At 42.2% G+C, this 57,671-nt stretch carries 53 protein-coding genes and 1 tRNA gene (1 of these 54 running past the window's edge); 36 read left to right on the plus strand and 18 right to left on the minus strand.

Annotation, left to right across the window (positions count from 1 at the left end; genetic code table 11):
• The coding region (locus tag LIR34_RS12165) for a sensor histidine kinase (protein WP_265107730.1) at positions 1-732 on the plus strand (732 nt) is incomplete at its 5' end.
• Positions 732-980 carry a helix-turn-helix domain-containing protein gene (locus tag LIR34_RS12170; RefSeq protein ID WP_173902926.1) on the plus strand — a complete coding sequence of 83 codons (249 nt, stop codon included), beginning with the start codon at positions 732-734 and terminating at the stop codon, positions 978-980. The genes LIR34_RS12165 and LIR34_RS12170, both read left to right, overlap by 1 nt.
• 222 nt (positions 981-1,202) lie before the next feature.
• Here the strand turns inward: LIR34_RS12170 and LIR34_RS12175 are convergent, their stop codons facing one another.
• Positions 1,203-2,546: an IS4 family transposase gene (locus LIR34_RS12175; RefSeq protein WP_173902927.1), complete on the minus strand. Its 1,344-nt coding sequence runs from the start codon at positions 2,544-2,546 to the stop codon at positions 1,203-1,205.
• 535 nt (positions 2,547-3,081) lie between these two features.
• Here LIR34_RS12175 and LIR34_RS12180 point away from each other — a divergent pair.
• The 3 genes from LIR34_RS12180 to LIR34_RS12190 all read left to right on the plus strand — a co-directional run bounded on the left by LIR34_RS12180 (position 3,082) and on the right by LIR34_RS12190 (position 5,984).
• On the plus strand, positions 3,082-4,398 hold the full coding sequence (locus tag LIR34_RS12180; protein ID WP_173902928.1) for a sensor histidine kinase: 1,317 nt from the start codon (positions 3,082-3,084) through the stop codon (positions 4,396-4,398).
• Positions 4,395-5,111 carry a LytR/AlgR family response regulator transcription factor gene (locus LIR34_RS12185; RefSeq protein ID WP_173902929.1) on the plus strand — a complete coding sequence of 239 codons (717 nt, stop codon included), beginning with the start codon at positions 4,395-4,397 and terminating at the stop codon, positions 5,109-5,111. Before LIR34_RS12180 ends, LIR34_RS12185 begins: the two co-directional genes overlap by 4 nt.
• A 168-nt stretch (positions 5,112-5,279) precedes the next feature.
• Positions 5,280-5,984: a C40 family peptidase gene (locus tag LIR34_RS12190; protein WP_227239948.1), complete on the plus strand. Its 705-nt coding sequence runs from the start codon at positions 5,280-5,282 to the stop codon at positions 5,982-5,984.
• Positions 5,985-6,541: 557 nt separating this feature from the next.
• On the opposite strand, the gene LIR34_RS12195 is transcribed toward LIR34_RS12190, so the two are convergent.
• The 9 genes from LIR34_RS12195 to LIR34_RS12235 all read right to left on the minus strand — a co-directional run bounded on the left by LIR34_RS12195 (position 6,542) and on the right by LIR34_RS12235 (position 15,152).
• Entirely contained in the window at positions 6,542-7,174 is a 633-nt protein-coding gene (locus tag LIR34_RS12195; RefSeq protein ID WP_173902931.1) for a V-type ATP synthase subunit D, read from the minus strand.
• Between the two features lie 16 nt (positions 7,175-7,190).
• Entirely contained in the window at positions 7,191-8,573 is a 1,383-nt protein-coding gene (locus LIR34_RS12200) for a V-type ATP synthase subunit B (RefSeq protein WP_173902932.1), read from the minus strand.
• Positions 8,574-8,589: 16 nt separating this feature from the next.
• The gene (locus LIR34_RS12205; RefSeq protein WP_161285449.1) at positions 8,590-10,359 is read right to left on the minus strand and encodes a V-type ATP synthase subunit A; all 1,770 of its coding nucleotides are present in this window, start codon (positions 10,357-10,359) and stop codon (positions 8,590-8,592) included.
• The gene (locus LIR34_RS12210; protein ID WP_161285448.1) at positions 10,352-10,939 is read right to left on the minus strand and encodes a V-type ATP synthase subunit E; all 588 of its coding nucleotides are present in this window, start codon (positions 10,937-10,939) and stop codon (positions 10,352-10,354) included. Before LIR34_RS12210 ends, LIR34_RS12205 begins: the two co-directional genes overlap by 8 nt.
• Positions 10,940-10,977: 38 nt before the next feature.
• Entirely contained in the window at positions 10,978-11,286 is a 309-nt protein-coding gene (locus LIR34_RS12215) for a V-type ATP synthase subunit F (protein ID WP_161285447.1), read from the minus strand.
• 28 nt (positions 11,287-11,314) lie between these two features.
• On the minus strand, positions 11,315-11,743 hold the full coding sequence (locus tag LIR34_RS12220; RefSeq protein WP_161285446.1) for an ATP synthase subunit C: 429 nt from the start codon (positions 11,741-11,743) through the stop codon (positions 11,315-11,317).
• A 77-nt stretch (positions 11,744-11,820) separates the two neighbouring features.
• Positions 11,821-13,761: a V-type ATP synthase subunit I gene (locus LIR34_RS12225; RefSeq protein ID WP_173902933.1), complete on the minus strand. Its 1,941-nt coding sequence runs from the start codon at positions 13,759-13,761 to the stop codon at positions 11,821-11,823.
• Positions 13,762-13,781: 20 nt separating this feature from the next.
• Positions 13,782-14,825, minus strand: a complete 1,044-nt coding sequence (locus LIR34_RS12230; RefSeq protein WP_173902934.1) for a V0D/AC39 family V-type ATPase subunit — start codon at positions 14,823-14,825, stop codon at positions 13,782-13,784.
• Positions 14,826-14,840: 15 nt separating this feature from the next.
• Positions 14,841-15,152 (minus strand): hypothetical protein, encoded by a 312-nt coding sequence (locus LIR34_RS12235; protein WP_173902935.1) that lies wholly within the window; start codon positions 15,150-15,152, stop codon positions 14,841-14,843.
• Between the two features lie 307 nt (positions 15,153-15,459).
• Between LIR34_RS12235 and trmB the strand changes: the two genes are divergently transcribed.
• From trmB to LIR34_RS12310, 15 genes are all read left to right on the plus strand, one after another.
• Positions 15,460-16,128 (plus strand): tRNA (guanosine(46)-N7)-methyltransferase TrmB, encoded by a 669-nt coding sequence (trmB, locus tag LIR34_RS12240; RefSeq protein WP_161285442.1) that lies wholly within the window; start codon positions 15,460-15,462, stop codon positions 16,126-16,128.
• A 77-nt stretch (positions 16,129-16,205) separates the two neighbouring features.
• Positions 16,206-16,373 carry a hypothetical protein gene (locus LIR34_RS12245; RefSeq protein WP_161285441.1) on the plus strand — a complete coding sequence of 56 codons (168 nt, stop codon included), beginning with the start codon at positions 16,206-16,208 and terminating at the stop codon, positions 16,371-16,373.
• A gap of 101 nt (positions 16,374-16,474) precedes the next feature.
• Positions 16,475-16,547, plus strand: a tRNA-Lys gene (locus LIR34_RS12250).
• 259 nt (positions 16,548-16,806) lie between these two features.
• Entirely contained in the window at positions 16,807-17,835 is a 1,029-nt protein-coding gene (locus tag LIR34_RS12255; RefSeq protein WP_173902936.1) for a stealth family protein, read from the plus strand.
• 24 nt (positions 17,836-17,859) lie between these two features.
• Positions 17,860-20,052: an NAD-dependent epimerase/dehydratase family protein gene (locus tag LIR34_RS12260; protein WP_173902937.1), complete on the plus strand. Its 2,193-nt coding sequence runs from the start codon at positions 17,860-17,862 to the stop codon at positions 20,050-20,052.
• A complete protein-coding gene (locus tag LIR34_RS12265; RefSeq protein WP_173902938.1) occupies positions 20,049-20,945 on the plus strand; it encodes a hypothetical protein in 897 nt (298 codons plus the stop codon). The genes LIR34_RS12260 and LIR34_RS12265 overlap by 4 nt, the downstream gene beginning before the upstream one ends.
• A gap of 13 nt (positions 20,946-20,958) precedes the next feature.
• Positions 20,959-23,331, plus strand: coding sequence for a hypothetical protein (locus LIR34_RS12270; protein ID WP_244092314.1), 2,373 nt, complete (start codon positions 20,959-20,961; stop codon positions 23,329-23,331).
• Positions 23,331-25,160, plus strand: a complete 1,830-nt coding sequence (locus LIR34_RS12275) for a DUF2194 domain-containing protein (RefSeq protein ID WP_173902950.1) — start codon at positions 23,331-23,333, stop codon at positions 25,158-25,160. The genes LIR34_RS12270 and LIR34_RS12275 overlap by 1 nt, the downstream gene beginning before the upstream one ends.
• 18 nt (positions 25,161-25,178) lie before the next feature.
• A complete protein-coding gene (gene pelF, locus LIR34_RS12280) occupies positions 25,179-26,642 on the plus strand; it encodes a GT4 family glycosyltransferase PelF (protein ID WP_161285438.1) in 1,464 nt (487 codons plus the stop codon).
• A gap of 22 nt (positions 26,643-26,664) precedes the next feature.
• Complete coding sequence (gene pelG / locus LIR34_RS12285) at positions 26,665-28,113, plus strand: exopolysaccharide Pel transporter PelG (protein ID WP_161285437.1); 1,449 nt, start codon at positions 26,665-26,667, stop codon at positions 28,111-28,113.
• A gap of 12 nt (positions 28,114-28,125) precedes the next feature.
• Positions 28,126-28,533: a hypothetical protein gene (locus LIR34_RS12290; protein ID WP_173902939.1), complete on the plus strand. Its 408-nt coding sequence runs from the start codon at positions 28,126-28,128 to the stop codon at positions 28,531-28,533.
• On the plus strand, positions 28,530-29,726 hold the full coding sequence (locus tag LIR34_RS12295; RefSeq protein WP_173902940.1) for a glycosyltransferase: 1,197 nt from the start codon (positions 28,530-28,532) through the stop codon (positions 29,724-29,726). Before LIR34_RS12290 ends, LIR34_RS12295 begins: the two co-directional genes overlap by 4 nt.
• Before the next feature lie 23 nt (positions 29,727-29,749).
• On the plus strand, positions 29,750-30,529 hold the full coding sequence (locus LIR34_RS12300) for a glycosyltransferase family 2 protein (RefSeq protein WP_161285434.1): 780 nt from the start codon (positions 29,750-29,752) through the stop codon (positions 30,527-30,529).
• Between the two features lie 103 nt (positions 30,530-30,632).
• Positions 30,633-32,150, plus strand: coding sequence for a lipopolysaccharide biosynthesis protein (locus tag LIR34_RS12305; RefSeq protein WP_173902941.1), 1,518 nt, complete (start codon positions 30,633-30,635; stop codon positions 32,148-32,150).
• Positions 32,150-33,232, plus strand: coding sequence for a glycosyltransferase family 2 protein (locus tag LIR34_RS12310; RefSeq protein ID WP_173902942.1), 1,083 nt, complete (start codon positions 32,150-32,152; stop codon positions 33,230-33,232). Before LIR34_RS12305 ends, LIR34_RS12310 begins: the two co-directional genes overlap by 1 nt.
• 18 nt (positions 33,233-33,250) lie before the next feature.
• On the opposite strand, the gene LIR34_RS12315 is transcribed toward LIR34_RS12310, so the two are convergent.
• Positions 33,251-34,444 (minus strand): nucleotidyltransferase domain-containing protein, encoded by a 1,194-nt coding sequence (locus tag LIR34_RS12315; protein ID WP_173902943.1) that lies wholly within the window; start codon positions 34,442-34,444, stop codon positions 33,251-33,253.
• A 134-nt stretch (positions 34,445-34,578) separates the two neighbouring features.
• Here LIR34_RS12315 and LIR34_RS12320 point away from each other — a divergent pair, with 134 nt between their 5' ends.
• A complete protein-coding gene (locus LIR34_RS12320; RefSeq protein ID WP_161285431.1) occupies positions 34,579-34,842 on the plus strand; it encodes a PqqD family protein in 264 nt (87 codons plus the stop codon).
• On the opposite strand, the gene LIR34_RS12325 is transcribed toward LIR34_RS12320, so the two are convergent.
• Positions 34,834-35,286 (minus strand): S24/S26 family peptidase, encoded by a 453-nt coding sequence (locus LIR34_RS12325; protein WP_173902944.1) that lies wholly within the window; start codon positions 35,284-35,286, stop codon positions 34,834-34,836. The genes LIR34_RS12320 and LIR34_RS12325 overlap by 9 nt on opposite strands.
• Positions 35,287-35,487: 201 nt before the next feature.
• On the opposite strand from LIR34_RS12325, the gene LIR34_RS12330 reads away from it, so the two are divergent.
• Positions 35,488-35,874: a hypothetical protein gene (locus LIR34_RS12330; protein WP_244092315.1), complete on the plus strand. Its 387-nt coding sequence runs from the start codon at positions 35,488-35,490 to the stop codon at positions 35,872-35,874.
• Between the two features lie 76 nt (positions 35,875-35,950).
• Here LIR34_RS12330 and LIR34_RS12335 read toward each other — a convergent pair whose 3' ends face one another.
• Together LIR34_RS12335 and LIR34_RS12340 are read right to left on the minus strand one after the other, a co-directional pair.
• Complete coding sequence (locus LIR34_RS12335; protein WP_173902945.1) at positions 35,951-37,720, minus strand: peptidase domain-containing ABC transporter; 1,770 nt, start codon at positions 37,718-37,720, stop codon at positions 35,951-35,953.
• Positions 37,717-38,883 (minus strand): PqqD family protein, encoded by a 1,167-nt coding sequence (locus LIR34_RS12340; protein WP_173902946.1) that lies wholly within the window; start codon positions 38,881-38,883, stop codon positions 37,717-37,719. The genes LIR34_RS12335 and LIR34_RS12340 overlap by 4 nt, the downstream gene beginning before the upstream one ends.
• Before the next feature lie 249 nt (positions 38,884-39,132).
• On the opposite strand from LIR34_RS12340, the gene LIR34_RS12345 reads away from it, so the two are divergent.
• Positions 39,133-40,497, plus strand: a complete 1,365-nt coding sequence (locus LIR34_RS12345; RefSeq protein ID WP_244092316.1) for a DUF4832 domain-containing protein — start codon at positions 39,133-39,135, stop codon at positions 40,495-40,497.
• A 385-nt stretch (positions 40,498-40,882) separates the two neighbouring features.
• Positions 40,883-42,460 (plus strand): glutamine-hydrolyzing GMP synthase, encoded by a 1,578-nt coding sequence (gene guaA, locus LIR34_RS12350; RefSeq protein WP_173902948.1) that lies wholly within the window; start codon positions 40,883-40,885, stop codon positions 42,458-42,460.
• Between the two features lie 292 nt (positions 42,461-42,752).
• Here guaA and LIR34_RS12355 read toward each other — a convergent pair whose 3' ends face one another.
• On the minus strand, positions 42,753-43,283 hold the full coding sequence (locus tag LIR34_RS12355; protein ID WP_009247529.1) for a helix-turn-helix domain-containing protein: 531 nt from the start codon (positions 43,281-43,283) through the stop codon (positions 42,753-42,755).
• Between the two features lie 448 nt (positions 43,284-43,731).
• On the opposite strand from LIR34_RS12355, the gene LIR34_RS12360 reads away from it, so the two are divergent.
• The 8 genes from LIR34_RS12360 (at position 43,732) to LIR34_RS12395 (ending at position 50,960) form a co-directional block, all read left to right on the plus strand.
• Complete coding sequence (locus LIR34_RS12360) at positions 43,732-43,920, plus strand: transcriptional regulator (RefSeq protein WP_009247528.1); 189 nt, start codon at positions 43,732-43,734, stop codon at positions 43,918-43,920.
• Positions 43,921-45,012 (plus strand): site-specific integrase, encoded by a 1,092-nt coding sequence (locus tag LIR34_RS12365; protein ID WP_009247527.1) that lies wholly within the window; start codon positions 43,921-43,923, stop codon positions 45,010-45,012.
• Positions 45,002-45,337 (plus strand): plasmid mobilization protein, encoded by a 336-nt coding sequence (locus LIR34_RS12370; RefSeq protein WP_009247526.1) that lies wholly within the window; start codon positions 45,002-45,004, stop codon positions 45,335-45,337. Before LIR34_RS12365 ends, LIR34_RS12370 begins: the two co-directional genes overlap by 11 nt.
• Entirely contained in the window at positions 45,327-46,481 is a 1,155-nt protein-coding gene (locus LIR34_RS12375) for an AAA family ATPase (RefSeq protein ID WP_009247525.1), read from the plus strand. The genes LIR34_RS12370 and LIR34_RS12375 overlap by 11 nt, the downstream gene beginning before the upstream one ends.
• Before the next feature lie 355 nt (positions 46,482-46,836).
• A complete protein-coding gene (locus tag LIR34_RS12380) occupies positions 46,837-47,976 on the plus strand; it encodes a plasmid recombination protein (protein ID WP_019190307.1) in 1,140 nt (379 codons plus the stop codon).
• 26 nt (positions 47,977-48,002) lie between these two features.
• A complete protein-coding gene (locus tag LIR34_RS12385; RefSeq protein ID WP_009247523.1) occupies positions 48,003-48,380 on the plus strand; it encodes a TnpV protein in 378 nt (125 codons plus the stop codon).
• A 453-nt stretch (positions 48,381-48,833) separates the two neighbouring features.
• Positions 48,834-50,378: an ATP-binding cassette domain-containing protein gene (locus LIR34_RS12390; RefSeq protein WP_009247522.1), complete on the plus strand. Its 1,545-nt coding sequence runs from the start codon at positions 48,834-48,836 to the stop codon at positions 50,376-50,378.
• Between the two features lie 84 nt (positions 50,379-50,462).
• Positions 50,463-50,960: a nucleotidyltransferase domain-containing protein gene (locus LIR34_RS12395; RefSeq protein WP_009247521.1), complete on the plus strand. Its 498-nt coding sequence runs from the start codon at positions 50,463-50,465 to the stop codon at positions 50,958-50,960.
• Positions 50,961-51,267: 307 nt separating this feature from the next.
• On the opposite strand, the gene LIR34_RS12400 is transcribed toward LIR34_RS12395, so the two are convergent.
• The 3 genes from LIR34_RS12400 to LIR34_RS12410 form a co-directional block, all read right to left on the minus strand.
• On the minus strand, positions 51,268-52,449 hold the full coding sequence (locus tag LIR34_RS12400) for a site-specific integrase (RefSeq protein ID WP_005333347.1): 1,182 nt from the start codon (positions 52,447-52,449) through the stop codon (positions 51,268-51,270).
• Between the two features lie 34 nt (positions 52,450-52,483).
• On the minus strand, positions 52,484-52,678 hold the full coding sequence (locus LIR34_RS12405) for a DUF3173 domain-containing protein (RefSeq protein WP_005333349.1): 195 nt from the start codon (positions 52,676-52,678) through the stop codon (positions 52,484-52,486).
• Positions 52,679-53,059: 381 nt separating this feature from the next.
• A complete protein-coding gene (locus tag LIR34_RS12410; protein WP_005333350.1) occupies positions 53,060-53,377 on the minus strand; it encodes a helix-turn-helix domain-containing protein in 318 nt (105 codons plus the stop codon).
• Between the two features lie 192 nt (positions 53,378-53,569).
• On the opposite strand from LIR34_RS12410, the gene LIR34_RS12415 reads away from it, so the two are divergent.
• The 4 genes from LIR34_RS12415 to recD2 form a co-directional block, all read left to right on the plus strand.
• Positions 53,570-53,758 carry a 2-ketoisovalerate ferredoxin oxidoreductase gene (locus tag LIR34_RS12415; protein WP_425458801.1) on the plus strand — a complete coding sequence of 63 codons (189 nt, stop codon included), beginning with the start codon at positions 53,570-53,572 and terminating at the stop codon, positions 53,756-53,758.
• A gap of 398 nt (positions 53,759-54,156) precedes the next feature.
• Positions 54,157-55,296 carry a transposase gene (locus tag LIR34_RS12420; RefSeq protein ID WP_173785614.1) on the plus strand — a complete coding sequence of 380 codons (1,140 nt, stop codon included), beginning with the start codon at positions 54,157-54,159 and terminating at the stop codon, positions 55,294-55,296.
• Positions 55,290-56,348 carry a YqaJ viral recombinase family nuclease gene (locus tag LIR34_RS12425; protein WP_117470436.1) on the plus strand — a complete coding sequence of 353 codons (1,059 nt, stop codon included), beginning with the start codon at positions 55,290-55,292 and terminating at the stop codon, positions 56,346-56,348. The genes LIR34_RS12420 and LIR34_RS12425 overlap by 7 nt, the downstream gene beginning before the upstream one ends.
• Before the next feature lie 51 nt (positions 56,349-56,399).
• On the plus strand, positions 56,400-57,671 hold the 5' portion of the coding sequence (gene recD2 / locus LIR34_RS12430) for an SF1B family DNA helicase RecD2 (RefSeq protein WP_117470435.1). The gene runs 966 nt beyond the window's last position; the window shows 1,272 of its 2,238 coding nt (coding positions 1-1,272); the start codon lies at positions 56,400-56,402; its stop codon lies off the right edge, out of view.

Here is a 57,671-nt window from a genome sequence, read left to right on the forward strand (position 1 = left end):
ATGTCAATTATCATTATTAAAATTTACGAAGGTCTGGGTGAGAAGGCTGAATTGGAGACACGTAATATGGTTTACCAGACGCAGGTGGAAGCTTATCGCGTTCAGATTTCTGAAAGAGAAGAGGCTGTGAAGGAATTTCGTCTTTTGAAACATGACATGAAAAATCATTTGATTTATATGGAAGAGCTGATCCGTCAGAAGAAGGATGAGGAAGTCTGTAAATACATAGATGAATTGCTGAACTCCAGAGGATTGTCCCATCAGGGAATTGTAAATAGTGGAAACATATTGGTCGACGGACTGATCAATTATAAAATTCCCTACATGAAATCACTTAATATTGATTTTCAGGCTGAAATAGCGATTCCTTTTGATCTGAAATGGCCGGAAGATAATTTGTGTATTATTATTGGGAATTTATTGGACAATGCTATTGAAGGGACACAAAAATTAAAGGAAGAGGAAAGACGGATTTATTTGGAAATGATACTGAAAAAAGATAATCTTTTCATCTTGATCAAGAATCCATGTATGGAACAAAGTTTAATGAAAAAGGGAGGCCATTTTCTTACTACTAAAAACGAAGAGGGTCATGGAATGGGATTATTATCAGTAAAACGTGCGGTAGAGGAATGTCAGGGAAGTATTTACACAAATGTGGAAAATGGGATTTTTCAGGCGTCTGTGATGCTTCCCAGGGTAGAAAATAAAACTGATCAGGAGGAAAACTGATGGAAAAAGAATATGCGGTATTAATAGGTTATCGCATACGTCAGGAACGGGTGCAGCGCAATATATCTCAGCCTGAAATGGCCGATATACTTGGGATTTCTTATTCTTATTACAATAATATAGAAAAGGGGAACAGGAGTTGTCCCATAGAAGTGCTGATTGAAATATGCAGGGAATTTGGCATCTCATCAGACAGGATATTAAGGGATTTTGTTCCTGTCGATACTGGAGGATTTTGCTTGAAATAATGTATGAAATTGTCTTATAGAAAACAAATAATTCTTGTAACTATTCAGCAGGCAATGTCATTTAGTTAGCCATAAAGAGGAGTGAACTTTTTTAGGATAAAGCAGTGGTCATGTTTCTACAACCACAATACGGGTTAATCTGGAGATTATCCTGCTATTTATGGTACGACAAAAAGACAGATTGCACATCTGTCTTTCAAAGGGTTATAATGATAAAGATGTTTATGCAGCCCGATATATGAAGTATCGTGGTTTCCTGAAATGAGCTGTTTGAAGCCTTGGGTATTGGCGGTCATTTCGGATAAGGATCAATTCTCTTTGCAATAGAGACATCACATCATATTGGTCTTTCTCCGTGGTCAGACGGAGAAAGACTCTGCAGATATGTGCAGCTATTGTAAAATTGACTTTATATTCATGTTTTGTGTCATGTGTTTCCAGTACTGTACAGTTTATCAAGGTTTCCGTGATGTTATAGGCAATGAGTTTTGCCCATATCTCCTGTTCAATATATTGTGACTTATAAGAATGAAAATTGCTTAGTTCTATCGTGTATTTCAGCTTTCTAAAAGAAGATTCAATTCCCCATCTGGTGTAGTAGATCTCCTTGATACGTTCCGGTGGAAATTCATTATGTGGTAGGTTCGTAACAATGCATTCATAGGTTGACTCGCTGAGAGGAAATCTTATAATCCGAAATGCAAGTTCATAGGTGTCAGTACTGCCATAATCAATGTAATCAAAAGTGGAAGCCTGATCCACAAAACGTTTGTAGGTTTCAGGATTAACAGGGACTTTTTTGGAATGGCTCCGAACCAGGGTAACCCGGACGTCAATATCAAAAGATTCTTCTTCCGGGAAGTCGAAATTGCCAACTAATCCTTTGGAGTGGATATCTTTGGTACGGAACAGAAAGAACTGATTTTGTTCCATCACATGTGCCATGTTGTTGTAAGAACAATAGCCACGGTCACCAATATAGACATTCTTTCTTCCTTCTAGGATCTCATGGCGGTCAACCATGTCACAGAAAGCACCAAATTCATTTTTACAATGGACAGGCTGAATCAGGGCGTCCGTATAGGTGTGTGTTGTAAGATCATAAAAAGCATTCAGATGCATGCTGTAGACTCCTCTGATGGAATTTCCGGGTGAGCAATAATAGTCAGCTGATGAGAAAGAGGGTGTACTGAAATAAGTGCAGGTCGAACCATCGGCAGCCAGAAAGCGGTATTTGTCATCGCTTAAAATATTGGGGAGCAATGCCGTGGCAGATGAATTAAAATGTTTGAACACAGCTTCTAGGGCAGCCGGTTTCAGCTTTTGCCGCTGCTGATTAAGAGCGGAAGAAGTAGGCATGGAAGAAGCATCCAATCCCCAAAAGTCCAGCATTTCAACTTTTGTGGATGAAGAACCCTGCGAAACGAGAAACGAAATAAGTTTTTGCGGTGAGAGCTTTCGATTCCTTTGGAAATCAATGTCCGGATGAATGGAATAATCCGAAATATTAGAACAAATTTGTTCTACAGATAACTCAAACAGATCTTTGATTTTTTGATGGATCATAATGGTGTGTCTCCTTGAAAAAGTAATATATTACTAATTCAAGAGGCCGCTTTCGTTACTTCTGAAAACAATCAGTACCGAAAGCGACCGCACATTCTGATGTGTTTGTCAACCATTTTAGATACACGATGCTAACTAAATGACATTGGAAACTGAACACTAATGAGCTCCAGAAGAGAGACAATCCCGTATTGGTAATAGGGAAGATCATTTTCCGGGATTTCCAATTTGCGTAGTAAGGAATCAATCATAGTGTTTACGCTTTTGGAGAAGCCATTGATCCAGATTATCTGGTGGGATATTGTCATGGAAAAATCCCATACAATTTGTGTAAAAAAATATACTAAGAACGATAAGAGAGGTTAATGTGTTTTTTAAGAATCTCATGATATTAAAATTCCTTTCTTGAAGTATAAAAGATTATATATAAATTTGTGCAAAAATACAGAAATATCGATAAAAATATAATTAAAGTTAAATTTTGCTTTTCTTTCTGCAAATAGCATATATAAAATGAAGGAGATAACTGAAAGAGATGTTTGAATACACGAATATTATTAGTTTTGTATTAAGGTATTATTGCTTGACAGTTTATATGGGCGCAGTCTTTGAAAAAAAATTTCGAGAGATAAGCAAAAAAAATATTATTATTGTAGTATTGTTTTATGTTATTACGTACTTTATTCCTAATATGGGAGTGTATGAAAATATTACGATAATGTTTTTAACAAATTTATTTTTTATATTTTTGGTTTATAGAGGAAAATACACAGAGCTTTTTCTTCATACGGTGATATGGAGTATGATGGCTCTGGTATGTGAGTATTTTGTAATATCTTTATTTTATATATTATATGCAAAAGAGGCTTTTGACTCTAAATTATTTGATTTGGGAATGATTTTGGAATGGTGTGTATTTACGCTTATAATAACTATTGTTTCTAAGTTTTTAAAGATTAAATATAATAGAAAGATTGGAAGTCAAAATTGGCTTATCTTGATTTTCTTGGGACTAGAAACGTTGATTATTGATTATGGAGCTTTTAGGATTTATTGGAATTTGCAAGATAAAGAGTATGGGTATTATGCTTTGTTTATTGCTATAATGATGATAATTATGTCAATTATCATTATTAAAATTTACGAAGGTCTGGGTGAGAAGGCTGAATTGGAGACATGTAATATGGTTTACCAGACGCAGGTGGAAGCTTATCGCGTTCAGATTTCTGAAAGAGAAGAGGCTGTGAAGGAATTTCGTCTTTTGAAACATGACATGAAAAATCATTTGATTTATATGGAAGAGCTGATCCGTCAGAAGAAGGATGAGGAAGTCTGTAAATACATAGATGAATTGCTGAACTCCAGAGGATTGTCCCATCAGGGAATTGTAAATAGTGGAAACATATTGGTCGACGGACTGATCAATTATAAAATTCCCTACATGAAATCACTTAATATTGATTTTCAGGCTGAAATAGCGATTCCTTTTGATCTGAAATGGCCGGAAGATAATTTGTGTATTATTATTGGGAATTTATTGGACAATGCTATTGAAGGGACACAAAAATTAAAGGAAGAGGAAAGACGGATTTATTTGGAAATGATGCTGAAAGTAGATAATCTTTTCATCTTGATCAAGAATCCATGTATGGAACAAAGCTTAATGAAAAAGGGAGGCCATTTTCTTACTACTAAAAACGAAGAGGGTCATGGAATGGGATTATTATCAGTAAAACGTGCGGTAGAGGAATGTCAGGGAAGTATTTACACAAATGTGGAAAATGGGATTTTTCAGGCGTCTGTGATGCTTCCCAGGGTAGAAAATAAAACTGAGGGGAGAGACGTATTATGATAAATATTGCGGTATGTGATGATGATGTGCAGTTTGCAGCAGCATTGGAAGAAAAAATTCTGGATTATGGAAAGCAGAAAGGTGTCCGGCTGGATACAGAAGTATTTTCAGACGGGGAAAGTTTTCGGCAGGCTGTTTTCAATGATAGTTTTTATGACCTTGTATACATGGATGTTGAAATGGGAAAAAGCGATGGGATATATACAGTTTGGGAGGTAAAGAAGAAGCTTTCGGAAGTACTTGTAATTTACGTAACCTCTCATGAGACATATTTTACGGAAATGTTTGAAACAGAGCCTTTTCGATACCTTAAAAAGCCGTTGGACGAAGAAAAGTTCGAAGAATATTTTACCCGGGCATTGGAGCGTATACAGAGACATTTACACTATTTTACTTATTCAAGCAGACATGCGACATTTCGTATTCCTTTCAGGGATATTCTGTACCTTGAAAGCCACAGAAGGCAGATCATCCTTCATGGAAAGGAGGGAAGCGATACTTTCTATGGAAGGCTTGGTACAATAGAAAAGGATTTGGAACAGGGCAGTTGTCCTTTTATCCGGATCCATCAGTCATATCTGGTAAATCCTCACGGAATATGCAGATATCATCCGGACAGAGTTGAGATGGAAAACAATGCAGTTCTTCCTATAAGCGAGGCCAGACAAAGAGAAGTAAAGCAAAAGTATCACGAGTTTTTAAGAAGACTTTAATTTATGCCAATGTAACAAAATTGTAATAAAATTTGACAAAACAGGTAAATTCATGGTAACATACGCAATTGACTGTGGCCGTGAGTTATCTGTTTTATTTTTTTCAGGGAACAGAGCAGCAATCAACGGCGGAATCTAATGTGAACAGGAATGAAAAAGGAGAGTTCAATGTTAAAAAAAATTACAGCAGTATTGTTAGGTGTGTGTGTAACTTCTATGACTTTAACTGGTGTTTCCGCAGCGGATTTCAGTGACGGGCTGTTCAGCGATGGAAGTGATGATACTCAGACTGGTGATATCAGTGCGATCGCAAACCAGATCGTAGCGCAGGCGCAGAATCAGGCACAGGATTACCAGGAAAAGAAACAGGCAGCCCAGAAAGTGATCGATGCCCGTGAAGTAGAGCGCAGAGCGCAGGAGATCAAGGAAGAGACTACAAAGATCCGCGAAGAAGCACAGGAAGCGGTCAGAAAGAAAGCGGAGGAAGAAGCTCGCAAGGCAGAGCAGGCGCGTGTGGAACACAGAGAAAATATTGCACAGTTCGCTGTTCAGTTCGTAGGAAACCCATACGTCTATGGCGGTACAAGCCTGACAAACGGTGCGGACTGCTCCGGATTTGTAATGTCAGTCTTCAAAGAGTTCGGATATGAGCTTCCGCGAGTGGCAGCAGCTCAGTACGAAGCATCCCAGAAAAAAGATATCAGCCAGATGGAGACAGGCGATCTGGTATTTTACGGAGCAGGTGGAATCAACCACGTTGCTCTCTATATCGGCGATGGCAAAGTTGTCCACGCGCTGAACTCCAATAAAGGAATCGTGATCACAGATTACAATTACGATACACCAGTTGGAGTCGGAACCTATGTGAAATAAAATATACGAAAAACTACCTGCTGAATAGTTACAAACTGTCTATCAAAGATAAAGCCCCGGAACGTAAGCTCCGCGGGCTTTTTTTCGATGTGAGTCGAAAAATCAGGGAGGAATAAATGTCAGTGTATTAAAGCGGTAAAAAGATGTGTGACAGTAATTTTGAGGAAGAAAAACAATAGAAATCAGTGGTCTGGCAGATTGCACAAAACTTGTCGAAAAATGTGGATAATGTCGATTTTGGTGCAAAAGTTATCCACATTCATAAAAGGTTGATTTTACTGGAAAACTGAGTTATGCACAAAGTTATCCACATTATCCACCAAAATAAGATGTGGAATACCAGATTTACATAAAATAAAAAGAAACAGATGTTTTGGTCAATAATGATAAAATTGATAAAAACAGGAAAAAACCAGGTAAATTCTATTGACATTTTCATAGTGAAAATATTGGAAAGTTTTTCGGACAAAAGGATAATTTAAAGGTTTCAAACTATAATTATCTGACAATACAGAAAATAAACAAGCCCACTCGCATATTTATGGAGTGGGCTTCTCTTATCGTGCGGATGAGTTTTGCTTCATTCGTTTGATCACTTTAAGTCGTGTAAATTCCTCTCGTTCCTTTTCTTCAAGAGCATTCTGAATGTCTTTGGTCAGAGCCTCATATTTGGGGATTGTGATGTTTTTGAGAGCATTGGCACGTTTCTGTGTCTTTTTGATGTTTGCAGCCAGACGGATCGCGGCATTTTCGATGCCGGATAACTGGATGGAAAGTTCTTTTACCTTTTCGAAGGCGGCTTTTGCCTCATCCAGTGACATCCTGGTGCTGTAGTAAGCGTATGTCGGTGTGTTGGTCGTCTGTTTATCATATTCTACAAGCGGGATTTCCGTACCCATGACGCTTCTGGTTTTGATTCGTATGGAGTTTTCCACAGGCACTGTGTAAGACACCTGTTCGACAAAAGCGATACCAAGCTCCATATTGGCCTTCTGAAGAGCCGCATAAGCGGCACGGAAGGTAACATCGATCTGAGACTGGATATCCTTGGCCTGCTCGATCAATTCCATCATTTCCCGGATCAGAATGTTACGTTTCTTGTCCATCAACTCAAAACCCTGACGGGAGAGAGCAAGAGAGTTTTTGGCGAGAATGAGATTTCCCTTGGTGGGGAAGGTATTAGGATCCATAAAACGTCACCTCCCCTTAACGAACCGTTTCTTTGTAATACTTATTCAGAATCTTAGTGTCGATACGGTCAAGTTCATCCTTCGGAAGCAGTCCGAGGAGTTCCCAGCCCTTATCCAGAGTCTCGGTGATGCTTCGGTTATCGGTCTCGGACTGTCCGACAAACTCTGCCTCAAAAGCCTTTCCAAATACCAGATAACGTTTATCCAGAGGAGAGAGCTCGTCCTCACCGATAACAGAAGCGAGGGCTCTTGCATCACCAACCTTTGCATAGCAGGAAAAAAGCTGGTTTGCAACGTCCTGATGATCTTCTCTTGTAAAGCCTTCACCGATACCGTCCTTCATCAGACGAGAGAGAGATGGAAGTACATTGATCGGCGGATAGATAGCCTGTCCGTGAAGCTGACGGTCCAGAACGATCTGTCCTTCGGTGATATAACCGGTAAGGTCAGGAATAGGATGTGTGATATCGTCGTTCGGCATGGTCAGGATCGGGATCTGTGTGACAGAACCGGATCCACCCTGTACAATACCGGCACGTTCGTAGAGAGTTGCCAGTTCACTGTACAGATAACCAGGATAACCTTTACGGGAAGGAATCTCACCCTTGGAGGAAGAAACCTCTCGCATTGCCTCGCAGAAAGAGGTGATATCTGTCAGGATGACCAGGATATGCATGCCTTTTTCGAAGGCAAGATATTCAGCAGCAGTCAGCGCGATCTTCGGTGTCAGAAGTCGCTCTACAACCGGGTCATTGGCAAGGTTCAAAAACATAACTACATGGTCAGAGGCGCCGCTTTCTTCAAAGGTACGGCGGAAAAATTCTGCAACGTCATATTTGACACCCATTGCGGCGAATACAATTGCAAAATCTTCGTCAGAGTCATCTCCAAGAGATGCCTGCTGTACGATCTGTGCGGCAAGCTTATCGTGAGGAAGACCATTTCCGGAAAAAATAGGAAGCTTCTGTCCGCGGATCAGGGTAGTAAGACCATCGATCGCGGAGATTCCTGTATTGATATAGTTTCGTGGATATTCACGTTTGACAGGATTCAGAGGAAGTCCGGTGATGTTCAGACTTACCTCCGGTGTGATCTCGCCCAGTCCGTCGATCGGCTGTCCGATACCGTTGAACGTTCGGCCGAGGATTTCTTCGGAAAGACCGATCTCCATCGGATGTCCTGTAAGGCGTGTATGAGTGTTGCTTAAGGACATATTGTCGGTTCCCTCAAAAACCTGGATAACCGCCTTGTCCTCATAAATTTCTACGATACGGCCAATCTTCTGTGTCCCGTCATTCATATGAAATTCTACGATTTCTTCATAGGATGCGTTCTTTACCCCTTCCAGAACTACCAGAGGGCCGTTTATCTCGCTTAATCCCAGATATTCGATTGCCATAAAAAAGTCCCTCCTGTCAGCCGTTTTTCTCTAATACTTTGTCATAGAATGTGTCGATATCCTGTTTGTACTGGTCAAATCTGTCCAGTTCATTGTTTGGTACATCGTATTTGATGGAAATGATACGTTCAAAAATATTGTCCTCTTTCAGAACAGAAACAGGCATGCCTCTGTTGATGAGTGCCTTGGATTTTTCGTACAGATAGAGGATGGTTTCCATCATTTTGAACTGTTTTTCCATCGGAACGCAGGTGTCTTCCTGGTGGAATGCGTTCTGCTGAAGGAATCCCAGACGGATAACTCTTGCAATCTCAAGTGTCAGTTTCTGGTCGTCCGGAAGTACATCGCTTCCGATCAGCTTAACGATCTCCATCAGGGAGCTCTCCTGATTGAGGATGGCCATGAGCTGGTTGCGGTCAGAAACAAATTTCGGGGAAACATGAGTCCGGTACCATGGAGCCAGGTCCTCCAGATATTCACTGTAGCTGGTCAGCCAGTGGATCGCCGGAAAATGTCGTGCATAGGCCAGTGATTTGTCAAGCCCCCAGAAGCAGCGGACGAAACGTTTGGTATTCTGGGTGACTGGTTCTGAGAAGTCGCCGCCCTGAGGAGAAACTGCACCGATAATGGAGACAGAGCCCTCGGTTCCGTTCAGGTTCTGCATCATGCCGGCTCTTTCATAAAAAGCGGAAAGCTTGGAGGCAAGATAAGCCGGGAAGCCTTCCTCGGCAGGCATTTCTTCCAGACGGCCGGATAATTCTCGAAGAGCCTCAGCCCATCGGGAGGTAGAATCGGCCATGATCGCTACGTCATATCCCATATCGCGGTAGTATTCGGCGAGGGTAACACCGGTGTAGATGGATGCTTCACGTGCTGCAACCGGCATATTGGAGGTGTTGGCGATCAGAGTGGTACGGTCCATCATCAGGTTTCCGGATTTTGGGTCGATCAGCTTACTGAAATCCTCAAGAACCTGTGTCATTTCGTTTCCACGCTCTCCACATCCGATATAGATGATGATATCTGCATCAGACCATTTGGCGATCTGGTGCTGCGTCATGGTTTTTCCTGTACCGAAACCACCCGGGACAGCAGCAGTACCGCCCTTGGCGATAGGGAAAAGTGTATCAAGAATACGCTGACCGGTGACAAGCGGAACACTTGCCGGATAGCGAAGATGTGTCGGTCTTGGAATACGGATCGGCCATTTCTGGGCGAGGGCCAGATCTCTGGTGCTTCCGTCATCCAAAAGAAGTGTTACGACAGGTTCCAGGATCGTATAATCACCGTCCGGAACAACGTTGACAACAGTTCCTCCCTGGATATCCGGTGGAACCATGGATTTGTGAAGAATAGAAGCCGTTTCCTGCGTTTCTGCAATGATCGTACCCGGATGAACGATGTCACCTTCCTTTACGGTCATATGAACAGACCATTTCTTCTGTGTGTCGAGAGAGTCTACACTGACACCACGGGAAATATATTTGCCGGAGGACTTTGCAATCTCTTCCAGTGGACGCTGGATACCGTCAAAAATGTTGTGGATGATACCAGGTCCGAGAAGAACGGAGATGGCATCGCCGGTGCCGGTGACAGTCTCTCCCGGACGGAGCCCTGTGGTCTCCTCAAAAACCTGGACAGTAGTCATGCCCTTTTTCAGTCCGATAACTTCGCCGACAAGATTGTCCTTTCCGACATAGACCATCTCAGAAATCTTAAATCCGGGATCGCCTTTCAGATAAATGACGGGACCATTGACACCGTAAATAATACCTGTTCTACTCATGATTCAGTCCTCCGTCAAATTTGAATTCTTTGTGCATGGCTGCCAGATTCGCAGAAAAAGAGTTGTCGATCAGGATGTTTTTTGCCGGAATCTCAGCACGGATCCCTCCGAGAAAGTTTTCGGAAGAAACCTGGAGAGGACAGCCTGTTCTGGCTGTAAGGGAATCCAGAAGCTCTTTGTCATTGGAAGAAAGAAAAATCAGAATTTCATCATCTTCCGCAAAGTCTTTGGCTTCCCGGATACGACGGCAGAGATAGTCCTGATATTCAGGAGTCGCAGTAAACTGCTGCACCCTGTTTTTAACTTCTGCAAAAAGTGTTTCCTTTAACTCGTTTTGTTTGAGAGACCAGTTTCGTTTAAGTGTGATCTGCTCAGAAGAAAGAGCCTTGTTTACTTCTCTTCGTACATGTTCTGTTTCTGCTTTGACTTCTGCCTCTGCAGTCTGGATTCTGGATTGTTTATGTTCCTCCAGAACCTTCTGGAGATAGTCCTTGTGGTCCTGGATGGCTCTGGCGGCATCTTCACGGGCCTCATCCAGGGAGACCTCGTAAAAATGCTGCAGCTTTTCATCTATTGTCATACTTTTCACCTGCCTGTAGTTGTTGCTGCTTACAGTAATTATAATTTCAATCCGATCGCTTCATTTACATATGAAGTGATAAAATCTGGTTTACGGCCGGTGCCGTGTCTGTCCGGAATCTCAATGATCAGAGGCGTTTTGTGATGAAGGCGGACTTCATCGATGATCTCAGGAAATTCCCTGCCGAATTTTTCGGTGAGCAGGATAATTCCTGTCTCTTTATTGGAAATCGCAGATTCCAGGGCTTCCTTCAGTTCCTTTCGTTCATGGACGACGACACCTTCAACGCCTGCCAGACGCATTCCGGTATAGGTATCAACGTTATCGCTGATAAGATACATTTTCATAAAAACCGCTCCTTGTTTCAACGCACAGTTAAAGCTTACCAAGGATCATAAAGGAAATGATCAGTCCGTAGAGTGCGATACCTTCTGCCATGGCTACGAAGATAATGGATTTACCGAACAGGGAACCGTCCTCGCTCAGAGCACCAAGAGCTGCACTTGCAGAGCTTGCAACGGCAATGCCGGATCCGAGACCGGAAATACCGGTAACGAGAGCTGCACCGAGATATCCAAGTCCTGTAGCAAGTCCGTCAGCAGAAGATGCAGCCTGTACGCTTGCTGTTCCTGCAAAACTTACAACGGTTGCCGCAAGAAGAACGCCGAAGAAGAGGAAACAGTTGGCGATCAGAGACTTTTTGTAGCGTTTTTTGTTTTTTTCTCCGAGGAAAAAGCAGCCGAAAGGTACGATAATGCTGAGTGTCAGTGCGATTGCGGTTACGATTTGAATGATCATGTTCATGGTGATATCCTCCTAAAGTCTGTGATTTGATGTAGCTGCCCTGAAATATCAACAGGCAGCCGTGAAGTATGGAACAGCTACATTGTTTTGCTGTTTTTCTTCATAAAAGGCTGGAATTCGCGGCCATTTCCTGTGTAGAAACGACTGAAGATCTCGTAATATTCCAGACGTAAAACCTGAATACCAACGATCAGGCCCTCCATGGCACATACAAAGATGTTGCCGAGGACAACAACGATCCAGTTGGGGCTTCCTCCTTCTGTGGCACCGGCGAGCATCAGGACAACCTCCATCATGGCGGCGTGGCTGACAGCAAAAGCACCGATACGCAGGAAAGAAAGCGTGTTGGAAAGGTAGCTCAGCAGAACTTCAAACAATTCAAAGAAGCTCTGAACAAAGAACATACCCTTCTGTTCCGGAAAGATCTGGGCTTTCTTCTCTACCAGGTTGGTGAGAGGCTCTTTCAGGAACATAAGGATCAGCGGAATTCCGAACATTATGGCCAGAACTGCGGCAGCAGGAAGCTTTTTTCCTGAAATAAACAGTCCGACGGTCAGCACGATAGATCCGTAAAATACAAGACCGGCAACAGCATTGCTGTCAAACCAGGTTTTTTCGATATTTTTGTTTCGTATGGAGTTGATAATGTTAAATACCATACAGATCAGAATGATAAACATTCCGAAACCGATCGCGATCACGAACACTGCATTCAGCCGTCCTACAAGAGGGACGTCCATCATAGCGTTCATAGGCTTCAGCCACCGGGCTTTCAGAACATCCTCGAATCCAAAGAAGCTTCCATACATAAATCCAAAGAAAACAGAGAAAACACCGGCACATCCTATGATGCCTGCCAGATCCATTTTCTTTGTTTTATAGAGAAGGATGCCTCCAAGGAAGAGCACCAGTCCCTGCCCGACATCTCCGAACATGGCTCCGAAAATAAAGGAATAGGTCAGTGCCACAAACCAGGTCGGATCCATTTCGTTGTAGGCCGGAAGACCGTACATTTTGACATACATCTCAAATGGCTGGAATAATTTAAGGTTTTTAAGCTTTGTGGGCGGCTTTTTGTTTGTAGGTGCATGCTGATCTTCTATAAGGCAGAAGATCTTGTCATCATTCTGGATATCCTGCTGAAATGCAAGAGCATCCTTTTCCGTCATCCAGCCGCAGAGAATATAGAAAGTATTGGATTCACCCTGCGTGCAGGCGGCAAGCTTACGGATATCGAAGTTTCTGGAACAGGATTCCAGGGCTGCTTTTGCAGAAACAATCTTTGAGGCACAGCGGTTCAGGAAGTGCTGATATTCTGCTTTGTTGGCATCCAGACCCGCGTGGATGTCGCGGTGCCGCTTATCAAGCGTTTCAAAGGCTTCTCTGGCGGTACCCTGATAGTCGTCCGGGACGAAAATACGTTCAAAATGCATGGAAGAGTATACGGCGTGCACCTTGTGTGCTTCATGTTCCGGGACAAAATAAACACCGTAGACATATTGTTCATCTTCACCGCATTTGATAAATAAGGTATCCAGATTATCATAAATGTATTTCTCAAATTTCTGGAGATACTGTTTTTCGATACGTCCAAAGCGATAATGGATGTATTTGAAATTCAGGATCGTGGAAATATCGTAATCCAGATCTTTGAAGGGACGGATGATCTTGAGCGAATCCACCATTCCGGCGTGTTCTTCCTGGAGCTTCTCCTTCTGTTCTTCCAGGAGACGGGCATGTTCCTGGATCTTATTGACAGTGGCGAGAGCCGTCTCGATATCCATTGGCTCAGGAACGGTCTTCTCGGATTCGTCGAGCTGTTCATAAAAACCGTCAATGACTGTCAGGTATTCCCTGTAAGGGTTGATTTCCAGAAAAGGTGACAGATTGGCAACATCTGTGAGCTCAGATAAGGCACTTTCCAGATGGATCTCATACTTGGAAAGATAGGTTTTGGTTAGTCTGTCAATATCCGCCTTTGGCCCGGTGATGCTCAAAAATTTCATTTTTTCAATCAAAGTAAAATACCTCCGGGATTTTAATTGTTACGAATATACTGAAGTGCTTCTTCCGCTGACACACCATAACGGACACATTCGATCGCGATGGTCAGACGGTTTACTTCGTGTTCTTTGTGATACAGGTAGGAGTACAAAACTGCGACAGAATAAGGATCCTTGCGAGCTTCTTTTTCCAGAGTGGTGCGAAGCATATAATTATAAAATTCTTCAATATTCTGTGCAGAAATATGAGTATATTTCCTGCCGTAGTAGGTTTTGCGGAAAACAGCTTTGGTCTCTTCATAAGAGGTGGCTTCCACAAGAGCCCTGATCTCCTCTTTCTTGAGCTTATAATTCATAGGAATCAGCAGAGCGTAAATATCAGCCGGTGCCATGTTGAAATAGCGCTTGGACCGGGCAATAAACTGAAGGTTCAGCATGTCAAATTTCTCACCATAGGCCATGGTGATCTCCTTGAGATCATTTCCGGAAAAAAGCTTCTTACGCACATGCCAGATCAGGGAAAAATAATACAGGTCCAGAGCCATTCCGTAGTCAAACAGAAGCGCATTCTCGCGATTCTGGATTCTGGAGAGCGGACCATAGAATTCATTTCCCTTCAGAGCATTGATAAATTCCTCCATATTGGTGCAGGCGACCAGTCGGTCAATATCCAGCCGGGAATGTCTGCGAAAAAACTCCCGATAAGGAGAAACATCGACGGGATCCGTGTCGCGGTGATCAAACAGATTGGTCATGATCTCCTTCAGCACGCGGATCTCATAGCGTCTGGAATACAGATCCAGAAACCTGCGCTGTTCCGGGTTGGCAAACTGATATATTTTTGAAAAATTGTGAAAGATAGAAGCTTTCAACAGTTTCTCAAGCTGTCCTCGATGGGTAGAAGCCTCATCCAGGGAAGCCCAGACTTTGGAATATTCCGGTGTCCGTTTGAGATAGGCTGTTACCTGAGGGATACTGGAAAGCTCCAGGATCTCACGAATCTGTTCCTCGTTTATCAGCTTGCTCTGCATGGCGCGGATCTTGGTGGAGATTCCGCTGTAGGAAAGGAGATTTCCCATATTGCATCACTCCTTTCAGCATTCAAGAAGCCTGTGGAATAATTCTTCCGAGAGCTGCTGATGGTTTTGTCTGTAATAAGCATCCAGATCTATGAGTGCCTTCTCTGTCTGCTGGCGGAGAAGTGTGAGTTCTTGATCCTTCTGTTTCTCAAGACTGTTGCGAAGTTCCTGTATTTTCAGATTTGTTTTCTGCTCCAGGGCTGCATCGAAATCTCTGCATTGCTGTTCCATTTCTGAGGAAAGAGCTGCCTTTGTCCGGTCAGCATCTTCCATAATACGCCGGGCGGTTGTTTCAATTTCAGATAACTTGTTAAGTATCTGCTCCATTATTTCCCCTCCTTTGACCTGTTTTTGTTGGAACTTGACCATATAATACACCTTTTGAAACTAAAATTCTAGTATATATTGCATAAAAAATGGGTAAATTATTTATATTGAATATACAAAATACAAGATATTGAGATAAAAGTAAGTTCTCCTTTATATAAAAGAAAGAATAGTACTTGTTCGAAATATAAAAACCATGTATGATAATAAGAAGTTTCGTAACTGTTCAGTACTCTCACAGTTACGAAGTTTTACTGTAAGATATGAACAGGTATGAAGTCTGTAAGAAAAATGGAGAATAAGATTTATGAGATTAAGAAATATACCAGGTGCAAAAGATGCGATCACAGAAAGTCCTTATGTTGTACAGAATCCGGCAGAGCATAAAGGAAGCTGGAATGAGGTATTTCCGAAAGACCAGCCACTCCATATTGAAGTTGGAATGGGAAAGGGACGTTTCCTTATGGATATGGCGAAACTCCATCCAGAGACCAACTATGTAGGAATTGAAATGTACGACAGTGTCCTTCTCCGTGCACTGCAGAAGAGAGAGAGACTGGAAGAGACCGGAGAGAAACTTGCGAATCTGAAATTTATGTGCGTAGATGCAAGACTGCTTCCGGAGATTTTTGAAAAGGGTGAAGTGCAGAAGATATATCTGAATTTCTCAGACCCGTGGCCGAAGGCACGCCATGCGAAGCGCAGACTGACTTCAAGAGAATTCCTTGCACGTTATGAGGAGATTCTGGAGGATGACGGTGTGGTAGAATTCAAGACCGATAACAAAGGACTGTTTGAATTTTCGCTGGAAGAGGTCGGTGAGGCAGGCTGGAAACTGCTCGCACACACCTTTGATCTTCATAATCAGGCAGATATGATGGAGGGAAATGTAATGACAGAGTATGAAGAGAAATTTTCTTCCATGGGAAATCCAATCTGCAAGCTGATCGCGAAACAGGGTAAACCTGAGAAATAAATCGGCATACTATATAGGAAGAATCTCCGCAGTTGATTTGACATCAATTGCGGAATATGACTTCCGGGAGATATGTTATGTCAGCCAGAAAAGGAAACAACCGCATCAGGATGGCGATCGTACAGTTTCATTACGAACACAGAAAACTGGAAGGACGTATGGAAAAAATCAGGAAAAACGCCGCAGAACTCGGAAGATTTCTTGACTCCATGCCGCCGAAAAAAGGGGAAAAAGAAGAAAAATAAAAATTTTTTAAAAAATTATAAAAATTTCCTTGACTTTTGGTATAGAGTTGCATATAATAATTCTTGCGTTGAGAACACAGACGCACAACCAAATAAGGAATGCGCTTTTAGCTCAGTTGGTAGAGCACCTGACTCTTAATCAGGGTGTCCAGGGTTCGAGCCCCTGAAGGCGCACTAAGGACACTGTTTTTGCGGACATTGCGATTGCCGCGGGGACGGTGTTTTTTTGCTTTATAAGAATTTATTTTGTAATATTTCAGTAAAGCAAAAAAACGCTCCGCGGTTGCAATTAGCATTTGCTCAGAGTAGAATAGTGAAAAATCAGCAAACACTGATAAATGAAAGAATATATTTTTATATAAAAACCCAGATATTTTTTGCGGAAAAGATATGATATACTAACACACAAGAAAAATGTATGAGAGGAAACGGAATGAAAAACCTGAACAATACAGAGGGAATCGACTTTGTGATTACCTGGGTAGATGGCAGTGATCCTGCGTGGCAGCAGGAAAAGAGAAAGACGCTTGAGGCTTGTGGGTTGAAGTCAGCGGCAGATGACAGAAAAGAGAGATACAGAGACTGGGATAACCTTCAATACTGGTTCCGTGGTGTGGAGCAGTTTGCTCCGTGGGTACGTAAAGTTCATTTTGTGACCTGGGGGCATCTTCCGGAATGGCTGAACACATCTGCACCGAAACTGAATATCGTTAATCACGAGGATTTTATTCCAGAAGAATTCCGCCCTACATTTAATTCTCATACTATTGAGTGGAACCTGCACAGGATTCAGGGATTATCTGAACGCTTCGTCTATTTTAATGATGATATGTTTCTGCTGGACAAGGTAAAACCAGGGGATTTCTTTCAGGGGGAAAAGCCGGTAGATATGCTTGCCCTGCAGCCTGATGTGGCAAATATAGATAATGCAGTTATGCCGTATATTTATCTGAATAATGCCATGGTTCTTGCAAAATATTTTAAGAAATATGAGAATGTAAAGAAACAGCCGGGGGCATATTTTCATATAGGCTATCCGCCGATATATTTTTTCTATAATTTTATGGAGATGGCATTTCCGAGATTTACCGGTTTTTATACGGTTCATGGTGCTTCACCGTTGAAGAAGCAGACATTCGAAACACTGTGGAAGCTGGAACCGGAACTTCTGACAAAAGTATGCAGTCATGCTTTTCGGCATAAAGAAGATATCAGCCAGTATGTACTTCGGGAGTATCAGAAGTTAAAAGGTGATTTTGTGCCAAGAAATATCCGTAAACTGTGCAGTTATTATGATGTTTCGCAGAACAATGAAAAACTGCTTCGTACCATTACCGAACACAGAAATAAGATGGTCTGTATTAATGACAGTAACCATGAAATAGATTTTGAAAAGGCAAAAAAAGAGATTAATATTGCACTGGAACAGAGACTAAGCCAAAAATCTTCATACGAAAAATAAAAGGAGCACGGAAGAGGAAGAATAATGAACATCCTGTTGGTGGGAGGCTCATGCAGCCTGATGGACAGTATGATCCTGAAACTTCGAAAAGAAGGACACAAGGTATATATACTGACCGGAGATAAGTATAAACATAATAAATATGAGAGAGTATTTGAAAAATATGAATTTCCATATGACACAGAAAATCTAAATTCTATTTTTGAAAGTGTCAATCCGGATGCGACAATTCTTATGGGTGCTTTTGACACTAATTATCACTGGAATGAAGAAGAGAGAGAATCTGTTCGTTTTGTGTCTCATCTGGTCAACATTCTGGTGGCACATTCTACAGTTAGGAAAGGGAAACTTATTTTTCTTTCCTCAGATGAGGTTTATAGTGGAAACTATATAAATGACATTGAAGAAACAGAAAAAACTCTCGGATTTGGAATGAGGGCAGACATCCTGGCACAGGCAGAGGAGATATGCGAGAATTTCAGAAAGAACCGAAGTACGGATATTGTGGTTCTCAGACTGGATCATCTGTATTGCATTCCGAGAGACAGGAAAGATGTAAATAATATTTGTGCCCGGATGTGTCTGGAATGTCTGAGTGAGGGATACATCAAAGCCGACACAGACCATACGTTTTCACTGTTGTTTGAAAAAGACGCAGTAGAATATATTTATAAAGTTGTCAGTACCGGAAAACATGAATATTCGCTTTATCAGCTTTCTTCCAATGACGTGGTCAGTGAGCTGGAGCTGGCAGCCATGGTACAGGAGCATATGGCGGACAGTGCCAATATTGTGACTTCATCTGGAGGTATCGGCCGTTGTGTCCTGTCCGGAACACGATTCGAGAAAGAATACGGTGTACATGCCTTTGGTGATCTGAACAGAAATATTGAAAAAATGGCAGCGTATATGCAGAAGCACAAGGCTGTTTTTGTAAATGAAGATAAACTGGAACTTCCATGGTGGAAGGTCTTGTGGAACCAATGGAAATGGCTGCTCAGTGTTCTGTTTCCGTTTGTGGAGAATCTGATTTGTTTTATTCCGTTCTTTATGATGAATAACAGAACGGTAGGTAGCCGATATTTCGCGAACCTGGATCCGTTTCTTCTGTATGTTCTGCTATTTGCGATCGTGTATGGACAGCAGCAGGCAACTTTTTCTGCAATATGTGCAGTGGCTGGATATATGTTCCGGCAGATGTACACGCGGAGTGGATTTGAAGTTCTTCTGGATTATAACACTTATGTGTGGATCGCACAGCTGTTTATTCTTGGCCTTGTAGTCGGATATATGCGGGATCAGATCAAGACTATGCGTATGGAAAGCGAGGAGCTGGAAGTTCATCTGTCAAGGCAGATTGCAGATATCAAGGACATTAATGAAAGCAATGCCCGCCTCAAAGGCGTTATGGAGCAGCAGCTGATCGACCAGAAAGACAGTATCGGCAAGATTTATACGATCACACATACACTGGATCAGTATATGCCGGATGAGGTTATGTTCTATGCGGTAGAAATGCTGATGAAGCTGATGAGGACCAGGGATGTGGCGTTGTACAATGTCGTCAACCAGGATTATGCTCGAATTTTCTCAGCAAGTTCCGCCAAAGCAAGAAGTCTTGGAAATTCAATCCGTTACAGGGAAATGACAGAAGTGTATGAGGAACTGACAGAAGAAAAGGTTTATATCAACAAAAATATGGATCCACGTTACCCTCTGATGGCCCGTGCTATCTATGAGAATGGAGATATTAAAATGATCATCATGCTCTGGGGACTCAGTTGGGAAAAAATGACTCTGGGACAGGCAAACTTTCTTACTGTAGTCAGTTATCTGATCCAGAATGCAGTTCTGAGGGCACAGCGATATATGCAGGCACTCGAGGAGAATCGATACAGTGAAGAAGGATCGAGGATTCTCAGAGAGGATGCATTTAAACCACTGGTGAAAGCCTATATGGATGCAGAAGCAAAAGATCTGGCAGAATGCGTATTTCTGAAGATAGATGCCGATCCGGAACAGTACAGACAGATAGATCAGCTTATGGCAAAAAAACTGCGAGACAGTGATTATCTTGGAATCCTTCCAGATGGAAAGTTATATGCACTTCTTGCAAATACAACAAAAGAAAATGCCGGTTTTGTGCAGGAAAGATTTGAACAGAATGGCTATAGTACAGAAATTGTGGAGAAGATTGCAGTATGTTCGGAAGAATGAGGCTGTTTACAATTTTACTTGTTCTGAATCTTCTGGTGGTTGTGGTGTATCTTATCTGGAACCATCTCAGAAGAAAGGAAAAAAGCTTAAGTACATGGATGAAAGCAGGAATGATGCTGCTATGTCCGATTGTAGGACCGACCTTTGTGTTTGTGGCATTCTGGACCAGCCGGCTTTTTATGCTGATGTCCATGGATCTTTCTGATGTGATATTCAGTAAGGAAAGGGTAGAAACATTTATACGTCCTGATGAAGAAACAGAAAAAAATATGGTTTCACTTGAAGAGGCGCTGGAAGTTACCGACAAAAAAAGTCTTCGAAGTTTTATCCTTAACGTAATTCGCGGCGATTATAAGAACTCTCTGTCGTCTATCGCACTGGCACTGAACAGTGAAGACACGGAGACTGCTCATTATGCTGCGTCAATTCTTCAGGATGTGCTGAGTGATTTTCGTGTCGGTGTACAGGAAAAATACCGTACCCTGGACGAAGACGAGGAGCATATCGCAGAGAACTGCGTTAATCTTCTGGAATATATGAATCCTGTTGTTGAACAGAAGGTTCTGACTGATCTGGAGCAGCGTTCCATGGCAGAGCGTATGGATGAAGTTCTGCAGAAGGCATGGACGGCAGACAGACAGAAGATAAGCAGTTCCGTCTATGAGAAGGTGTGTCAGAGACTTCTTGAGACTGAAGATTATGAAAACTGCCGCAAATGGTGTGCCCGTGCCAGAGAGCAGTATCCGGAGGCTCTTTCCAGCTATACCTGTCAGCTCAAGCTGTTCTTTTCCTGTGGCGACCGGGAAAATTTTTTCCGTGTCATGCAGGAACTCAAAGAATCTGATATTACGATTGATAATGAGACACTGGAATTTATCAGAATATTTATGTAGAGGATGAAACAACATGTTAATGTCAACACTGGTGATTTTACGATTTACAGGTATTTTTGCTGCATATACGGGAATTACAGTGCTTTTGCCGGAAATCATGTTCCGCAGAATACTGAAAGGCAGGAGGCTGTCAGAGCAATTTCTGATGTCCTATACATTTGGAAACTTTTATATTATTAACATTGTATTTGCACTTCAGCTGCTTCACATTTCGAATTTTTTCACGCTCACAGCAGTCACAGTTCTGATGAGCATATTGATCGGACTTAAGGTTAATCGAATCCCTCTGAGACGGAAACTTGCAGAGGGTAAAAAAATATTTTGCAGGCTGTCCGATGGAAGCCTGGGTATCAGGTCTGCTGTTAGCAAATTTGGAGAATGGATGAAATCTGGATGCAGATATTTTGGAAAGTTTTTTTGCAGATATATTGTGAAGAAACCAATACAATCTGTATTTCTGATATTTATCTGTGGAGCACTTCTCTGGATTTATGGTCGCCAGATCATACTTACTTATGGTTATCGAGCATCGGATATTCCGGTGCATTTAAGCTGGATCAATCAGATGAGCAGAGGAAAAATCTTTTCCAAAGGTGTTTATCCGTTTGGATTTCATTGCATGATCTACTATCTCCATACCGTTTTTGGAGTAGATACTTATGTAATCCTGTGTGAGTTCTTCTTTGTTCAGGTTATTTATCTTCATGCAGTGCTTCTGGTCATGCTGAAGCTGCTCTGCAAAACAAAATATCTTCCGTATATCGGTGTATTTGCATATATCGTTGGAGATTTCTGGTCAGGGCAGACTTATTCAAGATTTTATTCTACATTGCCACAGGAATATGGGATGATTTTTGTGATTCCATCGGTCTATTTTTTAATCAGATTTTTTCAGATACATAAGGAAAATCTGAAAGACAGGGAAACCCGAAGGATTCTGCAATGTTTTGCGATGGCATTTTCTCTCACACTGGCAATTCATTTCTATGGAACGATGATTGCAGGACTCTGCTGTATTGGCATTGCGATGGGATTTTGTTTTCGGTTTGTGAAGAAGGAATACTTCTGCCGCATTATGGTTACAGGAATTCTCAGTGTTGTACTGGCGGTTCTTCCGATGGCGATTGCGTTTGCAGGCGGAACACCTCTTCAGGGCTCTCTGGGATGGGGAATGAGTGTCATTAATGGAAGTCAAAATGAGGAGTCTGATGCAGATAATACTACACAAAATAACAAAGTACAGGTTACATCGGGCAATGGAAAGGTTACAGAGATCGATGTAAGTAAACTGCCATCCGCTAAAAAGGGTGAAACAACGGTTGTTGTCGAGCAGAAAAAACCTTCTTTAGGAGACCGGATGCGGACAGTGGCAGATAAAATTAAGGTCATATCAGATAAAATTAAGACCATTCCGAATAAAATACCGAAGGCAGTCAGGACAATGTCGATACGAATCAGAAATATAGTCGTTCCTGTAGACTGGCAGAAGATGGGAACAGCAGTAATGACGGCTTATGCGGGTTTACTGCTCCTGGGATTGGTGTTCTGTGCTTTTCAAAAAACAGAATATGGAGCGGTACTCATGTCAGTTGGATTCTGTATGCTGATATTGACCGTTCTCCTGTGTGCGGGTCCATTTGGCCTTCCGACCCTGATGGATGCGGCACGATGCAGTATTTATTATGCATATCTTTTACCGGTGGCGGGAGTTTTGATTACAGATGGTCTTTTATATTTGGTGTTAATGCCGAAAGTTCTTAGAATTTGTCGAAATATCTTATCCTTAGGGTTGGCAGCAGTGCTGTTGGTTGTATTGAGTCAAAATAATCTGATAAAAGAACCAGGGTTTTCATCAGGATATGTAACAAACGGAGCGATTACCTGTCTTACGAATATTATCAGAGATAATGAGGATGAAACATGGACGATTGTTTCTGCAAACGATGAAACGCAGATGGGCCTGGATCATGGATGGCATTATGAAACGATTACGTTTCTTCGTAAACTGGAACATATGAAGGAAGATACAAAAGTTATAATTCCTACAGAGAACGTTTATTTCTTTATTGAGAAGATACCGTTGGATTATAGTGTTAGTTATGCTGACAGTGGACAGTCTATTTCTAAGAAAGGTGCAAGTCAGACGCTTCCAAATGTTGGCGGGATTGGAATGTATCAGGGCGAAAAACGCTGGATCGTAATGTCCAGAATGTACTACTGGGCACAGGCTTTCATGAAAAAATATCCAAATGAAATGAAAGTTTACTATGAAGACGACCAGTTTATCTGCTACAGAATTCCGCAGAATATGTATCATCAGTATAATTTTGCGATTGATTATGGATATAATCAGGTAGAAACAGAGGAACAGGAGGCAGAGCAGTGATGGTTTCAAAGAGAAAATTTTTCAGCATTGCGACCATGATGTTTGTCTTGTTTTTCCTGTTTCAGTTTTCTATGGTACTCAGGGACAGCAAGAACACCTATGATATAAATTCCAGTCTTACAGAGAAAAAGGCCGATGGTAGAAACCGGTGGACGCCTTCTGACAGCAACAGTACCACAGTGATCGGGGCTGACAGTTCTGTTGTCTTTGTCGGAAATGAAGATGGCGATATGGGAACAGCTGTCAGCAGATGGTGTACTTATGCCAAACGAAAACTGATCTCCTGTAAATCCGTAAGGACATATAAATCAGATGACAAAAATCTACCGGAAATGATGATTCTGGAATCTGAGAAATATGCAGATGGCGACAACCTTACTACACTGGAAACTCTGGAAAAGAAAGGCGTAATTATTGTCTTCGGCTGTCTGGAAAACGCAAAAAATATTCAGAATAACAAGGCTTTGATGAAATTTCTTGGGATTCAGAAAGTTGTTGCAGAGGAAACGCATCTTGCAGGTGTGAAGCTGTTTGAAGGACTGCTCCTTGGAGGAGAAGTGACCTATAATACATCGAAAGATAAAGAGGAAAAGAAACGTCAGGATCTGGAACTCGATGTTCCCTGGTATCAGGTAGGAAGCGGAACCAAAACATATATGGTGGGACTTCTTGATGAAAAAACAGGAAAAAATGTTGAAAATGAGGATCTTCCGACAATCATCTGGCGAAATGGAATAGATTACGGAAGTGTCTTTGCGGTAGTCGGAGATTATATGAAGGACAGCACAGCTCTTGGACTTCTGGATGGAATGCGGGCAGAAACACTGCAATATACAATTTATCCAATCGTCAACGCACAGAATCTTTCCATGGTTAATTTTCCCGTTTTTGCAGACGAAAACAATACTGAAATGCTGAAACTATACAGTCAGTCTGTAACTGGTATTGCGAGAGATATCATGTGGCCTGCATTGATTTCTGTTGTCGAGAAAAGTGATATGAAGATGACCTGTTTCATTCAGCCGCAGGCAGATTACACAGATGATATAGAACCTAAATCCGGGAACCTGGAGTTTTATCTGAAGCAGATGAAGGAGCAGAGTGCTGAGGCAGGAATCTCTCTGGAATATCAGAAGCTGGACAAAGCGGAAGATAAGGTCACAAAGGATACGGAGTTTTTTGAAAATGAGAAGATAAACTATCGTTTTGGTGCAGCATTTGCAAAAGAAAAAGACCTGAAAGGAATTCTGAAAGACACGGATTCCGGTCTTCTTGGAGATGTCGGAACTCTGGTCTGTGACTATACAGAGAACCAGCCGGTGGTCTCTTATTACAGTGATTCTGTAACATTACAGACTGTTACAAGTGACGGTATGAATTACGCCTACAGTGATGATATCCGGATGCGAAGCATTCAGACCGCGCTTGGATATACAAATGTTATGCTGGATATGTATGATATTTTCTGGCCACAGGAAAAAACTGACCGATGGGAAGTCATGCAGAAGCGTTTTTCCAGTAACCTTCTGACATATTGGAAAAATTTCAGAGATTTTGACAGCACCACTCTTTCTGAGAGCAATGCAAGAATCAGAACGTTCCTTAATCTGGCATATAGCCAGTCTCGAGAAGATAATACAATCACGCTTCAGACATCAGAGGCAGGAAGCTGGTTTATCTTAAGGACACATGGTGAAGAAATCGATGAGATTGACGGCGGCAGCCAGACAGAAATAGAAGCGGATGCATATCTGATCTGTGCCGAAGATACTACAGTAAAAATCCGTCTAAAAGAGCAGGAGCTTTACTATGATACCCGCAAAAACTGATGTAGAGAGAGGTAAGAGATGAAGGTTTGCTTAGTGGCAGAGGGCTGCTACCCATATGTGGTCGGTGGTGTTTCCGGATGGATCAACAGCCTGATTAAGTCTTTTCCGAATATAGAATTTATCCTGCTTGCAATTGTGGCAAACAGATCTCAGAGAGGAAAGTTTGTATATGAGCTTCCGGAAAACCTGACACAGGTATATGAACTGTATCTGGATGACTGTGAGTGGGATGAAGGAAGAAAAACGAGAAAGAGCAGAAGAAAAGCCCGTCTTTCCAGGAAAGAATATGAAGAAGTCCTGAACATGGTTCTCAACAGAAAGACCGACTGGGGAGTTGTTTTTGATCTGTTTCACCATGGCAGCATCTCTGTGGACAGCTTTCTGATGGGACCGGACTTTTTTGAGATTGCCAGAGAGTGTTATAACAGACAGTATCCGAATATTATATTTTCAGATTTCCTCTGGACACTCCGTTCCATTTATCTGCCACTGTTCTGGGCATTAAAGATGGATGTGCCAAAAGCTGATCTGTACCATTGTGTTGCTACCGGTTATGCAGGTGTACTCGGAAGTATGGCAAAGCATTTCCACGGAAGCTCGCTTCTGATCTCCGAGCATGGAATCTATACCCGAGAGAGAGAAGAGGAGCTGATCAAAGCACAGTGGGTAAAAGGTGTCTACAAAAATATCTGGATCGAACAGTTCAAGAAGATGTCACTTCTGGCGTATGATAAGGCAGATGCTGTTACCTGTCTCTTTGAACGTGCCAGAACGCTTCAGATGGAACTCGGCTGTCCGGAAGAAAAAATTCAGGTGACGCCAAATGGAATTGATGTAGATGGTTTTGCAGATATACCAGGCAAAAATCCAGAAGAACAGATGATCAATATAGGAGCTGTTCTTCGTGTCAGCCCGATCAAGGATGTAAAGACGATGATACAGGCATTTGCTTTTGCCAAAAAAAGTGTGCCGAAGTTAAAACTCTGGATCATGGGTCCGACCGATGAGGATGAAAAATATGCACAGGAATGTTTTGACCTTGTGGATTCTCTTGGAGTATCCGATATTGAATTTACAGGAAGGGTCAATGTGAAAGAATATCTAGGGAGGATGGATTTTACGATTCTTACCAGCATCAGTGAGGGACAGCCGCTGACAATTCTGGAAAGCTATGCGGCACATAAGCCGACGATTGCGACAGATGTCGGAAACTGCCGGGAACTGATCTATGGCAATGATGATGGATTTGGAGCAGCAGGTATTCTGACCCACATCATGAATCTGGAGGAAATCGCCCAGGCAATGATAGACCTTGCCATAGATCCGGAAGGACGGGAACAGATGGGTGAGGCCGGATATAAGAGGGTTACTTCCTTTTACCGGATTGAGCAGATGAAGGAAACTTATAAAGAGATTTACCGTAGATTTGCAGAGGAGCAGCAGGTTGAATGGACAGAAGAACCCTTTCAACTGAAACGATAGAAAACAGGATGGAGACAGGATAATGGCTGGAATCGGTGTTAAATTAAACAATATATATGGAAAAAGAACGCTGACAACAAATATCATCGGCATGGGTTACAGTACGGTCATGACCATTGCTCCAATGCTTACCGTGATTGGTGCACTTTGTATTATGGAGCATTTTCTTGGCTTTGATTCAGTCGGATATGCTACGAGAGAGTTGTTCTCCTGTACAGTACTGTATATCTTTATATTCTCGCTCCTTACAGCATCGCCGTTCAACTCTGTATTATCCAAGTACATGTCGGATATCATCTATGAGGAAACCTTTGAGGATATCCTTCCGTGCTATTATGTCGGGATGATCCTGAATATTACATTCAGTGCACTTTTTGGAATTTCGTTCTGTATCCACGAGTATCTGGTGGGAAATGTGGATATCATCTATGTTTTTACCGGATATTGTGGATTTGTTGCCTTGGTACTGGTGTTTTATTCTATGCTGTACCTGTCGATCTGTAAAGATTATAAGAAAATTTCCTTTTTCTTCATGATCGGTATGACTGTGACAGTACTGTTGTCTTTTCTGTTTGTAAAAGTCATTCATATGAGTATCACCTATGGAATGCTTCTTGCACTAGCCATTGGTTTCTGGCTGATCGCCTGTCTGGAATTTGCTCTGATACGAAGCTATTTCCGGGAGAACAGCGGAAGATACCGAAGGGTATTTCACTATTTCAGAGAGTACTGGCCGCTTGTGCTTACTAATTTCCTGTATACGCTGGGACTGTACATCCATAACTTTGTATTCTGGACGACAGACCTTCATATGGTGATAGTCAGAAGCTTTGTATGTGTGACGACCTATGATATGGCAACCTGTCTTGCGATGTTCACAAATATTTCTGCGAGTGTGATCTTTATCAGCAGGGTGGAGATGAACTTCCATGAAAGGTACAAAGCGTACTCGGAAGCTGTTATCGGAGGCAGGGGAGCCGATATTGAGATCACCAAGAAACGAATGTTCCGGCTTCTGGCAGAGGAACTGTTAAGTCTTGCCAGAATACAGTTCATTATTACGCTGGTTATTTTCCTGTTATGTATGATCTTTCTTCCGCAGGTCGGATTTGGGGGCATGACGCTTCGAATCTATCCCTGCCTTGCAGCAGGATATTTCATTTTGTTTTTGATGTATGCAGAGATTATTTTTCTGTATTATTTCGATGATTTTAAGGGTTCTGTACTTACCGGTCTGTCCTTCTGTATCGGGACATTGATCGGGAGCATAATTGCTACACACTTTCCGGATATCTGGTATGGAATCGGACTGACAGTCGGAAGTTTTATCGGTTTTGCAGTCGCGTATCGCAGGCTCCAGTGGATGGAAAAGAATCTGGATATACACATTTTCTGCAATGGACATCTGCTTCAGAAATCAAAAGGAAGCTGTCCTTCACCGAAGGTATTTGACAGATATGAACAAAATTAGAGGAGGGAAAAAATGACATTGGGAGATTTGTTAACGATATTTTTGATAATGATGGGAATCTGTCTTCTGGTGATGGCAATCTTATCACTGGCAAAGAGAAAAATGACGGAACCGTTCTGTCTTGCGTGGGCTATTGTATCAGTGCTGCTGGTTATATGCGGAATTCTGATAGAGCCTTCCGAACTGGAACGGTATGTAAGTCTCAGGATTTTGATCTTAATTTTTCTTATAACGGTTGGAGTTGTATGGACTCTTTGGTTCATAAGCACACAGCTTTCAATTCTGATGCGGAAGAATCAGGAACTGGCAATGCAGATATCCCTTCTTAATCAGGACAGTGAAAGAATGCTGAAGAAATTAGAAGAACTGGAAAAAAGGATCGACCAGCATTTTGCAGGAGGTGATGACTTACAAAAATGAAAAAAATTCTTTTTGTGATCAATACGCTTGGAGGGGCAGGAGCCGAAAAAGCTCTGATCGAGCTTCTGAAACATTTCCCGAGGGAACAGTATGAAGTATCACTGTATGTCCTTCTGGATCAGGGAGAACTGATCTCTCAGATTCCGGAACATGTAAAGGTTCTTAACAGGGAATATTCAGATGCCTCTGTTCTCTCAAAAGAAGGGAAAAAAGTTCTTAACAGAAAGATATGGAAGCGTCTCTGGATTCGGGGAGCGGTGCTCAGAAATTTACCGTTTCTTCTCAGAAATACCTTTGTTATGTTAAAAAAAGGCAAGCTAAGTCCGGATAAGCTTCTCTGGCGTGTAATGTCAGACAGTGGACAGAGTATCAAAGAACATTATGATATGGCAGTCGCCTATCTTGAGGGTGGAGCGACCTATTATGTCCATGATCATATTAATGCTGACCGGAAGTTTACATTTCTCCATGTAGACTATGGATTTGCCGGTTATACCAGAGAGCTGGACAAAAATTGCTATCCGGATTTTGACAGGATTTTTACAGTGTCCGATGAAGTGAAGAAAAGCTTTGTCAAGGTGTATCCGGAGTGCAGCCAAAATACATATGTATTTCATAATCTCATAGATCAGAAAGAAATCCGAAGGAAAGCAGAACTTCCGGGAGGGTTTGAGGATTCCTATGATGGGAAGAGGATTCTCACCGTTGGAAGGCTGACAGCACAGAAGGCATATGAGATTTCGATTGATGCAATGAAAATCCTCAAAGATCATGGTGTAAAAGCCAGATGGTATGTTCTTGGAGAGGGAGAACTGAGAGAAAAGCTGCAGAGCCAGATCAACCGTCTTGGTCTGCAGGAAGATTTTGTGCTTCTAGGAGCAAAGACGAACCCTTATCCGTATTACAGACAATGTGATCTGTATGTCCATGCGACTCGTTTTGAAGGGAAGAGCATTGCAATACAGGAAGCACAGACTCTGGGATGTACGATCCTTGTGTCGGACAGCAGCGGAAATAGGGAGCAGGTCATTCAGGGAGAAGACGGAATGATGTGCAGCCTGACTCCGGAGGCAGTCAGCAGAAACATAGAAGAACTGCTGAAAAATCCACAGAAATGCAGAGAGCTTGGACAGAAAGCCGCTGTTAAATTATCATCAGAAGATAAAGATGTACTGAAACTATTCCAAATTTAAACAACAAAAGAAAGACTGAGTATATGGAAAAGAAAAAAGAAGTATTGATTATTATTCCTGCCTATAATGAAGAAAAGACAATTACGGCACTTTTGGAGCAGCTTGAAAAACCTGAAATCTCAGAACTTGCAGATGTTCTGGTCATGAACGATGCCTCCTTGGATTCAACGAACTGGATCACAAAGAGGAGAAATCATGCAGTGGTAACGCATGTGTTTAATCTGGGTTATGGAAGTGGTCTGCAGCTTGGATATAAATATGCAGTCCGTAAAAAGTATCAGTATGTGATCCAGATGGATGCAGACGGACAGCATGATGTATGTAATATTCCGGCTATTTATAAAGCACTGACAACACCGGATAAAGACGGAACAGTTCCGGACATTGTTCTGGGATCGCGATTTATGGAAGGAAGCACAGAATTCCCGGTTTCTGCGGCAAAAAAAATTGCCTTCGTGTGGTTTCGCTTCCTGCTTCGCAGAGGGACAGGTAAAGATTTTACAGATCCAACCACAGGACTTCAGGGTCTGAACTGGAAAACATTTCTGTTTTATTCCAAATATAATAACTTTGACGATAAGTATCCGGATGCAAATATGCTGATGCAGATGTCTCTTCTTGGATTTCATATAAGAGAAATCCCGGCAGTCATGCATCCTCGTGTTACCGGAGTCAGTATGCATTCTGGACTGAAACCATTTGTCTATATGTTTCGAATGACCTTCTCGCTCATGGCGGTGTGGATACGGGAAAAAATTCTCAAAATGGATGTAGACAAAGGATATGATCTGGAAAAACATTAAAAACGAAAACTTTTACCATACAGATGACTTTCATCTGGAGTACATATATAAGGGAAAGGATTAGTGAAGTTTGAAACAGAAATCGAGGACAGAATATTCTGTTATGAATACAAGTGTTGCATTTGTGGCGCAGATATCTGCGATTCTGATGGGATTTTTTACCAGAGTAGTTTTTACCAGAATGCTCAGTGAAGGATACGTTGGAATCAACGGACTGTTTACCGACATCTTAAATATACTGTCATTGTCGGAACTGGGGGTTGGAACAGCAATCACCTATGCCCTTTACAGACCGATTGCGGAAAATGACATTTCAAAGCAGCAGATCCTTATGCGTATGTTCCGGATGTTCTACCGGATGACTGCCGGATTTGTACTGGTGGCAGGGATGTGCCTTATCCCATTCTTGGATATTCTGATGAAAGACCGTCCGGATGTAGATCATCTTGTGCTGATCTATCTTTTGTATCTTTTGAATTCTGTGGTCTCATATCTGCTGATCTATAAAAAAACACTTATAGATGCACATCAGATGAATTATATCACAGTGTTGTATCATAATGGGTTTCTGGTGCTGCAGGATATCTGCCAGATTATTATACTGATTACGACCAGGAATTTTGTGCTGTTTCTGATTGTTGCGGTAGTGTGCACGATCACAGGAAACGTCTTCATGTCCAGAAAAGCAGATGCACTGTTTCCTTACCTCAAAGAACCCTGTCATGAAAAACTGCCACAGGAAGAACGACAGGATATCTTAAAAAATGTCAGAGCCATGCTTATGCATAAGCTTGGAAATGTTGTGGTCAACAATACGGATAATCTGTTGATCTCCAGTTTTGTTGGCGTAATTACTGCGGGAATTTACTCGAACTATTATCTGGTGATAGGTTCCATCCGACAGGTTCTGGATCAGGCACTGCAGGGTGTGGCAGCAAGTGTCGGAAACCTTGGAGCTACAGAAGATTCCGAGAAAGTGAGCAGGATTTTTGACCAGTTATTTTTTATCGGTTACTGGATATATGGCTTTGCCGGAATCTGTCTGTTTGAACTGCTGAATCCGTTTGTGGAGCTGGCCTTTGGAAAACAATATCTGTTTCAGCGGGAGGTAGTGCTTGTTCTGTGCATTAATTTCTTTGTCAACGGAACAAGAAAAGCTGTGCTGATATTTAAGGAATCTATGGGACTGTTCTGGTATGACCGTTACAAAGCAATCGCGGAGGCAGTCCTGAACCTTGGAATTTCGATTCTTCTGGTTACACATTTTGGTGTGGTTGGTGTTTTTGCCGGAACCTTCTGCAGCACAGTGCTTACGTCTGTATGGGTGGAGCCTTACATCATTTATAGATATCGTTTCCAGAAACCAGTTCGGGAATATTTTGGAAGATACGGTTTGTATCTTATCGTTATGGCAGCTGCTTGGGCAGTTACAGAATTTTGCTGCCAGATAGTCAATGGAAGTGCAGCTTTTAATCTGTTTTACAGAGCAGTGATCTGTATAATTGTTCCGAATAGTTTGCTTTGGCTGATATTTCGAAGAACAGAAAACTGGAAAAAAACATCAGGACTCTTGTGCAGGAGTATTATTAAGATAGGAAAAAGTGTCCGGAGGCAAAGCTAATGACTGTAAACAAAGGAAAAATATCTGCAATTATACCAGTGTATAATGCTGAAAAATATCTGGCACAGGCGATTGAAAGTATAATCGCACAGAGTTATATAAGCTGGGAAATGTTTCTGGTGGTCAGCGAATCTGAAGACAGAAGCGTGGAAATTGCAGAGAAATATTCCAGAGAATACGATAATATTTATCTGATTATAACGGAAGAACGTGGTATAGGCTGTGCAAGGAACAGGGGATTAGAGAAATCCACAGGTGAGTATATCTTATTCATGGATGCAGATGACTATCTTCCGGACAGGGAGGTTTTTCAAAGATATATTAATATTGCTGACAAAATTAATTCAGATATTGTTGTCAGTAATTATGCACGTCTGTGGAACGAAAAACTTCTTCCGGCCACTAGTCACAGCGAATTTTCGAGGTTTGAGAGGGATTCAGAAGAGTTCCGTTTTCGGGGATTTTTTTCCGTAGGAACACTGTCATATGTCTGGGGAAAACTGTATCGGAAGTCTTTTCTGGATCAGAACAGGATTACTTTCTCGGAGTATCCTTATGCAGAGGATAAGCTGTTTAATATGCAGTGTTATGTCTGTGGGGCAAAATATGCATTTATAGAGCGGATCGGAAATGTTTATCGCAAAAATGAGGATTCCGTTTCTTATAAATACAATCCGGAATCTAGCAGATGCTGGCTGGGAATCGCACAGACCTTCAAGAACTGGATGGAAGAAGAGGGGAAAGATGTCGAGCAGTATGAGGGACTGATACAATATACTGTTTTTTTTGCCTCCTTTTTTGACGCCAAGATGGAATATCAGAAGCGACGGAAATCGATATGGATGATCTGGAAAATACTTAGGATTTACGGTAATGATTCTATTGGAAAAGATTGTTTTGCGAAACTTGCCTGTGATAAAAAGCGCATTCCTCAGTTGAACCAGAAAATATGGAGGATTGTAATAAAGGGATTTTCCAGGGGAATGAAATGGAAGTGTTATCTGACATTGTCGTTTGGGATAAAACAATTGATCGAACATAGGGTAGATGAAAAATTGTCAGATACAGGTCTGAGAGAATAAAAAACAGTAACTCCCAGATCAGGAGTCACTGTTGTCAAAGATACGTATCAGTTTGGTTTTCTGATTGCTTTTTTTGAAATTATGGAGCGTCTGTCGTAAAGTGGTATTTCGTATTTTGTAAGTATTTCGAATGAAACACAAAAAAGTAACACACCACAAAACCGGCCAGAGAACCGGGCAGCGGCTGGCTTTCGGAAAGCGGACCTTCATCTGCACATGTCCTTCTTTAAAGTAAGTGATCAGATTGACCTTCTGATAAGAAGTACTTCCAACAAGTTCACTGGAAACATCCGTGCCCATATCTCCATCTTTAAGAACACGGATAAGAAATTCCTTACAGTCCTGTGAATCATAGTGAATCCTGGAGTCAATATGCTGTGGGAGTCCAAAATAAATCCGGCAGGTTTCCAGAACAATCTCATAAAGATGACTGATGCGGGAATCCTGGCACCAGTTATGTATCTTATGAAAATCGATTTCATCCGCATGCTTCCTGAGGTAAAAGGTAAAATCACACAGCAGACGGATACCGAAACCACTGTACAGATAATGCTTCAGCATATGATGGATCATATAAAAAACATATTCCGAAGGCGGCAGAACAGAGTAGGTAAAATCATTGATCGTCTGTGATACCGGAACAAGATTTTCAAAGGAATACACCTGATCTACAATCTGGTTGGCACGCTCATACTGATACATTCCAACTACGCGATAATGCAGTTCAAGAAGGAATCTGCGCCCTGTTTTTGGAAACGTATAGTGATAGGTCAGATGATGGTCACTGAGCTCATTTTCCGCGATATATCCATGGGATTCCAGAAGTTTCTGAGCTTTGGAAATATCGGATTTCCGGCTGATATAAAGATCCAGATCGCCAAGCTTACGATATTCGGGAACAGGATAGCAGGAAGCAAGGCTGATTCCCTTAAGAAGGATGCAGTCGATTCCGTTGTCTTCAAGAAGGGAGACCGTATGACGAGTAAACTGGTCAATCTGATAATAATTCAGCATCATGCTGCGTGTCCGCTGGAGCATGGAAGAGTAAAAAGGTGTGCCTCGAAAAGAAGACAGGACAAAGGGAACCGTGCAGTGCTCTTCGGCAAGTCGTGCAAGGTCGGCCAGTTCTTCAGATGGAATGGTGACAGGTCCTTCATGACCGGTACAGGTATTTTTGATGATCTTTAAATAATGTTTATATGATGGCTGCATGAAAAACTCCTGAAAATAAATGATAATAGGTAACTATTCAGCTGGAATGCATTTTGACTCATAACTGTGAGGCTACTGAATAGTTGTGATAATAGAGTATAACACGAAGTATTTGCTAAATAAAGGGGGAGAATATGAAAAAAACAGAAGGATATCGGATCAGGAAACTGGAAGATGAATATGTGGTTCTTCCGTTTGGAAAGAGAGCAGAGGAAGTAAATGAAGTAATCTCTCTGAGTGAGACAGCCGGATTTATGTATCTTCATGCAGAAGAAGCTGACTCGGCAGAGGAACTTGCAGAACTGGTCAGCAAAGCATATGAGGTGGAAAAATCTGTAGTGTATGAAGATGTGGTGTCGGTTGTCAGAACTCTGAGGGAAAAAGGCCTCTTACTTTGATCTTACACGTCGCAAAAAAGCAGTCAGTCTGAAACAAAAAGGACGTACTGGCAGCATCAGAAGCCAGAGAGCAGAGAGAAAGCGGTATACAGGATTCCTGACAGAGATTTCTTTTCCATTGCGGACGAAAGCAATGAGTTTGCCCCTGAACTGGTCCGGGCGAAGCGGACCCTCAATCTCATACTGATTATCTCCGGTCATATAATAGCCGTCGGCAGTAACACGAACGATACGGTGCAGAACAAGAATTCCCTGGTCACGGCGGTAAAGAGCTACATCGTTTCTCTTAAGTGAGGTGACGGGAACCTGCTGGATCAGAGCCTCATCTCTTCCGGGAATGAAGAGGGGATACATGCTGAAACCCTGTGGTTTGAGACGGATAATATTTCCTTTCTGGAGAAGCTGTTCGAGATTTGTTTTAAAATCTCCTGTGTTCTTTTTCATAAAAAAATCCTCATTTTCAGTGTGATCCTATATTAGCAAATACATTATAATATGCTAAAGAAAAAAAGACAAGAAAATGGTGAAAAATGGCTTGAATAAAGGGTTTGTGGGTTGACTTTTGAAGGAATTCTGTATAATATATAAGAAAAAATGACATTGAAAAACAATGAAATATGAACCGACGAAAGAGAGGAAATAAAGATGATGAACACATACAAAAAGCCGGTCGTGACTGTAGATGCCGGAATGGCAGAGGGAGTTTATGCCGCAAGTGGGGCAACACAGGGAACATTGAATGTTACCTATAATGGTGTATGGGACAGATGGGGCGCGAATGGTGGTAAAGGCCTTGCAATGGCAAACTGGTCTGGTCTGAACGGAACGATTACTCTGAACATTACTTTTAATGACACTGTAGATCAGGCTGAAACAGATGATGCATCTGTACAGATATCTTGCTCAGGAAAGACTGCTACATTTACATTTGCAAGTACAGCAACTAATCCACTGACAATTGGAATTCATCTGAACCATGGAACAAGTATCGATGATCTTAAGATGACAGGATTTACATATTCTGTGAATTAACAGGAAATTAAATTTATAAGCTGTTCTGCAGGATCAGGATAGCTCAGGCACAGAACCCGCGGGTTCTGTGCCTTTTTTAAAATTCTTTCACCATCTTTTCAATTTCCACTTCATCCAGTACCTCACACCTCTTATCGCGTATCGCATAAACTCTCGTACAGATATTTAATACCGTAGGACGATGGGTTGTCACAATACAGGTCCTTGGATAGGTATCCTGCATGATATTCTTGAGAACCTTTCTTTCGGTGGCAACATCAAGTGCCGAAGTTGCCTCATCCAGGAGAAGGATCGGAGACTTGCGGAGAAGTGCTCTTGCAATAGAAAGTCTCTGTGCCTGTCCCTCAGAAAAACCACCGCCGCGTTCTTTTACAATGCTCTGAATACCATCGGGAAGTTTTTCCACGAAATCCCATGCACAGGAGAGTTTGAGAGCCTCTATAATCTCGTCATCTGTGGCATCCGGCTTTACGTTTCGCATATTTTCTGCGATGGTTCCCGAAAACATGGTATTTCCCTGCGGAACATAGGAAAAAAGTTTTCTGGTCGAAGGTGACATATTCAGTTTTTGATTATGATCACTTCCGGCACAAATCTGAAATTCTCCGCTCTGTGCCCGAAGAAGTGACAGGATCAGCCGGAGCATAGTTGTTTTTCCTTCACCGGAAGGTCCGACCAGGGCGATAATCTCATGTGGATAAGCTTCCATAGAAGCATGGGCAAAAACTTCCGTTCCACTGTGATAGGTATAGCTCAGATCCTTCATTGTGAGACCGATACCGCTGGTTTTGTGCTGCTTTTCAAAGAGTTTTACTGCATGATCCTGGCTGTAATCTTCCTGCGGCATTTCCACGATATCCATCAGACGTCCGGCAGAGATCGTGAGAGAAATCGCGGAAGGAATCAGGCTCGTGAGGGAGTTTACGGAGCTTGTCAGTGTTCCGGAAAGAGACAAAAACATGGTCATGGTTCCGTAACTGATCGCATTGCTCCATACACGGTAAATTCCCCATCCGTAACAGCTGTAGGATACGATAAAACCAACGATCGACATCAGGACAGAGGTCAGGATCGACATTCGCTGGAATTCCAGACGCATGCTGATATAGTCCTTCTGGAGCGTTTTGAGCCGGTCCGTATAAAAATGGATCAGATCAAATGCCTTGATCGTCTGGATATTGGAGAAAGCCTCCTGATTGAAACCATACATTTTGGCATTCATGGCAGCACTTTTCTGGTTGTTGTTCCGCATTCTGCGCAGCAACGGACGCGACATCAAGGCACTGAACGGGATACCGAGAAGTGCAAACAGGGCAAAGGTCGGATCGTAATACAGAACAACCGCAAGAGCACTGATGAACCGGAAGGTATAGATGATCAGGTTTGGTACCCAGTTCAGAATACCGCTGGAAATATTGGAAGCATCCGAGCTCCAGCGGGTAACAAGGTCACCGGTGTGATATTCCGTCAGAGATTCCCAGTCCGTGACGAGCATTTTTGCAAAAATATCGTTCTTGATCTCGGAGTCAACCTTAAGACTGATAAAGGTCGAAGCATAACCGGATGCCTGTGAGACCAGAAGATTTGCAATCGCAAAGCCGATCATTGCTGCAAAGGTAGACAGCAGACGTCCGGTCTGATGACCTGTGATGATATCGACAAGATCTTTGGAGATCAGGCTGGAAGCAAGTGAAACACAGGATCCCATAACACCCAGCAGTGTATAGAGAATCATAGATTTCCAGTAACGTCTGCCATACTGGTAGATCCATATGGTTTGTTTCCACATTTTCTGGAGGCTTCCCTGTCTGAGATGTTTTATGATAAGCTGGAGTTTCTCTTTCATTGCACTTCCTCCAGAGCATCTATTTCCCTCTGAACTGTATAAACAGCAGATGGATTTCTGGTGCAGAGCAGATGCAGAATCGGCACCTGTCCGGCAATTTTTTCCGCAAAGTCAAGGTTCATGGAGAAGAAGCGTTCTTTCCAGAAAGGGGAGATCATGCGCTGCATAATCCGGATGACTTTTTCTGAAGGAGACAGCTCCTGAAGAAAATCTTTCTCCGGATCGCGTCCGAGAAGGACGATACCGCCAAGTTCATGATCAGTGGTCGTATAAATTCCGGAAGTTCCGCACCATGGAATCCCGTAGACGATGATTTTGCCGGATTCCATGCCAAGGAGATTGAGATCACCGTTCAGATATGGAGTCTGCAGAAGATCATGCCACATTTGGGTGTGTGTTGATTTACCCATACCGGAATGTCCGGAGAACAGCCATGCTTTTTCTTTATAAAGAATCGATGCAGAATGAATGGCAAATTTCCCGTGCTTTTGTGCAACAAACAGGAAAAAGAGCCGGATTGCATGAAAAATATTTTCCTGTGCTGACTCAGAGGTTTCCGGAGTACAGTAGAATCTCACGTAACTTCCGTCCAGACTCATATGTACCTGATGAATGTTTGACATCTGCGGGAAAAGAATCACATAGCGGTCAGTATTTTCAAAAATTGTCATATCTGAATTGCGAAGGAGGACTTTTCCATAAGATTTGCTGGCTGGCGGAGTTGTAAAAAACTCAATTTCCTGGTCCGCATCTTTCGCAGGATTCATTTCGCGGAACTTATCGAAGTATCCGGAGAAAAGCTGCGAAGCGCCATGGAAGCGAAGGCGAAGCCCTGCGATCAGGATGCATAAGGAGGCTTCTTCCGACTGAAGACGAAGAGTTTCGGTCAGCATTCCCATGGACTGCAGCTGCCGCAGAAAATCAAGAATGTCCTCGCGGAGCATGGGAAAATCCTCCTCCTCAAGTCCATATCTGCGTGCAAGCATTTCGGTCAGCATTTCCAGGTCAGCACCTTCATTATGCTGGATCACATTCCACAGAAAAGCGCTGGTTTCGTTCAGGATGGTTCCTTTGCGCTGGTCGGCAATCTGCTGTCCGAAAGGAAGAATGTAACTGACACCTTTTATTTTACGAAGGGTATAGCCTTCTTGACATTTGAACATAAAAAAATCCTTTCTGAAAAGTACAGTTTTATACAGAAAGAATTATAACATCCGGCAAAATCTCATACAAGAAAATAACTTCAAAAAAGAGGGAAAGCTGTGTTATTCTGTTACCGTGAACAGTAACGTTGTTCTTGCAATAAGCATCTGCTCAGGGTAAAATATTACAAACTGAGATGGATACAGATATCCGGAGGCAGGATCTTTGAAGCCGCTGGGAGACGTATGACAAGCATAATGGAGAACAGGATGATTAAAAAAAGAGCAATACTGTGTCTGACTGTGATTCTGACAGTGGTATTGGCAGCAGGAGTGGAAATGTTCTGGCTTAGCAGACAAAAGACAGTAAAAGAGTATAAGGAAAGCCAGGCGGTTTTCGGGAATCCGCTTATGGGATATGCGAGAAATGCCTGGTATGATAAAGTTTCGGAAGACATTTCTCTTTTGTATATGGACATTACCTGGGCAGAACTGGAACCGGAGGAGGGTGTTTATGACTGGGAGGCCATCGAGAAAAAAAATCAGCTCGCACGATGGAAAAGCGAGGGGAAGCATCTGGTATTGAGATTCGTCTGTGATATTCCGGGACAGGAAGAGCATATGGACATACCGGAATGGCTGTACGAAAAAAGTGGAAAAGCCGGTCAATGGTATGCTGGAGGATATGGGAAAGGCTTTGCTCCGGATTATAACAATCCGACGATCATTTCTTGTCATGAGCAGGCAGTAAAGGCACTTGGAGAGCACCTGGGGCAGGATGGGATGATCAGTTATATTGAGCTTGGAAGCCTTGGACACTGGGGAGAGTGGCATGTAAACTACAGCGAGGGAATTCAGAGGATTCCGGGAGAAGAGGTAAGAGAACAATATATTCTCCCATGGATGGAGGCCTTTCCGGATGCCATGATTCTCATGCGGAGACCATTTGCTGCTGCAAAAAAACATGGATTTGGGTTATATAATGATATGACCGGACATCCACAGGGAACCCAGAGCTGGCTTGACTGGATCAGCAATGGCGGTGAGTATGATCAGACAGGTGAAAAAAATGCAATGGTGTCCATGAAGGATTTCTGGAAAACCGCACCATCCGGCGGAGAATTTACAAGTTCTTTCTCGATGGAGGAGATGATGGACACAGATCTGTCAGAGACTGTGGAAATGATCCGTGAAGCACATACAACCTTTCTGGGCCCGAAGATCCCGGATGAGGATTATGCAGAAGGATACAAAGAAGTCCTCAAAAACATGGGGTATCGTCTGTGGATTTCAAAGTCAGAACTAAAAAGCACCCGAAACAGCAGCAGTCTGAAGCTTATCTGGGAAAATTCAGGAGTGGCACCACTATATAAAGACTGGCCGGCATATATTTATATTGAAGATGAGAAGGGAAAACTTGTCGAAAAGAAAAATATCGAAATAAAAATGTCGTCTGTGCTTCCGGAAGAAGAAATATCAACCTCAACCACACTGAAGACAGAGAAACTGAACAGCCTTCTGAAAAAGGGATATCGTCTTTCCATCGGAATTGAAGATCCTATGACAGAGAAAGTGGGTGTTCGTCTGGCAATGAATACCTTATATCAGGAAGGTAAAAATTATCTCTGGAAATAAGAGAACAGAGAGAATGCAAAAAACTCCAAAAAGAAGGAGGGCCGGGCGTCTGTGCCCGGCGAGTATGAAAAAGAAAAATATATGTAAAAAAGCATTCGCTTTATTTGCTTATTACTATACTGTAAATCTGTGATGAAACTGTGATGAGAGATTGAAAGAATGGTGATAAAAATCTAAAAAACTTATAAAATTTGGTCTTTATAATTACAAAAATTCTACACAACAAAAGAAAGTTAGAAGTTGTAAAAGTTTTTTTACTCATTTATAATTAGAAAAGATTCATAACTGTGAAGGTACTGAACAGTTACAAAGATTCTTGAGAAAGTGATGTTGCTGCGAACAAAGTAAACAGTGACGAGTTTAGAGAAACTACAGGAGGAAAGACTTGAAAAAAGAATTAGTTATTGTCATCGATTTTGGCGGTCAGTACAATCAGCTGGTTGCGAGACGCGTCAGAGAATGCAACGTATATTGCGAAATCTATTCTTACAAGACAGATATTGCAAAGATTAAAGAAATGAATCCGAAGGGAATTATCCTTACCGGCGGTCCAAACAGCTGCTATGAAGCGGATGCACCGACTTATCAGAAAGAACTGTTTGAACTTGGAATCCCGGTACTTGGACTTTGCTATGGCGCACAGCTGATGATGCATGTCCTTGGTGGAAAAGTTGAAAAAGCAGATGTCAGCGAGTATGGCAAAACAGAACTTCTGGTTGACAAGAAGGATTCTGCAATTTTCCAGAATGTTTCAGAAAAAACTATCGTCTGGATGAGCCATACAGATTATATCTCCAAACCGGCTCCGGGATTTGAGATTTCTGCACATACAGCAGACTGTCCGGTAGCTACAGCAGAAAACGCAGACAAGAAACTGTATGCGATTCAGTTCCATCCGGAGGTACTTCACTCTGTAGAAGGAAAGACCATGCTGTCCAACTTTGTACTTGGCGTATGTGGATGTGCCGGAGACTGGAAGATGGATGCTTTCGTTGAGAATACGATCAGAGAGATTCGTGAAAAAGTCGGCGGCGGCAAGGTTCTTCTTGCACTGTCAGGCGGAGTTGATTCTTCCGTTGCAGCAGGACTTCTTTCCAGAGCTATTGGCAAGCAGCTTACCTGTGTGTTTGTAGATCATGGACTTCTTCGTAAAGATGAAGGAGATGAAGTTGAGGGTGTATTTGGCCCGAATGGTCAGTTTGACCTGAATTTCATTCGTGTCAATGCACAGCAGAGATATTACGATAAACTTGCCGGCGTATCTGAGCCGGAAGCAAAACGTAAGATCATCGGTGAAGAGTTTATCCGTATCTTTGAAGAAGAGGCAAAGAAGATCGGTGCGGTGGATTTCCTTGCACAGGGAACCATTTATCCTGACGTTGTAGAGAGTGGTCTTGGCGGAGAATCTGCAGTGATCAAATCTCATCACAATGTAGGAGGTCTTCCGGATTTCGTTGATTTCAAGGAAATCATTGAGCCGCTCCGCGACCTGTTCAAAGACGAGGTTCGTAAAGCAGGTCTTGAACTTGGTCTTCCGGAAAGACTGGTGTTCCGTCAGCCATTCCCTGGCCCGGGACTTGGAATCCGTATCATCGGTGAAGTCACAGAAGAGAAAGTCCGTATCGTTCAGGATGCTGACTTTATCTATCGTGAGGAGATCGACAAAGCAGCAGAAGAGTACAAAGCAGAAAACGGTGAAGAAGCACCGTGGATGCCGAACCAGTATTTTGCAGCACTCACAAATATGCGAAGCGTAGGTGTTATGGGAGATTTCAGAACCTATGACTATGCAGTGGCTCTTCGCGCAGCCAAGACAATTGACTTTATGACAGCTGAAGCTGCCGAAGTTCCGTATGCAGTACTTAATAAAGTCATGAGCCGTATCATTAATGAAGTTAAGGGCGTAAACCGCGTATTCTACGATCTGACCAGCAAGCCGCCGGGAACGATTGAATTTGAATAAATCGAGTTGCTTAAAAAAGCCAGTGTTTATGCGGGTTTCAGCGATTTCGATTAGTCTTTTGATAACAAATTGATAACAGTCATAGCAAGTGCCATTATTCTTGTTATCCAGTGGTTTATGGGTAACGGAACAATTAACAGGTGGCTTGCAGACTAAAGTTCGGAGCTTGGCTCTGAACAAATTCCATATTATAAACTAAGCCCTTAGCTGTGGTTAATAACCATAGTTAAGGGCTTTTTTGTCGTTGCCAAAGCATCTGTAGGGAGCTGCCAGTGGCAGGTCCTGTAGGTGCTTATTTATCTTTCAAGTGGTCTTTGAATGCTTCCACGAGAGCGTCACTTAATTCCTGTGATGGAACTTTTGCCCAACGCTGTGTGGTGTCGAACTCTGGATAATGGTAACGCCAGTTATCGTATTCTTCTCTGTTGATTTCTTCGGAAGATAGCTTGTCTGCCTGTTCTTTCCAAGCATACAGCATTTTGAGGAGTTCATATGCTTCTCTGCCTTTGTCCTTGTTGACCTTTAAGCATACCTCTCCGTCTGCTTCACTGACAGTAAGACCGTAAATATCTTCAAGGGTAAACAGAGTGTGCATAAGACCGATATAGCTGTCTATGTCAGGAACATCAAGAGCCTGTGGAGAAACATCAAGCACCTGTGCCAATGCATTTGTAAGGTCTGCTTTCGGTTTGCGTGTACCAGTTTCGTACTGTGCCAAACGCACATCAGCACTCTTTTCTGGAAAACCGATTGCTGTACCGAGATACTTTTGTGTCATACCACGCATTAGTCTGAAAAAATGTATTCTTTCGCTGATAGCCATAATGATACGCTCCTTTTATATTTAGTGAAATAAGTATAGCAGAAATGTTTAGTGGAAGTCAAGAAAAACCGAAACAAAAATGTTTAATATTTTCTTTGCAACCACTTGACAATAGCAAATATGTTTAGTAAAATAAATTACGAATTAAACAAATATGCTTAATGCGACAACTGAATGACCGTCCGAAAAGCCAAACCGCCAAGACCTCGTCGGAGCAAGTTCCGTATCGTTCGCTTGTGTGCAAGCACAAAAGCTCATTCGCTGCACTGCTCCTCCTCTTCCCCAAAAGTCTCCGACTTTTCGGGAACCCCTATACGAGCGAGCGCCTGATGTACTGCGGTGCATTGGGACAGCACAGCGCCTGCCGACAAGCAGGAGTGCCTGTTGGAACTTTAACACGGAGAAAGCGGCAAGCAAAAAATTATTTTAAGAAAGGAAGAAAAAGGATATGGAAAACAGATTTATCCGAGCCGAAGATGTGGCTCAGGAACTAAACGTATCAAAACCTTATGCATATAAACTCATCAGACAATTAAATGAGGAATTGAAAGCAAAGGGCTTTATTACGATTGCAGGGCGTGTAAATCGCCAGTATTTTTACGAAAGGCTCTACGGAGCAGGAAAGGGGGAAATGTAAATGCCGGTATTTAAGAATGAAGATAACGGTACTTGGTATGTGATGGCAAGGTATGTGAACTGGAAAGGGGAACGCAAGCAGAAATGCAAGCGTGGCTTTGCTACCAAACGAGAAGCACAGGAATGGGAAAGAATGTTCAAATTGCAGACTTCTTCAGACCTTGATATGAGTTTTGAAGCCTTTACGGAGCTTTATATCAATGATGTGAAGAACCGTTTGAAGGAAAACACGTGGCTTACCAAAGAGCATATCATACGCACAAAGATACTTCCGTATTTCGGGAAACTGAAAATCAGCGAGATTTCCACAAAGGAGATTATTACTTGGCAGAATGAAATGCTTGCCTATCGTGATGAGAAGAAAAAGCCTTATTCACAGACGTATCTGAAAACGCTGCACAATCAGTTGTCCGCCATTTTCAATCACGCTGTCCGCTACTATGAACTGCGTTCCAATCCTGCGGCAAAGGTGGGAAATATGGGACGTGAGGAACACAAGGAAATGCTGTTCTGGACAAAGGAAGAATACAAGAAATTCTCTTTTGAGATGATGGACAAGCCTGTTTCCTTTTATGCGTTTGAAATGCTTTACTGGTGCGGTATCCGAGAGGGCGAGCTGTTAGCTTTGACTCCGGCAGATTTCAACTTTGATAAGGAAACAGTCACAATCAATAAATCCTATCAGCGTTTGAAAGGGCAGGATGTGATTACTTCTCCGAAAACGAAAAAGAGCAACCGCACGATTAAAATGCCGAAGTTTCTGTGTGAGGAAATGAAAGAATATCTCGGTATGCTTTACGGATTGAAGAAGAAAGACCGTATCTTTACGGTGACGAAAAGCTATCTTCATCACGAGATGGACAGAGGGGCAAAGGCGGCAGGCGTGAAGCGTATCCGCATTCACGATCTCCGTCACAGCCACATTTCACTCTTGATTGATATGGGCTTTTCTGCGGTGGCGATTGCTGACCGAGTTGGTCACGAAAGTATTGATATTACTTATCAGTACGCACACCTCTTTCCGTCAAAGCAGATTGAGATGGCAGAAAAATTAGATGATTTAGGGAAAGGAGATTTTGAAAATGTCAGCTAAGAACAGAGATAACAAAAATCGTTGGAGGAATATCACAGTAGGGTTTCGAGTATCGCCCGAAGAAAACGAACTCATTAACAGAGCTGTAGCTCTATCAGGATTGCCAAAACAGGAGTATTGTTACCGCCGTTGCTTAAATCAGGATGTGGTGGTACAGGGCAATCCGAGAGTGTATAAGGCGTTGAAAACGGAATTTGCCACAGTCCTTGCGGAACTGAAAAGGATTGAAGCAGGAAAAGGTGTGGATGATGAACTGCTGAGTGTAATAGAACTGATTTCCATTATTCTCGGCGGTTTGAAAGGAGAGGATGCGAATGGAGAATAAAAAAGAAATGACTATTCCAAATGTATCTGCGGCAACAGATGCGGAACAGTCACTTTCCAAATGTACTGACAATAGTATAGTCAATCAGGATACGGATTTCAAGGGGTACGAGCAATCTTTTGAAGAAATGCAAAGGGAAATACTCAGACAGTTAGACCCTTCCTATCTGAAAACAGTATCAATGACAACGCTGTATGATACGGTGTTTGAGGTTCAGACACCACTTATCGACGGTCTGCTCCAAAGGGGAACTTACCTTTTCGTAGGTTCCCCGAAAGTGGGAAAGAGCTTTATGATGGCACAGCTTGCCTATCATATCAGCACAGGCACACCGCTTTGGGAGTATAAGGTGCGTAAGGCAACGGTGCTTTATTTTGCCCTTGAAGATGATTACCCACGTTTGCAGAAGCGATTGTTTCAGATGTTCGGTGCAAAGGAGACAGGCAATCTGTATTTCGCAACGGAATGTAAAACGGTCAATGGCGGACTGGAAGAACAGATAAGAGGGTTTATGAGGGAACACCCAGACACAGGCTTGATTATCATAGACACCTTAAAGCGTGTGCGTGAAGCAGGCGGAGCAGATTACAGCTACGCAAGTGATTATGATGTTGTGGCAAGGCTGAAAGCGTTGGCAGACAGTTACAAGGTTTCAATGCTTATTGTTCATCATACACGCAAACAAAAATCGGAAGATATATTCGATATGATTTCAGGCACGAATGGTCTGATGGGTGCGGCAGACGGTGCATTTGTTCTCAGTAAGGACAAGCGTACTTCCAACAATGCCACACTTGATGTTGCTGGCAGAGACCAGCAGGATATGAAAATCCATCTTGTAAGGGACAGCGAGCGATTGGTGTGGAACTTTGCAAAATCGGAAACGGAGATGTGGAAAGAACCGCCCGAACCTCTGCTTGAGAAGATAGCGGATACGCTCTTTTCGGAAAGTGACAGATGGGAAGGAACTGCTTCGGAACTTTGCGAAAGGCTTGCGGTGGATATAAAGCCGAATGTACTTTCTTTAAGGCTCAGTATCAACGCAAGCAGGCTGTTTCGTGATTACGGTATCCGTTATCAGAACAGCCGCACACACGACGGAAGAAAGGTTTCACTTTGGAAAGAAACCGAGCAGACGGCGTGACAAACGGTGTCAAAGGTGTCAATGTTTTTGAGAGCAGCACGCTGTGAAAAACATTGTCACCATCGTCACACTTTGACACCGGATAAAGTTTAGGGGAGTGTGCAGAGAGTGCCTTTTCAAAGGCGGCTCTTTGGTCTCGCCTGCTGGCTCGGTCGGTTCGCAGGCGTGTGTGCCACCGGCACACGCTCACCCCTCGGAGAGCCTTCGGAGAACGCAAAACCTGTTTACAGGTCGCATTTTTGATGGGTGTACCCGTCAAAAGTGCTTTTGCGTTACTTTTGACAAAAGTAACAAAACCTGAGAATGTTGAAATTTACAGATGGGAGATGAAAAAATGCAGAGAACGATAAGTGCAATGGTCGGTAAAGGCTCGGTCAATCACAATAGCCGAAAGTTCCGAGCAGAAAATGTAGACGGAACTCGTACTCATCTCAATATCGACTACTGCAATGAAAATATAAAGACAGTTTATCACGAATTGTTTGATGAAGCATTGGAAAGATACAATGCCAAGCAGATAAGGTCAGACCGAAAGATAAAAGATTATTATGAAAAAATCCGAAGTTCCAAGCAGGAAAAACCGTTCCACGAAATCATTTTACAGGTGGGCGGTAAGGGAAATATGAACGCCGATACGGAAAACGGAGAACTGGCAAAGCAGATTTTAGATGAATACTATCAGGGTTTTCAGGAGCGAAATCCACAGCTTCGGGTGTTCTCGGCTCATCTGCATATGGATGAAGCTACACCACATCTGCACATAGATTTTGTACCTTTTACCACAGGCAGCAAGCGTGGACTTGATACAAGAGTGTCACTAAAGCAGGCTCTTGCAACGCAAGGTTTTAAGGGCGGCAGTCGTGGCGATACGGAGTGGTCGCAATGGATACAGTCCGAAAAAGAACAGCTTGCGGCGGTGATGGAACGTTATGGGATTGAGTGGGAACATTTAGGCACACACGAAAAACATCTTTCTGTTTTGGATTATAAAAAGCAGGAAAGAGAAAAAGAAGTGGCGGCATTAGGTGCGAAAATCGAGCAGAAACAGATTGAATTTGATGTGTTGTCGGAACGAGTATTGAACTATGATAAGGCAAAAGACGAGCTGTCAAATCTTGAAATAGAGCTTGATACTGCACCGAAATATCAGTTGCCAGAACCAGAGAAATTTATGACTGCAAAGGCATATAAAACCAAAATGGCAGAGCCGGTTGTAAGGAAATTGAAGCAACTTGTCAAAACGGTGCTTGCCCGCTGCTTTGAGGGGTGGGACAACTATCATAGGCTGAATACAGCGAATGCACAGTTATACCGCACCAATCAGCGTTTGGAGAAAGTCAATGAAAGATTGACCGAAGAAAACAAAATCCTAAAAGCAGAAAATAAAGATTACAGCCTGCTCCGTAAGGTTTTTGGTCGCAAACAGATAGATGATTTGTTGGAGCAGGCAAGAACAGTTAAAGGTCGCAAGCGTGATAATACACGATCACGATAGACAAAAATCACAGGAGGAAAAGGAAAATGACAAAGACAATTTTTGAAGAAATGGGCGGAACTTATAGACAGGTGGGTGATTATTTATTGCCGAACATCACAGTACCAGCCGAAGAAGAAATAGAGCCGATTGGTTTATGGGGGAAACGACATGCAAGGCATTTAAAGGAACACTATAAAGTGTTATATATGAACCTGCTGACAAGCGGAAAGCTGCATAGTTATCTTGCAGAAGTCGATAAGCAAGCAGAGGATATGTTTCTTCGACTGGTAAAGGAATATGCCGACAGACAAGATGTGACGGAACAATTAAAGAAAGATAATCCCTACGAATGGATTGGAAGAATGAATAATATTCAGGCTTGTGTGAGGGAAGTTGTAGGAACGGAGTTGATTTACACATAAGCGTTTTACGGTATGGTGCTCCTGCGTTTGCTGGAGTGCTGTGGTTGTGGTTGTAAAGAGGTTGTGAAAGATTGAATTTCGTAATGGTTGGATGTATAATTAGGAAGTGAAAATTTTAATTTGCACTTCCATAAGGTGAAATGTATTGACACAAAAAATACAGTATGATAGTATTGCCATTAGAAGAAAGAAAGGCACATTTTGTGTAAGGTGAGGAAATGATTAATAGATAATTTGATTTAAGTAAGACACATATAGTTATTGAGCCTGTAGAGAATAGGTTTGTTTTGTGTACGCTTAAGTTGGATTATCGCAAGAGGCATTTCCTTTGTTTTCCTTTTGGAAAAGAAATAAGGGTCTATTTAGCGAGTCTATTTTTGCGTATGCAAAAAAGACTCGTTTTTGTGTGTTCAAAATAATAATTGGCTCAGACTTCGAAAAGGAGAAACTTTAATGTTGCAGATAAAAAAATTAAATTTAACACATAAAAAAGACCTGAGAATAATTCTTAATGATTTCAACCTTGTGCTAAATGATGGAGATAAGGCAGTTATTATTGGAGAAGAGGGAAATGGGAAATCGACATTAATGAAGTGGATATACAATCCGTCGCTTGTAGAAAACTATATAGAAGCAGATGGGGAAAGGATAATGGGACACGAACGTCTTGGTTATCTTCCGCAGGAGATGCTCGATGAAGATAAGGAAAAAACAATATACGAATATTTTTCTGAAGAGGAAATATTCTGGGAGAAAACGCCTAAAGAATTGTCTGTTATTGCGGGAAAATTTGGAATGAAAAATGATTTTTTCTACAGTAACCAGACAATGGGTAGTCTTTCAGGAGGCGAAAAAGTCAAGACACAACTTATGAGGCTTTTCATTCGCGATGTTTCTGTGCTGTTGTTGGACGAACCTTCCAATGACATCGACATTGCGACGCTTACATTACTGGAAAAAATCATAAATGACTGGAAGCACATTGTGCTTTTTATTTCACACGATGAAACGCTGATAGAGCGTACTGCCAACATGGTGATACATATCGAGCAGATTATACGAAAAACAAAGGCGAGATATACCGTGGCAAAGCTTCCCTATAGACGCTATGTGGAAGAACGGCTTCATAAATTTGAAATCCAAAAACAGCGGGCACTGAGTGACCGTAGGGAGAAAAAGATTCGCGATGAAAAATATCAAAGAGTTATGCAGAGTGTACAAGGTGCATTAAGAAGTTGTACCAGACAAGCACCGTCTGTTGCCAAAAACTTAAAGGACAAAATGCATACGGTTAAGGCAATGGAACGAAGATTTGAAAAAGAAGATGAAAATATGACTCAGATGCCGGAACAGGAAGAAGCAATCTTTGTCAAATTAGGGGATGAAAACTCACACATTCCCGCAGGAAAAACGGTCATAGAATATGAACTTTCAAAGCTTGTGACTCCGGATGGCAAAAGAATTTTAGCAGAAGGAATTCATTTAAAAATAAAAGGTTCAGAAAAAATCTGTATGATAGGAGCCAACGGGGCAGGAAAAACGACTCTTCTAAAAAAGATAGCGGAAGAACTCCTAAATCGGAATGACATTAAAGCAGAATATATGCCTCAAACTTATGAAGACCTGCTGGATTTGGATGTTACACCGGTTGATTACCTTGATAAAACAGGAGATAAAGAAGAGCGTACAAGAATTAGAACATACCTTGGTTCACTTAAATACACACCAGATGAAATGGAGCATCCGATTCGGGAGTTATCAGGCGGACAAAAGGCGAAAGTGCTTCTCTTGAGGATGAGCTTAAGTGGTGCAAATGTTCTTATTCTGGATGAACCGACAAGAAATTTTTCACCATTGTCCGGTCCGGTAATAAGAAAAATGCTCCGAGAATTTCCGGGGGCTGTCATTAGCATTTCTCACGATAGAAAGTATATTGAAGAGGTGTGCGATAAAATATATCAGCTAAATCCTAATGGATTACAGCTAATTGGTGATTGATAACAAAAAGGATGAAAGACTGACAAATTTCAGGCTTTTAGTGAGTTGGAAAGCATACAAAGATTTGAATTTGGAGGATAGATTATGGTACGTACAGAAGATGCATGTGAAATTATAAAATATGCTTTGCAAAACGAAATTAAAGTATATTTAGATGGCGGATGGGGTGTTGATGCACTTCTTAAAAGAGAATCAAGAATACACAATGATATTGATTTGTTTGTTGAACTGAAACATTATCATGATTATATTTATGTGATTAAGCAGCATGGATTTGAGGAAGTAAATACTGATTATACAACGGATGGTCATACTGTCTGGAAAGATGATAAACAAAGAATCATTGATTTACATTGTTTTGAATTTACAGATGACGGAATTGTTTATGAGGGAGATATATTTCCATCAAAAACTTTTTCCGGTATTGGAAAAGTTGGAGATATAACTGTTTCTTGTATTGAACCATTGAGTCAGGTAATGCTTCATTTGGGATATGAACACGATAAAAATGATGTGCATGATGTGATGCTGTTGTGTGAAACATTTCAAATAGCAATACCAGATGAATATAAGGAAAAGTAAAATTTCAGTTTTGTGTTGAATCTCTAAGCAAAATAGCTTATAATTTGACATGCTACATATAGTTATTATCCACAGTTATCGAGTAGGTGTTATCAATGCCGATAACAAAATGATAACATTAGCTCGTATAGGCAGGATAATATGGATATATCAAATAATCAAAAGAACGAGAAACATTACAGAGAATAATTCCTAAACAAAAAGCGTTAGTCTTTGTAGAGTTTGAATAGTTGACGCTGGGCTACAAAGCCCGTAACCACGGGGCTTTGCGGCTTTGGGTGTTTGAAATTGCATTATCATTGCATTTTTATATTTCTTTGTGATACATTGCAGTATGCTGATTACTGGTATAATTAGCAATACTTTGAGAAGCTGACTGGTAGCTGAGAACCCCGGTCAGCTTCTTTGCAATCTCAATATTGGTGTTTGGATACAGATGACCATAAGTTCCTAGTGTCGTCTGTATTTTTTCATGTCCAAGACGCTCTTTAATCAGCAGTGGATTTTCGCCCATGCTGATAAGCAGGGAAGCATGCGAATGTCTCAGGGCATGAATTTTGATTCTGTGGACACCAGCTAAATTTGCCAATTTCTCTAATGCTCTTGGAAGCGTTGTTTTGCTGGTGGGTGTACTGTTATAACTCAGTACGAATCCACAATTTGGTAAAACCTTTGCCTGGACCGCCTTCCATTCTTGTAATTCCTTGATGGTATCAGCATCAATATAAATGGTACGGTTGCTTGCCTGCGTCTTAGGTTCAACGAATTTGTAGTCATTCATTGTTTTATAGTACAGTGTTTTACTAATAATCAGCATACCTGTTTCAAAATCAATATCATCCCACTGTAAGGCGGCAGCCTCTCCAATACGCATTCCAGTCATAAATAAAAGCCAGAACGAGATGAAGAGATAGTGCTCGTAGTAGTCACCTTTGTACAGCAGGGATATTACCTTCTGAAACTCCTCCAAAGTCCAGAAGTCGATCTTTACTTTTTTAGATTTGATATTGCCGATCATGCGGGCAGGATTCTTCTTTGCAAGTCCGAGGATAATCGCCCGGTCAAAAGCTAAACATAACATTCCCTGAACAATGCGTACATAGTTTGGACTGAATTGTTTTGCCAACTTGAGCTGCCAGGTCTGTACATTTATCGCTTCTATTTCGGACACTTTCTTCTTGTAGAAATAGGCAAAGTGTTTTTGAATGGTCGAGTAACGATTCTTGTAGGTACTTTCTTTCACCTGAGTTTTGTACCACGGAAGATAGATTTCTTCAATAAACTTTTTGAAGGTAATGTCTTCCTTCTTATCAGCTAATTCTTCCGTTGATGCAAGAATCAATTTGGAATACTCGGCACGGGCTTCTTTTTTTGTTGAGAATCCGCTGCGGTATTTTTGAATCTGTTTTCCGGTTACAGGATGATATCCGAGGTTGGCTCGAAAATAATAAGTGCCGTTTTCTGCTTTTTTAATTGGATCTTTTGCCATGATTTCACTCCTTACTAAAATGCAAAAAGCACGATCATTCTTGCTTATCGGGCAAAGTAATCCCTAATAATTCTTCAACGGCTTCTTTTGGAACCCTGTCTAATTTTCTGGATTGATAATAGGTATGCCCCTTTTCTACCATAAGTTCCTTTGCTTTTTTGATAATATCAGCAGCAAAGGAAGGACCGTAGCCTAATTCAATCAAATCCCTTTTTGTTACAGTTATCATGAATCTCCTTTCCACAGACAGGGAATCAACTTGATACCTGTCTATTATTATATCAAATTTTGAGTAAAAGTTCTCTAATAAAAGCGCTATAAGCTAAAATCCCAAAAGTCTATGTTATTCTTTCAGAAGCCAGTTCCTATGCCCGTTCCGGCCACGTAAAACGGTGTTACTTTGTAACTATTAAGCTGCAGGCGTGCGAAGATGCAAACTATCTGCAGTCACCTATATCAATCTCCCGAAAGATTTCTTTTGTTTTCAAGGTACGGCGAATGGATATATTACCCATTCAATTAAGGAATAGGGGGCTTTTCTTTAAGATTGAAAAATTTTAAGAAAAAATGATAAAAATAAAAGCTGCCTTGATTTGGCAGCCACGGAAATCTATTTGCGTTTTAGAGCCAGACGATTCAGCATGGAAATGAGCGCAAGCATATCCTCGTCATCGAGTTGTTTCATCAGATCAGTTGCTTTGTCAATCAGAGGAAGATTGTGCAGCTCTGAATCGAAGAACTGTTGAGGAGTGACTTCCAGATAGTCACAGATATCCAGAAAGCTCTGCATGGTAGGCAGAGAACGTCCGGAAGTGAGGGACTGGATGTAGCTTTTATTTTTGCCAAGATCCAGACTCATCTGATATTCAGATACATTTTTCTTTAAACGCAGTTCGCTGATGCGTTCTCCAATAAAGTTTTTATCCATACATTTACACCTCTCTTCCACATTTTAAACTATTTACTTACAGCAAATTACGGAATAAAATAGAGATATATTTGAAATATAGTGATTATTCCGTAATATAACCGTAATTTACTAAAATGATACAAAAAAAGAAATTATGGATGATAGAAAATGGATTTTGGGGTATGATGATAGCAAAGGAAGTGGATGTCTGTGCGGATTATAGGAAATGAGCAGGAAATTGAATGGGCGAAGGAAGCACTGCGGAATCAATGTAACGATTGTCCCTACTTGGACTGCTGTAATGAAAAGGCGAAAGAGGAGTCAAAGCAGTGTGGAACGGTTCGGTTTGGCTGCCGGGAGTATCTGAAAGAGAAGATTGAATTCGTAGTAGAAAAATAGATGTAGTATTTTGAACAAATATAAACACCATATATAGTATAAGCCTGAATTGACATGAGGAATATCTTGTGCTAGTATACTGATATAGTTTATTTTATGCACACCCTTTTTGGGGAGTTTCGGGATTCATAAGAATCTCCAAACTTACAGGAAACAGCAGGAGCTGATTCCTGGCATAAGTAGTTTATGTTTGTAGTGAGTGTCACGGTATGCCTTTTTTGGCTGCGTGGCACTTTTGTTTTTTCAGGAAGAAACCAGACTTTTAAGAATGAACAGAGAAAAGACTCTCTTTTCATTCTTTTTTTGTGCTTACATTTAGGTTTCGGCATAGTTGCATGCCACAACCAGCTTCGGCTGTTGATGGATAAATATTATTTTAAGAAAGGTGGAATAAGAACATGAATGAAGCAAGAGTGTATGCAGATGGATTTGAGAGATCCTTTGCAGAAGTAAAAGATCTGCTGGAGTTTCTGGCAGAGAGAGGAAGAAATGCCAAATGGATCAGAAAGCCAACAAATACGTTACGGCTGGCACCACTGGAAAAGGAGGCTCAAAATCTGGATGCGGCAGATGCATCCATGGAAGAAATTTTGGAGGATACAGAGAAGAATACGCAGCTTGTACTGAAAATGAGAGGAGAATCCTATCCGGTACGTGACTGTGCCATCCGCACCATTTTAAGCCGCGCAGGTGTCAATGGAGACGGGCTTCGCAAGCTGGATAAGGCAACATATGCGAAGGTAGTCAATTACTGCCTGCGGGTTGCAAAAGGGGATGCCCTGATTAAGATTGCGGACGGAAAGGTTTCCGCAGTACATGGCGGGGATAAACATGATTATTGCATCCTTGATATGAAAGCCATGTTTGAGACAACCTGCGAATATCTGAATCTGAATTTCAAAGGCAGTGTTTACATGGAGGGCTCTGGTATCTATGACCATTCCATTGTATCTGCCATGTGGAAGCTCGGAGGAAGTCAGGAACTTCTGGATACTTACCGAAAAGCACTGGATGCACACGGAATGGATGAGAAGATCCTGTCACCGGCACTTCGTTTTACCACATCTGACGTGGCAGCGAGCGGTGCAAATCTGTATCCGATGCTTTTGACAGACGGACCAAACGGCGTTATCAATCTGGGAAGTCCAATCAAGCTGGCTCACGATAAAGGGGCAACGATTCTGGACTTCCGGAAAAATCTGGAGCAGGTATGCGCCCGCTATGTGGATGCGATGAAGAATCTTACTCAGCTTATGGACATTGAGATTCGTAATCCGGTGAACTGCCTGAAGCTGCTGATGAAGGAACTTGGCATTAAACAGAAGATCCGGAATGAGGTGGTGGAGCTATTTGTATCCCAGAACGGGGAAGGTGTCTGTACGGCACATGATCTTTATTATGCCATGAATGAAGCGTCCTTTTTTGCAGCCTGTGAAGGAATGTCCGGACAGGGCATCCTGAAGCTGGAGGAGGATATTACGAAGGCGCTTATAAAAGACTGGAAAAAATATGACGTTTATGGAGCAGTCAAATGTTAGGAGGAATTGGAATGAATAACAAAGCAGAGTATACACCGGAAAAGGTTGTGGATATCAGTAACCTGTCAAGAGAAGACTGGTTGGAATACCGCAAAAAAGGAATCGGCGGCAGTGATGTAGCGGCAATCATGGGGATCTCTCCATTTGCCACTATCCGGGATCTGTTTTACAACAAAACAGGTGTGCAGCCGGTCATTCAGGAGGAAGAGGAAAGCAACTGGGTTGCCAAGGAAGTTGGACACCGGCTGGAAGATCTGGTGGCAGAAATCTTTTCCAAAAAGACCGGGCTGGAAGTATTCCCGGTACGTATCATGTTCCGGCATCCGTTATATCCGTTCATGCTTGCAGACGTGGACTACTTTGTTCGTATGCCGGATGGGAAATTTGCGATTCTGGAATGTAAAACCTGCAATTATAATGCGAAAGATAAGTGGGCTGATGATGGTATTCCAGCTCATTATGTGCTGCAGGTAAGGCATTATCTGTCTGTGATGAATATGCAGAAAGCCTTTATCGCATGCCTGTATGGAAATAACGAGAATGAGTTTGTGTATCGCACCATTGAGCGTGATCTGATTGAGGAAGAAGACATCATTGATCAGGAAACGTATTTCTGGCAGGAACATGTATTGAAAAATGTAGTACCGCCGCATAACGGGAAGTCCGATCTGGTTCTGGCAAATATCCGTAATTATGGTGGTTTTGCAGACAAATCTATTCCGGAAATTGTGCTTTCCGGTCTGGAATCAAAAAATCTTGAGAAGTATCTTACCCTTTCGGAGGAAAAGTCACAGTTGGAAAAACGGAAAAAGGAAATCGAAGCAGAACAGCGGGCAATCAGTGTTCCTTTTGTGGAACAGCTGGGGCAGGGCTGCAAGGCAGTGCTGGAGGACGGTACGAACCGTTACCGTATTACCTATAATCCGACCAGACGTACTTCGGTTGGGAAAGACCAGATGGAGAAGCTGAAAAACCAGCATCCGGATATCTATGAGGAATATACAAAAACAACGGAGAGCCGTACTTTCCGAATTAAGAAGGAGGCGGCGTAATGAGAAAACCAAATGAACCGATGCGGATAAAAAGCTGGAGGGATATAAACAATGAGGTGCAGATTTAAACATAAGATTTTCCAGAATGAGGAGAATGGGTATACGATTGCCATATTCACCACACAGGATACGTCTGTCCCCCTGTCAGCCAGAGACAAATATCTGGCATCCCGGAATATCATCGGCTTCTCAGCGATTGGATTCGGTCTTCCGCTTACAGACGAGATTGAGCTTGAGATGGAAGGCAGATGGGAGAGCGGAGAGCATGGAACTCAGTATCAGGTGGAAAATTTCATGGAGGTTGTACCACGGACAAAGGAGGGTATCTTAGGATACCTTTCTTCCGGTGCAGTCAAAGGTATCGGTCTCAAGATGGCAGATACTATTTTCCGGAAGTTTGGACTTCAGACACTGGAAATCATGGAAAACAACCCGCAGGAACTCTTGAAGATCCGTGGAATTTCCGAGAAGAAGCTGGCTGCTATTGTGGAGTCCTATGGAAAAAACCAGGTGTTCCGGGAACTGATGACGTTTCTGGCGCCTTTTAAGGTAACACCCAAAAAAGTGAATATGATTCTGAAGAAATTCGGAAATGAATCGGTGGATATTATCCGGCACCGCCCTTACATGCTGAGTGCAGTCAAAGGCTTCGGGTTTCTGACTGTGGATGCGATCGGAAGACAGTGCTGCTGTGCACTCAATGATCCCATGCGGATATCCGGGTGCATCGGACATATCATGAATCAGGCAATGAAAGAAGGACATCTATTTAAACAGCGTCAGGAGGTTATCAGGGAAGCACTGGAAATGCTGAACCGGGATCTGCAGGTCATGGCAGTATCGGAGCAGGATGTCAGTCAGGTGCTTTACCGGCTGGTGCTGCAAAAAAGCATTGTTGTGGAGGAAGAACGGATCTATTCTATCCGGCAGTATGAAGAAGAAACACAGACCGCTTCCATGATAGCCAGACGGCTTTTGGAGAAGCCGGTTTTGCTGTCCATTGAACCGAAGCTGGAAAAGGCACAGAAGACACTGGGGATCACGCTGTCAGAAACACAGAAACAGGCAGTGCGGATGGTGTTTGCACATCCCATCAGTATTATTACCGGAGGTCCAGGAACCGGAAAGACAACGGTTCTCAAGGTGATTCTCTATATCCATCAGGCATTATGCAAGTCAGAGGTACAGCTTATGGCTCCGACCGGACGTGCGGCAAGACGTATGGTGGAGAGTACCGGATGTGAAAATGCATCCACGATGCATCTGGCCCTGGGGCTTTTGGGAGATGATACGGATTTTGAACCGGATTTTGAGTACCTGTCT

Origin of the sequence: Blautia sp. MSK17_66 (assembly GCF_020538025.1) — a bacterium.
Taxonomy (GTDB): Bacteria; Bacillota; Clostridia; order Lachnospirales; family Lachnospiraceae; genus Blautia_A.

Coding starts and splice junctions, on each gene's coding strand:
- LIR34_RS12170 (WP_173902926.1), top strand. CDS start 732: ATGGAAAAAGAATATGCGGTATTAATAGGTTATCGCATACGTCAGGAA.
- LIR34_RS12175 (WP_173902927.1), bottom strand. CDS start 2,546: ATGATCCATCAAAAAATCAAAGATCTGTTTGAGTTATCTGTAGAACAA.
- LIR34_RS12180 (WP_173902928.1), top strand. CDS start 3,082: ATGTTTGAATACACGAATATTATTAGTTTTGTATTAAGGTATTATTGC.
- LIR34_RS12185 (WP_173902929.1), top strand. CDS start 4,395: ATGATAAATATTGCGGTATGTGATGATGATGTGCAGTTTGCAGCAGCA.
- LIR34_RS12190 (WP_227239948.1), top strand. CDS start 5,280: ATGTTAAAAAAAATTACAGCAGTATTGTTAGGTGTGTGTGTAACTTCT.
- LIR34_RS12195 (WP_173902931.1), bottom strand. CDS start 7,174: ATGGATCCTAATACCTTCCCCACCAAGGGAAATCTCATTCTCGCCAAA.
- LIR34_RS12200 (WP_173902932.1), bottom strand. CDS start 8,573: ATGGCAATCGAATATCTGGGATTAAGCGAGATAAACGGCCCTCTGGTA.
- LIR34_RS12205 (WP_161285449.1), bottom strand. CDS start 10,359: ATGAGTAGAACAGGTATTATTTACGGTGTCAATGGTCCCGTCATTTAT.
- LIR34_RS12210 (WP_161285448.1), bottom strand. CDS start 10,939: ATGACAATAGATGAAAAGCTGCAGCATTTTTACGAGGTCTCCCTGGAT.
- LIR34_RS12215 (WP_161285447.1), bottom strand. CDS start 11,286: ATGAAAATGTATCTTATCAGCGATAACGTTGATACCTATACCGGAATG.
- LIR34_RS12220 (WP_161285446.1), bottom strand. CDS start 11,743: ATGAACATGATCATTCAAATCGTAACCGCAATCGCACTGACACTCAGC.
- LIR34_RS12230 (WP_173902934.1), bottom strand. CDS start 14,825: ATGGGAAATCTCCTTTCCTACAGCGGAATCTCCACCAAGATCCGCGCC.
- LIR34_RS12235 (WP_173902935.1), bottom strand. CDS start 15,152: ATGGAGCAGATACTTAACAAGTTATCTGAAATTGAAACAACCGCCCGG.
- trmB (WP_161285442.1), top strand. CDS start 15,460: ATGAGATTAAGAAATATACCAGGTGCAAAAGATGCGATCACAGAAAGT.
- LIR34_RS12245 (WP_161285441.1), top strand. CDS start 16,206: ATGTCAGCCAGAAAAGGAAACAACCGCATCAGGATGGCGATCGTACAG.
- LIR34_RS12255 (WP_173902936.1), top strand. CDS start 16,807: ATGAAAAACCTGAACAATACAGAGGGAATCGACTTTGTGATTACCTGG.
- LIR34_RS12260 (WP_173902937.1), top strand. CDS start 17,860: ATGAACATCCTGTTGGTGGGAGGCTCATGCAGCCTGATGGACAGTATG.
- LIR34_RS12265 (WP_173902938.1), top strand. CDS start 20,049: ATGAGGCTGTTTACAATTTTACTTGTTCTGAATCTTCTGGTGGTTGTG.
- LIR34_RS12270 (WP_244092314.1), top strand. CDS start 20,959: ATGTTAATGTCAACACTGGTGATTTTACGATTTACAGGTATTTTTGCT.
- LIR34_RS12275 (WP_173902950.1), top strand. CDS start 23,331: ATGGTTTCAAAGAGAAAATTTTTCAGCATTGCGACCATGATGTTTGTC.
- pelF (WP_161285438.1), top strand. CDS start 25,179: ATGAAGGTTTGCTTAGTGGCAGAGGGCTGCTACCCATATGTGGTCGGT.
- pelG (WP_161285437.1), top strand. CDS start 26,665: ATGGCTGGAATCGGTGTTAAATTAAACAATATATATGGAAAAAGAACG.
- LIR34_RS12290 (WP_173902939.1), top strand. CDS start 28,126: ATGACATTGGGAGATTTGTTAACGATATTTTTGATAATGATGGGAATC.
- LIR34_RS12295 (WP_173902940.1), top strand. CDS start 28,530: ATGAAAAAAATTCTTTTTGTGATCAATACGCTTGGAGGGGCAGGAGCC.
- LIR34_RS12300 (WP_161285434.1), top strand. CDS start 29,750: ATGGAAAAGAAAAAAGAAGTATTGATTATTATTCCTGCCTATAATGAA.
- LIR34_RS12305 (WP_173902941.1), top strand. CDS start 30,633: ATGAATACAAGTGTTGCATTTGTGGCGCAGATATCTGCGATTCTGATG.
- LIR34_RS12310 (WP_173902942.1), top strand. CDS start 32,150: ATGACTGTAAACAAAGGAAAAATATCTGCAATTATACCAGTGTATAAT.
- LIR34_RS12315 (WP_173902943.1), bottom strand. CDS start 34,444: ATGCAGCCATCATATAAACATTATTTAAAGATCATCAAAAATACCTGT.
- LIR34_RS12320 (WP_161285431.1), top strand. CDS start 34,579: ATGAAAAAAACAGAAGGATATCGGATCAGGAAACTGGAAGATGAATAT.
- LIR34_RS12325 (WP_173902944.1), bottom strand. CDS start 35,286: ATGAAAAAGAACACAGGAGATTTTAAAACAAATCTCGAACAGCTTCTC.
- LIR34_RS12330 (WP_244092315.1), top strand. CDS start 35,488: ATGATGAACACATACAAAAAGCCGGTCGTGACTGTAGATGCCGGAATG.
- LIR34_RS12335 (WP_173902945.1), bottom strand. CDS start 37,720: ATGAAAGAGAAACTCCAGCTTATCATAAAACATCTCAGACAGGGAAGC.
- LIR34_RS12340 (WP_173902946.1), bottom strand. CDS start 38,883: ATGTTCAAATGTCAAGAAGGCTATACCCTTCGTAAAATAAAAGGTGTC.
- LIR34_RS12345 (WP_244092316.1), top strand. CDS start 39,133: ATGATTAAAAAAAGAGCAATACTGTGTCTGACTGTGATTCTGACAGTG.
- LIR34_RS12355 (WP_009247529.1), bottom strand. CDS start 43,283: ATGGCTATCAGCGAAAGAATACATTTTTTCAGACTAATGCGTGGTATG.
- LIR34_RS12360 (WP_009247528.1), top strand. CDS start 43,732: ATGGAAAACAGATTTATCCGAGCCGAAGATGTGGCTCAGGAACTAAAC.
- LIR34_RS12365 (WP_009247527.1), top strand. CDS start 43,921: ATGCCGGTATTTAAGAATGAAGATAACGGTACTTGGTATGTGATGGCA.
- LIR34_RS12370 (WP_009247526.1), top strand. CDS start 45,002: ATGTCAGCTAAGAACAGAGATAACAAAAATCGTTGGAGGAATATCACA.
- LIR34_RS12375 (WP_009247525.1), top strand. CDS start 45,327: ATGGAGAATAAAAAAGAAATGACTATTCCAAATGTATCTGCGGCAACA.
- LIR34_RS12380 (WP_019190307.1), top strand. CDS start 46,837: ATGGTCGGTAAAGGCTCGGTCAATCACAATAGCCGAAAGTTCCGAGCA.
- LIR34_RS12385 (WP_009247523.1), top strand. CDS start 48,003: ATGACAAAGACAATTTTTGAAGAAATGGGCGGAACTTATAGACAGGTG.
- LIR34_RS12390 (WP_009247522.1), top strand. CDS start 48,834: ATGTTGCAGATAAAAAAATTAAATTTAACACATAAAAAAGACCTGAGA.
- LIR34_RS12395 (WP_009247521.1), top strand. CDS start 50,463: ATGGTACGTACAGAAGATGCATGTGAAATTATAAAATATGCTTTGCAA.
- LIR34_RS12400 (WP_005333347.1), bottom strand. CDS start 52,449: ATGGCAAAAGATCCAATTAAAAAAGCAGAAAACGGCACTTATTATTTT.
- LIR34_RS12405 (WP_005333349.1), bottom strand. CDS start 52,678: ATGATAACTGTAACAAAAAGGGATTTGATTGAATTAGGCTACGGTCCT.
- LIR34_RS12410 (WP_005333350.1), bottom strand. CDS start 53,377: ATGGATAAAAACTTTATTGGAGAACGCATCAGCGAACTGCGTTTAAAG.
- LIR34_RS12420 (WP_173785614.1), top strand. CDS start 54,157: ATGAATGAAGCAAGAGTGTATGCAGATGGATTTGAGAGATCCTTTGCA.
- LIR34_RS12425 (WP_117470436.1), top strand. CDS start 55,290: ATGTTAGGAGGAATTGGAATGAATAACAAAGCAGAGTATACACCGGAA.